This window comes from Streptomyces sp. WAC 06738 (genome assembly GCF_003945505.1).
Taxonomy (GTDB): Bacteria; Actinomycetota; Actinomycetes; order Streptomycetales; family Streptomycetaceae; genus Streptomyces.
Genome location: NZ_CP029618.1, coordinates 3,816,996 through 3,872,045, shown reverse-complemented (window position 1 = coordinate 3,872,045; position 55,050 = coordinate 3,816,996). Strand labels below are relative to the sequence as shown.

52 protein-coding genes and 1 pseudogene (1 of these 53 cut by a window edge) are annotated in these 55,050 nt (G+C 74.3%); 21 read left to right on the top strand and 32 right to left on the bottom strand.

Annotated features, from left to right (window positions below):
* Positions 1-8: 8 nt before the first annotated feature.
* Positions 9-482 (bottom strand): MarR family transcriptional regulator, encoded by a 474-nt coding sequence (locus DMB38_RS16740; RefSeq protein ID WP_125935877.1) that lies wholly within the window; start codon positions 480-482, stop codon positions 9-11.
* 69 nt (positions 483-551) lie between these two features.
* Between DMB38_RS16740 and DMB38_RS16735 the strand changes: the two genes are divergently transcribed.
* Positions 552-929 carry a cupin domain-containing protein gene (locus tag DMB38_RS16735; RefSeq protein ID WP_125935876.1) on the top strand — a complete coding sequence of 126 codons (378 nt, stop codon included), beginning with the start codon at positions 552-554 and terminating at the stop codon, positions 927-929.
* Here DMB38_RS16735 and DMB38_RS16730 read toward each other — a convergent pair.
* Complete coding sequence (locus DMB38_RS16730) at positions 886-2,229, bottom strand: MFS transporter (RefSeq protein WP_125935875.1); 1,344 nt, start codon at positions 2,227-2,229, stop codon at positions 886-888. The two genes, DMB38_RS16735 and DMB38_RS16730, sit on opposite strands and share 44 nt — an antisense overlap.
* A gap of 169 nt (positions 2,230-2,398) precedes the next feature.
* Between DMB38_RS16730 and DMB38_RS16725 the strand changes: the two genes are divergently transcribed.
* From DMB38_RS16725 to DMB38_RS16715, 3 genes are all read left to right on the top strand, one after another.
* On the top strand, positions 2,399-2,866 hold the full coding sequence (locus DMB38_RS16725; RefSeq protein WP_125935874.1) for a MarR family transcriptional regulator: 468 nt from the start codon (positions 2,399-2,401) through the stop codon (positions 2,864-2,866).
* Between the two features lie 90 nt (positions 2,867-2,956).
* Positions 2,957-3,409 carry a GNAT family N-acetyltransferase gene (locus tag DMB38_RS16720; RefSeq protein ID WP_125935873.1) on the top strand — a complete coding sequence of 151 codons (453 nt, stop codon included), beginning with the start codon at positions 2,957-2,959 and terminating at the stop codon, positions 3,407-3,409.
* A 187-nt stretch (positions 3,410-3,596) separates the two neighbouring features.
* The gene (locus DMB38_RS16715; RefSeq protein ID WP_164716021.1) at positions 3,597-4,751 is read left to right on the top strand and encodes a winged helix DNA-binding domain-containing protein; all 1,155 of its coding nucleotides are present in this window, start codon (positions 3,597-3,599) and stop codon (positions 4,749-4,751) included.
* A gap of 96 nt (positions 4,752-4,847) precedes the next feature.
* Here the strand turns inward: DMB38_RS16715 and DMB38_RS16710 are convergent, their stop codons facing one another.
* On the bottom strand, positions 4,848-6,218 hold the full coding sequence (locus DMB38_RS16710) for a serine hydrolase domain-containing protein (protein WP_125935872.1): 1,371 nt from the start codon (positions 6,216-6,218) through the stop codon (positions 4,848-4,850).
* Between the two features lie 10 nt (positions 6,219-6,228).
* Positions 6,229-7,350, bottom strand: coding sequence for a DMT family transporter (locus tag DMB38_RS16705; RefSeq protein ID WP_125935871.1), 1,122 nt, complete (start codon positions 7,348-7,350; stop codon positions 6,229-6,231).
* Between the two features lie 73 nt (positions 7,351-7,423).
* Between DMB38_RS16705 and DMB38_RS16700 the strand changes: the two genes are divergently transcribed.
* Entirely contained in the window at positions 7,424-8,368 is a 945-nt protein-coding gene (locus tag DMB38_RS16700; RefSeq protein ID WP_125935870.1) for a LysR family transcriptional regulator, read from the top strand.
* A gap of 64 nt (positions 8,369-8,432) precedes the next feature.
* Positions 8,433-8,990 (top strand): GNAT family protein, encoded by a 558-nt coding sequence (locus DMB38_RS16695; protein ID WP_125935869.1) that lies wholly within the window; start codon positions 8,433-8,435, stop codon positions 8,988-8,990.
* A 49-nt stretch (positions 8,991-9,039) separates the two neighbouring features.
* On the opposite strand, the gene DMB38_RS16690 is transcribed toward DMB38_RS16695, so the two are convergent.
* From DMB38_RS16690 to DMB38_RS16680, 3 genes are all read right to left on the bottom strand, one after another.
* Entirely contained in the window at positions 9,040-9,720 is a 681-nt protein-coding gene (locus tag DMB38_RS16690; protein WP_125935868.1) for an HAD family hydrolase, read from the bottom strand.
* Between the two features lie 72 nt (positions 9,721-9,792).
* Positions 9,793-10,485 carry a response regulator transcription factor gene (locus tag DMB38_RS16685; RefSeq protein WP_125935867.1) on the bottom strand — a complete coding sequence of 231 codons (693 nt, stop codon included), beginning with the start codon at positions 10,483-10,485 and terminating at the stop codon, positions 9,793-9,795.
* The gene (locus DMB38_RS16680; protein ID WP_125935866.1) at positions 10,482-11,732 is read right to left on the bottom strand and encodes a histidine kinase; all 1,251 of its coding nucleotides are present in this window, start codon (positions 11,730-11,732) and stop codon (positions 10,482-10,484) included. Before DMB38_RS16680 ends, DMB38_RS16685 begins: the two co-directional genes overlap by 4 nt.
* A gap of 143 nt (positions 11,733-11,875) precedes the next feature.
* Between DMB38_RS16680 and DMB38_RS16675 the strand changes: the two genes are divergently transcribed.
* From DMB38_RS16675 to DMB38_RS16665, 3 genes are read left to right on the top strand one after another with little or no spacing between them, the layout of a single operon-like run.
* Positions 11,876-12,817 carry an ATP-binding cassette domain-containing protein gene (locus DMB38_RS16675; RefSeq protein ID WP_125935865.1) on the top strand — a complete coding sequence of 314 codons (942 nt, stop codon included), beginning with the start codon at positions 11,876-11,878 and terminating at the stop codon, positions 12,815-12,817.
* A complete protein-coding gene (locus tag DMB38_RS16670; RefSeq protein WP_240662309.1) occupies positions 12,814-14,463 on the top strand; it encodes an ABC transporter permease subunit in 1,650 nt (549 codons plus the stop codon). Before DMB38_RS16675 ends, DMB38_RS16670 begins: the two co-directional genes overlap by 4 nt.
* 40 nt (positions 14,464-14,503) lie before the next feature.
* Positions 14,504-15,298 carry an ABC transporter permease subunit gene (locus DMB38_RS16665; protein WP_240662307.1) on the top strand — a complete coding sequence of 265 codons (795 nt, stop codon included), beginning with the start codon at positions 14,504-14,506 and terminating at the stop codon, positions 15,296-15,298.
* A 150-nt stretch (positions 15,299-15,448) separates the two neighbouring features.
* Here the strand turns inward: DMB38_RS16665 and DMB38_RS16660 are convergent, their stop codons facing one another.
* The 5 genes from DMB38_RS16660 to DMB38_RS16640 form a co-directional block, all read right to left on the bottom strand.
* Positions 15,449-16,348: an alpha/beta hydrolase gene (locus DMB38_RS16660; protein WP_125935863.1), complete on the bottom strand. Its 900-nt coding sequence runs from the start codon at positions 16,346-16,348 to the stop codon at positions 15,449-15,451.
* Positions 16,349-16,382: 34 nt separating this feature from the next.
* Entirely contained in the window at positions 16,383-17,933 is a 1,551-nt protein-coding gene (locus DMB38_RS16655; RefSeq protein WP_125935862.1) for a PLP-dependent aminotransferase family protein, read from the bottom strand.
* Between the two features lie 117 nt (positions 17,934-18,050).
* Positions 18,051-18,737, bottom strand: a complete 687-nt coding sequence (locus tag DMB38_RS16650) for a phenylalanine--tRNA ligase beta subunit-related protein (protein ID WP_125939083.1) — start codon at positions 18,735-18,737, stop codon at positions 18,051-18,053.
* A gap of 59 nt (positions 18,738-18,796) precedes the next feature.
* Positions 18,797-19,405 (bottom strand): LysE family translocator, encoded by a 609-nt coding sequence (locus tag DMB38_RS16645; RefSeq protein WP_125935861.1) that lies wholly within the window; start codon positions 19,403-19,405, stop codon positions 18,797-18,799.
* Between the two features lie 108 nt (positions 19,406-19,513).
* Complete coding sequence (locus DMB38_RS16640) at positions 19,514-20,416, bottom strand: LysR family transcriptional regulator (RefSeq protein ID WP_125935860.1); 903 nt, start codon at positions 20,414-20,416, stop codon at positions 19,514-19,516.
* Between the two features lie 175 nt (positions 20,417-20,591).
* Here DMB38_RS16640 and DMB38_RS16635 point away from each other — a divergent pair, with 175 nt between their 5' ends.
* Positions 20,592-21,347 carry a sulfite exporter TauE/SafE family protein gene (locus DMB38_RS16635; RefSeq protein ID WP_125935859.1) on the top strand — a complete coding sequence of 252 codons (756 nt, stop codon included), beginning with the start codon at positions 20,592-20,594 and terminating at the stop codon, positions 21,345-21,347.
* 51 nt (positions 21,348-21,398) lie between these two features.
* Here the strand turns inward: DMB38_RS16635 and DMB38_RS16630 are convergent, their stop codons facing one another.
* The 9 genes from DMB38_RS16630 to DMB38_RS16590 all read right to left on the bottom strand — a co-directional run bounded on the left by DMB38_RS16630 (position 21,399) and on the right by DMB38_RS16590 (position 31,878).
* Complete coding sequence (locus DMB38_RS16630; protein ID WP_125935858.1) at positions 21,399-22,208, bottom strand: HAD family hydrolase; 810 nt, start codon at positions 22,206-22,208, stop codon at positions 21,399-21,401.
* Positions 22,205-23,494, bottom strand: coding sequence for a serine--tRNA ligase (serS, locus tag DMB38_RS16625; protein ID WP_125935857.1), 1,290 nt, complete (start codon positions 23,492-23,494; stop codon positions 22,205-22,207). The genes DMB38_RS16630 and serS overlap by 4 nt, the downstream gene beginning before the upstream one ends.
* Positions 23,495-24,012: 518 nt before the next feature.
* Positions 24,013-24,948, bottom strand: a complete 936-nt coding sequence (gene pheA / locus DMB38_RS16620) for a prephenate dehydratase (RefSeq protein WP_125935856.1) — start codon at positions 24,946-24,948, stop codon at positions 24,013-24,015.
* Between the two features lie 231 nt (positions 24,949-25,179).
* A complete protein-coding gene (efeB, locus tag DMB38_RS16615) occupies positions 25,180-26,475 on the bottom strand; it encodes an iron uptake transporter deferrochelatase/peroxidase subunit (protein WP_125935855.1) in 1,296 nt (431 codons plus the stop codon).
* Complete coding sequence (locus DMB38_RS16610) at positions 26,472-28,745, bottom strand: copper resistance protein CopC (protein ID WP_125935854.1); 2,274 nt, start codon at positions 28,743-28,745, stop codon at positions 26,472-26,474. The genes efeB and DMB38_RS16610 overlap by 4 nt, the downstream gene beginning before the upstream one ends.
* A gap of 10 nt (positions 28,746-28,755) precedes the next feature.
* On the bottom strand, positions 28,756-29,268 hold the full coding sequence (locus DMB38_RS16605; protein WP_125935853.1) for a copper chaperone PCu(A)C: 513 nt from the start codon (positions 29,266-29,268) through the stop codon (positions 28,756-28,758).
* On the bottom strand, positions 29,265-29,933 hold the full coding sequence (locus DMB38_RS16600) for an SCO family protein (protein WP_125935852.1): 669 nt from the start codon (positions 29,931-29,933) through the stop codon (positions 29,265-29,267). The genes DMB38_RS16605 and DMB38_RS16600 overlap by 4 nt, the downstream gene beginning before the upstream one ends.
* A gap of 91 nt (positions 29,934-30,024) precedes the next feature.
* On the bottom strand, positions 30,025-30,801 hold the full coding sequence (locus tag DMB38_RS16595; RefSeq protein ID WP_125939082.1) for a YcnI family protein: 777 nt from the start codon (positions 30,799-30,801) through the stop codon (positions 30,025-30,027).
* Positions 30,802-30,972: 171 nt separating this feature from the next.
* On the bottom strand, positions 30,973-31,878 hold the full coding sequence (locus tag DMB38_RS16590; protein WP_125939081.1) for a hypothetical protein: 906 nt from the start codon (positions 31,876-31,878) through the stop codon (positions 30,973-30,975).
* A 133-nt stretch (positions 31,879-32,011) separates the two neighbouring features.
* Between DMB38_RS16590 and DMB38_RS16585 the strand changes: the two genes are divergently transcribed.
* The gene (locus DMB38_RS16585) at positions 32,012-32,467 is read left to right on the top strand and encodes an ATP-binding protein (protein ID WP_125935851.1); all 456 of its coding nucleotides are present in this window, start codon (positions 32,012-32,014) and stop codon (positions 32,465-32,467) included.
* Positions 32,468-32,584: 117 nt separating this feature from the next.
* On the opposite strand, the gene DMB38_RS16580 is transcribed toward DMB38_RS16585, so the two are convergent.
* Positions 32,585-33,181 carry a TetR family transcriptional regulator gene (locus DMB38_RS16580; protein WP_125935850.1) on the bottom strand — a complete coding sequence of 199 codons (597 nt, stop codon included), beginning with the start codon at positions 33,179-33,181 and terminating at the stop codon, positions 32,585-32,587.
* A gap of 94 nt (positions 33,182-33,275) precedes the next feature.
* On the opposite strand from DMB38_RS16580, the gene DMB38_RS16575 reads away from it, so the two are divergent.
* Positions 33,276-34,319 carry an NAD(P)-dependent alcohol dehydrogenase gene (locus DMB38_RS16575; protein ID WP_125935849.1) on the top strand — a complete coding sequence of 348 codons (1,044 nt, stop codon included), beginning with the start codon at positions 33,276-33,278 and terminating at the stop codon, positions 34,317-34,319.
* A 35-nt stretch (positions 34,320-34,354) separates the two neighbouring features.
* Here the strand turns inward: DMB38_RS16575 and DMB38_RS16570 are convergent, their stop codons facing one another.
* From DMB38_RS16570 to DMB38_RS16560, 3 genes and pseudogenes are all read right to left on the bottom strand, one after another.
* Positions 34,355-35,581, bottom strand: coding sequence for a damage-control phosphatase ARMT1 family protein (locus DMB38_RS16570; RefSeq protein WP_125935848.1), 1,227 nt, complete (start codon positions 35,579-35,581; stop codon positions 34,355-34,357).
* Positions 35,578-35,742, bottom strand: a pseudogene (locus DMB38_RS16565) (SAM-dependent methyltransferase); the annotation flags it as partial. The gene DMB38_RS16570 and the pseudogene DMB38_RS16565, both read right to left, overlap by 4 nt.
* Positions 35,743-35,749: 7 nt before the next feature.
* Positions 35,750-36,442, bottom strand: a complete 693-nt coding sequence (locus DMB38_RS16560; RefSeq protein ID WP_125935846.1) for a hypothetical protein — start codon at positions 36,440-36,442, stop codon at positions 35,750-35,752.
* Positions 36,443-36,670: 228 nt separating this feature from the next.
* On the opposite strand from DMB38_RS16560, the gene DMB38_RS16555 reads away from it, so the two are divergent.
* From DMB38_RS16555 to DMB38_RS16545, 3 genes are all read left to right on the top strand, one after another.
* Complete coding sequence (locus tag DMB38_RS16555; RefSeq protein ID WP_125935845.1) at positions 36,671-37,411, top strand: hypothetical protein; 741 nt, start codon at positions 36,671-36,673, stop codon at positions 37,409-37,411.
* A 79-nt stretch (positions 37,412-37,490) separates the two neighbouring features.
* Positions 37,491-38,696: a P1 family peptidase gene (locus tag DMB38_RS16550; RefSeq protein ID WP_125935844.1), complete on the top strand. Its 1,206-nt coding sequence runs from the start codon at positions 37,491-37,493 to the stop codon at positions 38,694-38,696.
* Positions 38,697-38,862: 166 nt separating this feature from the next.
* Positions 38,863-40,188: a glutamate decarboxylase gene (locus tag DMB38_RS16545; protein WP_240662712.1), complete on the top strand. Its 1,326-nt coding sequence runs from the start codon at positions 38,863-38,865 to the stop codon at positions 40,186-40,188.
* 108 nt (positions 40,189-40,296) lie between these two features.
* On the opposite strand, the gene DMB38_RS16540 is transcribed toward DMB38_RS16545, so the two are convergent.
* A complete protein-coding gene (locus tag DMB38_RS16540; protein ID WP_125935842.1) occupies positions 40,297-41,847 on the bottom strand; it encodes an amidohydrolase family protein in 1,551 nt (516 codons plus the stop codon).
* A 98-nt stretch (positions 41,848-41,945) separates the two neighbouring features.
* Here DMB38_RS16540 and DMB38_RS16535 point away from each other — a divergent pair, with 98 nt between their 5' ends.
* Complete coding sequence (locus DMB38_RS16535; RefSeq protein ID WP_240662305.1) at positions 41,946-42,410, top strand: MarR family transcriptional regulator; 465 nt, start codon at positions 41,946-41,948, stop codon at positions 42,408-42,410.
* Positions 42,411-42,426: 16 nt separating this feature from the next.
* Here the strand turns inward: DMB38_RS16535 and DMB38_RS16530 are convergent, their stop codons facing one another.
* From DMB38_RS16530 to DMB38_RS16520, 3 genes are all read right to left on the bottom strand, one after another.
* Positions 42,427-43,419: a DUF3533 domain-containing protein gene (locus DMB38_RS16530; protein ID WP_240662303.1), complete on the bottom strand. Its 993-nt coding sequence runs from the start codon at positions 43,417-43,419 to the stop codon at positions 42,427-42,429.
* A gap of 165 nt (positions 43,420-43,584) precedes the next feature.
* Positions 43,585-44,688, bottom strand: a complete 1,104-nt coding sequence (locus DMB38_RS16525) for an ionic transporter y4hA (RefSeq protein ID WP_125935841.1) — start codon at positions 44,686-44,688, stop codon at positions 43,585-43,587.
* Between the two features lie 154 nt (positions 44,689-44,842).
* Positions 44,843-45,784 carry an AraC family transcriptional regulator gene (locus DMB38_RS16520; protein ID WP_125935840.1) on the bottom strand — a complete coding sequence of 314 codons (942 nt, stop codon included), beginning with the start codon at positions 45,782-45,784 and terminating at the stop codon, positions 44,843-44,845.
* Positions 45,785-45,865: 81 nt separating this feature from the next.
* Here DMB38_RS16520 and DMB38_RS16515 point away from each other — a divergent pair, with 81 nt between their 5' ends.
* Complete coding sequence (locus DMB38_RS16515; protein WP_125935839.1) at positions 45,866-46,696, top strand: NAD(P)H-binding protein; 831 nt, start codon at positions 45,866-45,868, stop codon at positions 46,694-46,696.
* Positions 46,689-47,204: a DUF1772 domain-containing protein gene (locus DMB38_RS16510; protein WP_125935838.1), complete on the top strand. Its 516-nt coding sequence runs from the start codon at positions 46,689-46,691 to the stop codon at positions 47,202-47,204. Before DMB38_RS16515 ends, DMB38_RS16510 begins: the two co-directional genes overlap by 8 nt.
* 202 nt (positions 47,205-47,406) lie before the next feature.
* On the opposite strand, the gene DMB38_RS16505 is transcribed toward DMB38_RS16510, so the two are convergent.
* Positions 47,407-47,943 carry a PepSY domain-containing protein gene (locus tag DMB38_RS16505; protein ID WP_125935837.1) on the bottom strand — a complete coding sequence of 179 codons (537 nt, stop codon included), beginning with the start codon at positions 47,941-47,943 and terminating at the stop codon, positions 47,407-47,409.
* A gap of 130 nt (positions 47,944-48,073) precedes the next feature.
* On the opposite strand from DMB38_RS16505, the gene DMB38_RS16500 reads away from it, so the two are divergent.
* Together DMB38_RS16500 and DMB38_RS16495 are read left to right on the top strand one after the other, a co-directional pair.
* The gene (locus DMB38_RS16500) at positions 48,074-48,772 is read left to right on the top strand and encodes a response regulator transcription factor (RefSeq protein WP_125935836.1); all 699 of its coding nucleotides are present in this window, start codon (positions 48,074-48,076) and stop codon (positions 48,770-48,772) included.
* The gene (locus tag DMB38_RS16495) at positions 48,765-50,489 is read left to right on the top strand and encodes a HAMP domain-containing sensor histidine kinase (RefSeq protein WP_125935835.1); all 1,725 of its coding nucleotides are present in this window, start codon (positions 48,765-48,767) and stop codon (positions 50,487-50,489) included. The genes DMB38_RS16500 and DMB38_RS16495 overlap by 8 nt, the downstream gene beginning before the upstream one ends.
* A 238-nt stretch (positions 50,490-50,727) precedes the next feature.
* Here the strand turns inward: DMB38_RS16495 and DMB38_RS16490 are convergent, their stop codons facing one another.
* A complete protein-coding gene (locus DMB38_RS16490; protein ID WP_125935834.1) occupies positions 50,728-52,305 on the bottom strand; it encodes an aminopeptidase P family protein in 1,578 nt (525 codons plus the stop codon).
* Positions 52,306-52,443: 138 nt separating this feature from the next.
* The gene (locus tag DMB38_RS16485) at positions 52,444-54,261 is read right to left on the bottom strand and encodes a PP2C family protein-serine/threonine phosphatase (protein WP_125935833.1); all 1,818 of its coding nucleotides are present in this window, start codon (positions 54,259-54,261) and stop codon (positions 52,444-52,446) included.
* A gap of 535 nt (positions 54,262-54,796) precedes the next feature.
* Between DMB38_RS16485 and DMB38_RS16480 the strand changes: the two genes are divergently transcribed.
* Positions 54,797-55,050: the beginning of a bifunctional DNA primase/polymerase gene (locus tag DMB38_RS16480; RefSeq protein ID WP_125935832.1), read on the top strand. 466 nt of this gene lie beyond the right edge of the window; 254 of the gene's 720 nt are visible here — the first part of the coding sequence; the start codon lies at positions 54,797-54,799; its stop codon lies off the right edge, out of view.

Sequence of the window (55,050 nt, the reverse complement as noted above, 5' to 3'; positions counted from 1 at the left end):
GCGCAGTGTCACCACACGGGGCGCAGCGGGGGGAGGTCGTCGCCGGCCAGGCCGTGGACGAGGCGGAGGAGTTCGGTGCGGAGGAGGGGGGTGTCGGTGCCCGTGCGGCGGGCGAGTTCGGCTTCGAGGTCGTGCAGGACGTCCCCGGCGATGTGGAGGTGCCGGCGGGCGGCGTCGGTGAGGACGACGAGCTTGCGGCGGCCGCCGGCGGGGTGGGCGGTGCGGAGTACGTAGCCGCGGTGCTCCAGGTCGTCGACGAGCTGGCCGGCGGCCTGTTTGGTGACGCCGAGCCGGGCGGCGAGTTCGCTGCTGGTGGCGCCGTCGGTGCCGAGGATCTGGAAGATCATGCCGTGCACCGGTCGCAGGTCGGGATAACCGGCGGCGGCCACCCGCTCGTTGAACTCGGTGAGCACGAGCTGGAAGGCCATGCCGAGCAGGAACAGCAGCTCGGGCGTCGGCGGGCTGTCGTGGTCGCGGGTCACGGGGACATCTTGACACGGTTGAGTAAACCTCCTTTACTCAACCCATTCGAGTAAAGGAGCTTTACACGCATGAAGGTCATCACTCCCGCCCCCGACCGCACCGTCACCACCCCGAACGCCTCCATGGAGTCCCTTGCCACCCCCTCCCAGGGCAGCACCGCGCTCAGCACCTGGCGGGTGCGCATGGACGCGGGCCGGTCCGGGCCGGTGCACGCCATCGACCGCGAGCAGGTCTGGATGGTCATATCCGGCTCGCTCACCGTGACCTGCGACGGCCGTACCGAGACCGCCGCCGCCGGGCAGGCGGTCCTGCTCCCGTCCGGCGTACTGCGGCGGCTCGGCGCGGCCGAGGGGACCGGCGCCGTCGAGGCGCTGGTGGCGATGGAGGCCGGCGGCAGCGCCGTCACCGAGGACGGCGCGCGGCACGCCCTGCCCTGGGCGGAGTAGGGCGCGCCGCTGCGGCGGCGCTGTCCTCGGCCCGTACGGCCGGCAGGTCCTGCCGCGGGTCGCTCCCTTCGGGGCGTACGGAACTGCCCGCCACCCGTACCGTCCGTGAGGCGGTCGCCGTACCCGCGGTGCCTGCCGCGCGGCGCTCCAGCCTTGCGGAGAGGAACGCGAGGGCCAGGCCGGAGGCGGCGAGGGCGGCGCCGACCCAGTTGGGGGCGGTGTAGCCGAGGCCGGCGGAGATGACGAGGCCGCCGAGCCACGCGGCGAGGGCGTTGCCGAGGTTGAACGCGCCGACGTTGACGGCGGAGGCGAGAGTGGGCGCGGCGGCGGCCTGGTCCAGCACCCGCTTCTGCAGCGGCGGCACGGTCGCGAAGCCGAAGAACCCGACGAGGAAGATGCTCACGGCCGCCGCCGGCTTGCTGTGCGCGGTGAGCGTGAACAGCGCCAGCGTCGCGGTCAGGGCGCTCAGTGCGACGTACAGCATCGGCATCAGGGCGCGGTCCGCGAAGCGCCCGCCGATCAGGTTGCCGCCGACCATGCCGAGGCCGAGGAGGACGAGGAGCCAGGTGACGGAGCTGTCGGCGTAGCCGGTGACCTCGGTCATCATCGGCGCGATGTAGGTGATCGCGGCGAAGACCCCGCCGAAGCCGACGACGGTCATGCCCATGGCCAGCAGCACCTGGACGTTGAGGAACGCGGCCAGTTCGCGCCGGAGGCCGGTGGCACCGGGGGAGGAGGGCTCCCCGGAAGTCTGCGGCAGGTCAGGTACGAGCCTGGCCACACCCGCGAGCCCGACGACCCCGATCGCCGCGACCGCGAGGAACGTGGCCCGCCAGCCGACGGTCTGCCCGAGGAGCGTGCCGCCGGGGACGCCGACGACGTTGGCCACGGTCAGTCCCGTGAACATCATCGCGATGGCCCCGGCCCGCTTGTCCCGGGCGACCAGCCCGGCGGCGACGACCGCGCCGATGCCGAAGAACGCGCCGTGCGCGAGCGAGGCGACGATGCGTCCTGCGAGCAGGACGCCGAAGGCGGGCGCGAGCGCGGAGATGGCGTTGCCTGCGATGAAGAGGCCCATGAGGCTCATCAGCATCCGCTTGCGCGAGACGCGGGTGCCGAGCGCGGTGAGCAGCGGGGCGCCGCCGAAGACGCCGAGGGCGTAGCCGGTGGTGAGCCAGCCGGCGGTGGGGATGGAGACGGAGAACTCGTCGGCCACCTCGGGCAGCAGGCCCATGACGACGAACTCCGTGGTGCCGATCCCGAAGGCGCCGATGGCGAGCGCGAGCAGCGCGAGAGGCATGCGGGACTCCTGCGGTGGGTGCGGTGGGTGCGGGGGGCTGCCATTTACCAAGCGCCCACAATAATTGTGCACGCCGATTCTTGCAAACGCGGGCTATTGCGGTGGTGGAGTAACCTGGGAGCCAGGACGGCGTACGCACGCACTGCACTCACGGGACGCGGAGGCGCTCATGGCGGCCACAGCCGAGCAGCTCGACGAACTGGCCCGGGGCTGGGTGGCCCTGGCATCCCTGCACGCCCGCATCGAGACCTACGTGGAGCGCACGCTCCAGCGCACGCACCGGCTGAGCGCCCGCGAGTACTCCGTACTGGACGCCCTCAGCCGCCAGGACGACTTCCACCTGCGCATGAACCAGCTCGCCGACACCGTCGTCCTCAGCCAGAGCGCCACCACCCGCCTCGTCACCCGCCTCGAGGACCGCGGCCTGCTCAGCCGCCACCTCTGCCCGGACGACCGCCGCGGCATCTACACCGAGGTCACCCCCGCCGGCCGCCGCCTCCTCGCCGAAGCCAGGCCCGGATACGAGGCATCCCTGCGCGCCGCGCTCGACGAGGCCGCGAAGCGGCCGGAGTTGGCGCCGCTGGTGGCGGCGGTGGAGGCACTGGAGGCCCCCGCCCCTGCGGCGTACGCGACATAGGAGCGCGTACGGCGGCGGGGCGGCGCGCAGGGCGGCGGCGGGCACATACGGCATGGGGCGCGCCCCGGCGGCACGCGTAGGGTCGGCAGCATGACCGACCTGGCAATCCGGCGCGCGACGGCCGCCGACGTGCCCGCCATCGTGGCGATGCTCGCCGACGACCCCCTGGGCGCCACCCGCGAGACCCCCGATGACCCCGCCCCGTACGAGGACGCGTTCGTGCGCATCGACGCCGACCCCGGCCAGCACCTCGTCGTCGCCGAACGCGACGGCCGCGTCGTCGGTACGGTCCAACTCACCGTCATCCCCGGGCTGTCGCGGCGGGGCGCGACGCGGGCGCTCATCGAAGCGGTGCGCGTGCACCGCGAGGAGCGCGGGGGCGGGCTGGGGACGCAGCTCATCGAGTGGGCCGTCGAGGAGGCGCGACGGCGCGGGTGCGCGGTCGTGCAGCTCACGTCCGACGCTACGCGCACGGACGCGCACCGCTTCTACGAGCGGCTGGGGTTCGCGGCGTCGCACGTGGGGTTCAAGCGGATGCTGTAGAGGGTGACCCGGGGCGGAACCGGGGCCGCAGCGGGCTCGCAACCGGCCGCCGGAGGGTTCGGGTCCCGGGCCGGAGGGACTCGCCCCTTGCGTCGGATCGCCCCTGGTCAGAGGGGTATCGGCGGGGAGGATCCGAAGTTGTCCACAGGCCCGAGCGGGCCGGGGTGAGCTTCGGCATACTGCCACTATGCAGATCACGACAGAGCAGCGACGAGCCCGTATCGGCGTGCGGCATGCGCTGGCGCCGGCCGCCCGCGCGGCCTCGCCCGTCGCCGCCGCCGACGCGGTCGTGGCGCTGCACGCGACAGACGCGGCGACCGTCTTCCTCTCCGCCTGCGCGCGGATGAGGGAGCCCGGAGTCACGCCCGTCGAGCGCGCGCTCTACGAGGAAGTGGCGCTGGTGAAGCTGCTGTCCATGCGGCGCACCCTCTTCGCGGTCAGCCGCGAGCTGGCGCCCGTCGTGGACGCGGCGGCGGCCCGCGCCATAGCGGCCCGCGAGCGCGCCACCTTCCTCAAGCACCTCAGGGACTGGAACGGCCTGGACGAGGCGTGGCTGCAGCGCGCCGAGGCCGCCGCGCTGGCCGTGCTCAAAGACAAGGGCGAGGCGACCGGCAGCGAGATATCCGCCGCCGAGCCGCTGCTGCGCACGAAGATCACGGTCTTCCCCGGCAGCCGCCAGGAGACGCAGCAGGGCGTGACGACGCGCGTGCTGCGGATGCTCGCCTGCGACGGGCACATACGCCGCGGGCACCCGCGCGGGTCATGGACGTCGAGCCAGTTCCGATGGGCGCCCGGCGAGGACTTCGGCGGCATGGACGTCGCCGAGGCGCAGACGGAGCTGACCAGACGCTGGCTGTACGCGTACGGGCCGGCCACCGAAGCGGACCTCGTGTGGTGGACCGGCTGGACGAAGACCGCCGCGCGCAAGGCGCTGGCCGCGACCGGCGCCGTGGCGGTGGAGCTGGACGAGGGCACGGGGTTCGTGCTGCCGGACGACACCGAGCCGGTCGCGCAGCCGGAGCCGTGGGCGGCGCTGCTCCCGGGACTCGACCCGACACCGATGGGCTGGAAGGAACGCGACTGGCACCTTGACCCCGGCTACCGCAAGGCGCTCTTCGACGGCAGCGGCAACGTGGGGCCGACGGTGTGGTGGAACGGCGAAGTCGTCGGCGGCTGGGCGCAACGAGAGGACGGAGAGGTGGTGTGGCGGATGCTCAGGGACGTGGGCGGCGAGGCGGAGCGCGCGGTGGCCGCGGAGGCCGAACGGCTGGCGGCATGGGTGGGCGACGCCCGAATAACGCCGAGGTTCCGTACGCCGCTGGAGAAGGAACTGGCCGCATAGGGGCCGTCCATCGGGGCGGAGCCTCCCGTGTCTGCTGCCGGGCCTTCGGGGGCGACCTGCGTCCCGTGTCGCGTGTCCTGGTGCGGCGGGAGCGGGCTACGTCCAGCCGCGGGTGCCGCCGGGGACGGGGGCGTCCGGGTCGTACGGTTCGCGGGTGAAGACGAAGGTGCCCAGGTCGAGGTGCGACACCTCGCCGTCCGCCGCACGCTCCACCCGCAGCGTCTCACCGGCGCAGTAGCCGTCGACCGCCGTCCACGTGCCATCCGCCTCCGGGCGGAGCCGGGAGGCGTAGCCGTTGCCGGTCAGCGGCCCCAGGTCCAGCCACCGGTCCTCCTTCAGCCGCAGCACGTGCGGGTTCGCGCCCCAGTACCACGGGCCCGTGAGGGCGAGCAGCTCCGGATCCACCGCCTCCGCGGCCAGCGGACGCCAGGGCTCGGGGATGCGCGGCTCGTGCCGCAGCACGGTGCCGATCAGATCGGAGGCCAGACCGGAGACGGACACACCGGAAGTGACGTTCGTGAGGACGACCGCGCTCACGTCCTCGTGGACATCGGAAAGGAGGCAGGCGAGGAACCCGGGCATGGAGCCGGTGTGGCCGGCGAGCACCGTGCCGTCGCGCCGGATGAGCTGCATGCCCAGCCCGTACCCGCTGTCCCACGGCGCGGCCTCGGGGGCAACGGCGGGGGTGCGCATCTCCGCCAGCGTGCCGGCGCAGAGCACCCGGTCGTCGCCGCGTACGAGGAAGGCCGCGAACCGGGCCAGGTCGCCGACCGTGGACCACAACTGGCCCGCGGGGGCCATCCGGCCGGTGTCGTGCAACGGCTCGGGCTGCATGACGTCGGCCCACGGATGGACGGCGAACCCGCCGGCGTGCGGGGCCTCGGGCAGCAGTGTCGTACGCCGCAGGTCCAGCGGCTCCAGCAGCTCGCGTCGCAGCACGTCGCCCCACGGTGCGCCGCGCAGAGCCTCGACGACCGCCCCGAGGTACGCGAAGCCGGGGTTGGAGTAGTGGTACCGGCGGCCCGCCGGGTGGCGGGCGGGGTCGCCGTCGAAGAGTTCACCGAGCTCGGGGCGGAGCGTGCCCGGGGTCCGCTCCCACCAGGGACCGCGGGGCTCGGCGCCGATACCGGAGCTGTGAGAGAGGAGTTGAGCGATGGTCACCGCGGGGGCCTGAGTGCCGGGGACGTGCTTGCCCAGCGGATCGGCGAGGTCGAGAAGGCCCTCGTCGCGCAGCCGGAGCACCAGCACGGCGACGAACGTCTTGGTGATCGAGCCGATGCGGTACTGGGTGTCGGTGGTCGGCTCGTGCCCGTCGACCATCGAGCGGGCGCCGGACCAGACGGTCTCCCCGTCGCGTACGACGGCCGCGACGAGCGAAGGCGTGCGTCCCTCGCGCTGCCCGACCGCGAGCCGGTGGCGCAGGGCGCGGGCGGTGGCGGGAAGCAGGGCGTCCTCATACGGCGGCATGGGGCGCAGCCTAGCCGCGGCCCCTGGTGCGGAGCGCGGGAGTTTCGGCGCTGCGGCCGGCGGCGGCGCGGGTGGCGTACCAGACGGTGGCGATCACCAGCACGCAGCCGGCGTACTGCGTCGCCGTGGGCCGCTCGCCGAGGAACGCGACGGCGGTGGCGATGGCGAGCACCGGCTGCAGCAGGAGCAGCGCCGCCCCGGTGGCCGGGGCGAGCCGCGGCAGAGCGGGGGTGATGAGGAGCAGGGCGAGGACCTGGCCGAGCGCGGCCAGCGCGGCCAGCCAGCCGAGGGCGGCGGGCTCGGGCATCGGATCGATACCGGTCCACAGCGCGCCGAGGACGCCGGAGGCGATGGCGGCGGAGAACGTCGCGGTGCACACCGGCACGGCGATGTGCGGGCGGGGAGGGGAGGGAGCGGAAGGGTTCGTGCGGGGGCGGGTGCCGGCCAGGCGGGTGAGGAAGAGGTAGGCGGCGAAGGCGACCCCCGCGGCGGTGCCGTAGACGATGCCGGTGACGGGGTTGCTGCCCGGTTCCGGGTCGCCGATCGCGCCGCCCGCGAGCGCCACCCCGGCGAGCAGCACCGGCGCCGTGAGCCAGAAGCCGCGCGGCAGCGGCGTACGGGTGAGGAGGCGGGCCAGCAGCGGGAAGACGATCACCTGGATGTTGAGCAGCACGGTCGCGATGGACGCACCGACGTCCCTGATGCTCGCCGCCCAGAACACGAAGTCGACGCCGAGCAGCAGCCCCGCCGCCAGGTCCGTGAGCACCGGGCGCCGGGCCCGGGGGCCGAGGCGGCGGAGTTCGACGGCCGCCAGCGGGGCGAGCAGCAGCAACGCCAGCAGGCAGCGCAGGAAGGCGGCGGTGCCGGCGTTCACGTCGGAGAGCTTCACGAAGATCGCCGACAGCGAGATGCACGCCGAGCCGCCGATGACCATCGTCGCCGGGGTGGCCAGCCGGGTGAGGAGGCCCTGGGCGAGGCCCCGGTCGAGGTCCGGGGCATGGCCTTGGGCGAGGCTCCGGGCGGCGCCCCCGTCGCGGCTCCACTCGTCGTCCCGGGCGACGGACTTGCCGGCCGGCCGGCTTTCGAACGGTATGTCCCCCTGGCTGTCCTGGCTCTCCCCGTCGACTCGCATGCTCCTCACTCTGCCTGCCCGCTCCCACAAGAAAAAGCGATGATTCGTTAGCCGCAAGCGTTAGCATCGCTTTGTGTTCAGCCTGGAGCGCCTCCGTGCCCTCGACGCCGTCGCCGTCCACGGCACCATCGCGCGTGCCGCCGAATCGCTGCACGTCACCGCCTCCGGTGTCTCGCAGCAGCTCGCCAAGCTGGAGCGCGAGTCCGGGCACCGGCTCCTGGAGCCGTACGGGCGCAGCGTCCGCCTCACCCACGCGGGACAGGTGCTCGCCGCGCATGCCGCCCGGGTGTGTGCGCAGGTCGCCGAGGCCGAGGCGGATCTCGCCGATCTGCAGGACGAGATCCTCGGCCCGCTGCGCCTCGGCGGCGTCGGCAGTTCGCTGCGTGCGCTGCTGCCCGAGGTGCTCACCGCCCTCACCGCCTCCCATCCGCGGCTCACCCCCACCGTCGTCGACGGCGAGGTCGTCGAGCTGGTGCCCCGGCTGGTCGGCGGGGAGCTGGATCTGCTGCTCATCGAGAGCTGGAGCAGCCGGCCGATCCGGTTGCCGCAGGGGCTGGCGGTGCGGACGCTGGTGGTCGAGGACGTGCAGTTGGCGGTCCCGGACGCCCATCCGCTGGCCGGCCGCGAGCGCGTCGGCCTCGCCGAGCTGGGCGGCCTCGCCCATCCGACCGGGGCGGCGGTGTGGGCGAGTTGTCCGGTCGGCACCGAGCCGTACGAGGGGCTGACGCAGGCGCTGCGCGAGGTGGGCCTGGAGCCGGAGGTGCGGTACCAGGTGACGGAGTACGCCACGCTGCTCGCCCTCGTCCGGGGCGGGCTGTGCGTGTCGCTCGTACCGGAGATGGCGCAGCGGCCGTGCCCGCCCGGGGTGCGGTTCCTGCCGGTGCGGCCCGCGGTGCGGCGTACGGTGCAGGCCGCGTGGCGGTCCCGGGGCGAGAGTCCGGCGGTACGGGCGTGTGTCGCCGCCCTCGCGGAGGCGGGGCAGGCGGAGGCGGCGCGGACGGAGCCCGCGGGCGGATGACCTGCGGGACCTGTCGGTGGCCCGTGCGAGGATCACCGTACGGAGCACAGCCACTGGAGGACCGATGTTCGCGATATCCCTGGGTGACGACGGTGCCGAGCTGCGGCCGCTGGAGCCGTGGCAGGCCGGGGAGTTCCTCGCCCACATGGACCGCGGGCGCGAGTTCATCGGCCGCCACGTCGGCCTCCCCGACGCCACCGCCGACCTCGAGTCCACCCGCGCCTGGCTCCAGTCCTACGCCGACAAGGCCGCCTCCGACTCCGGCCGCCTCTACGGGATCTGGCTCGACGGCCTCCTCGTCGGCGGCGTCCTCTTCCGTGTCTTCGACGCGCGGCAGCGCACCTGCGAGGCGGGTTGCTGGCTGGAGCCCGCGGCGGCCGGCCGCGGGCTGGTCACGCGCGCCGCACGCGTGATCATCGACTGGGCGGTGCACGAGCGCGGCGTCGAGCGGGTGGAGTGGCTCGTCTCCGCGGAGAACACCCCGAGCATCAAGGTCGCCCAGCGCCTCGGCATGAGCCGCGACGCGGTGCTGCGCGCCAAGCACCCCTACCGGGGGGTGCGGCAGGACACGGAGGTGTGGTCGGTGCTGGCGTCCGAGTGGGGCAAAGGGCAGGAGGCGTAGGGGTTTCCTGCTCGTACGGGCCGTCCCTTCGCCGGTCCGCCCCGCGTCCTCAGTCCGCCGTGCCCGCCGTGCCCGCCGACTCCAGCAGGACCGGCAGCTTGCGCATGTCGTCGAAGAGCACGGTGTCCGGCCCCGCCAGCCAGTCGGCCGGGGACAGCCCGCCGGTGAAGCCGTACGCGCGCATGCCCGCGGCGCGCGCCGCCTGGACCCCGTAGCGGCTGTCCTCCACCACCGCGCACGCCCGCGGCGCGTAGCCCATCTCCCGGGCCGCGTGCAGGAAGAGGTCGGGTGCGGGTTTGCCGCGGCCGCCGACGTCGGTGGCGGAGTAGATGCGTCCGGCGAAGCGGTCCCACAGCCCGGTCCTGCCGAGGGTGTGGCGCATCCGCTCGTGCCCGCCGCTGGACGCGACGCAGGTGGGCAGGCCGGCGGCGGCGAGGGCGTCGAGCGCGTCGACGACGCCCGGTACGGCTTCGAGGCGGTCGAGGCCGGCGAAGAACTCCTCGTAGTAGCGGGTGCGCCAGGTCTCGTCGGTGCCCGGGCCGAGGCGTTCGACGACCATGGCGCCGACGGATTCCTGGGACTTGCCCATGAAGAGTTCGACGGCGTCGGCTTCGGTGAGCGGCCAGCCGAGTTCCGCCCCCACGGTGACCTGCGCGGCGGCGGCGATGCGCTCGGAGTCGACGAGGACTCCGTCGCAGTCGAATATCACGAGTTCGATGGCTCCGGGCATGGTCACGAGGCTAGCCGAGCCGTGCCCGTACGGGCGGTGCGGCCGGGGCCCCGGGGCAGTGGCCCGGGGGCGTCAGCGGCTGCCGGGGACGACGAGGCCCGTTTCGTACGCCATGACCACCGCCTGCGTGCGGTCCCGCAGCCCGAGCTTCGCCAGCAGCCGGCTGACGTGCGTCTTCACCGTTTCCTCGCCGACGTGCAGGCGGGCGGCGAGTTCCGGATTGGACAGGCCCTCGGCGAGGAGCCGCAGCACCTCCGTCTCGCGCGGCGTCAGCGCGGCCAGCGGCGCCGCCGCCGCGTCGCGTTCCGGCCGCGCGGCGCGCAGCCGCGCGAACTCGGCGATCAGCCGCCGCGTGACCCCCGGCGCGAGCAGCGCCTCGCCGGCCGCGACCACGCGCACCGCGTCGAAGAGCCGCTCCGCCGTGACGTCCTTGAGCAGGAAGCCGCTGGCGCCGGCGGCGAGGGCGTCGTAGACGTACTCGTCGAGGTCGAAGGTGGTGAGGATGAGCACCTTCGGGTGCGGCGGGTCCGCGGTGAGGCGGGCGGTGGCCTCGATGCCGTCGACGCCGGGCATGCGGACGTCCATGAGTACGACGTCGGGCCGCCGGGCGCGGCAGACGCGGACCGCGTCCGCGCCGTCGTGCGCGGTGCCGACGACGTCGAAGTCGGGCTGGGTGGCGAGGAGTCCGGCGAAGCCGGCGCGTACGACTTCGTGGTCGTCGGCGACGACGACGCGCACGGTGTCCGTGTCCGCGGTGCCGGTCATGCGGCGCTCTCCTCCCTGCTCGTACGGGTCTGTGCGGGGAGCGTCGCTTCGAGGAGGAAGCCGCCGCCCGCGGCGGGCCCGCTGCGGAGCCGGCCGCCGACGGCGGCGGCGCGTTCGCGCATGCCGGGCAGCCCGTGCCCGCCGCCCGCGGGGCCCGGATGAAGGCCGTGGCCGGGATCCGGACCAGGACCCGGACCCGGGCCGTTGTCGCGGATGCGCAGGCGCAGGGCGGTGTCGGTGTAGTGGAGTTCGACGTCGACGGCGGCGCCGGGGGCGTGCCGGCGGGCGTTGGTGAGGGCTTCCTGCACGATGCGGTACGCGGTGAGCTCGATGCCCGTGCCGAGGGGGCGTACGGCGCCGCTGACGATGAGCCGGACGGCGGCCCCCGCGGCGTCGCGGGCGCCGTCGAGGAGTTCGTTGAGCTGGGCGAGGCCGGGCGGGGGGCGGCGTTCCGCGGTGGCGGCGCCGGCGTCTTCGCGCAGGACGCCGAGGAGGCGGCGCATCTCGGTGAGGGCGGTGCGGGCGGTGTCGCCGATGTCGCGGAGCCGGCGGGCGCCTTCGTCGGGGAGGCCGGGGGTGGTGAGGCGGGCGGTTTCCGCCTGCACGGAGATCATCGAGATGTGGTGGGCGACGACGTCGTGGAGTTCGCGTGCGATGCGGGCGCGTTCGCCGCGGGCGGCGTGCTCGTAGAGGGTGTGCGCGATGGCGCGTTCGGTGGCGCTGTGCGCGGCGGCGGTGCTGCGGGCGCGGCGGGCGAGGCCGGTGGCGGTGGCGGCGGCGAGGAGGACGGCGGCGGCCACGGCGAGCAGCCGGCCGGCGGCGTCGAGCCGGCCGCCTGCCGCGGTACCGGGGTCGCCGACCGCGTAGCCGGCGAGCGGCAGCACGAGGAGGACGGCGAGGGCGCGGGCGCGGCGGGCGCCGTGGCGGGCGAGGCGGTGCAGGAGGAGCGCCTGGGCGGCGACGCCTGCGGCGACGGGGGCGCCGAGGAGGGCGGCGAGCGGGGCGTTCGCGGCGGTGGTGAGGACGGCGGCGGGGGCGGGGTGGGTGCGTAGCAGCGCGACGGGGGCGGTGGCGCCGAAGGCGAGGAGCAGGGCGGCGGTGAGGCGGTCGCCTGCGCCTGCGCGCAGGACGGTGTCGACGGCGGCGAGGAGGGTGAGGAGCGCGGCGGCGGCGACGGGCCCGTCGGGGGAGGAGGCGAGGCGGCGCACACCCCTGCCCCCCGCCCACTCCCCCCGTGCTCCCGTCACCCCGCCATTGTCCCTGCGTACGCCCCTTCCGGCGTCCCTCCCGCCCTGGACGATCGCGTCCCCCACACGAGCTACCCCGCCGCCCGCAAGACTCCTCCCCCGCGTGACGACCGGCCCGCCGCCCGGTTCGTAGCCTCCTCACCATGGCAGCGTCAGAAGCAACCATCGAGGTCCGGGAGCTGCGCAAGCGCTTCGGTCCCGTCGCCGCCGTGGACGGCCTGTCGTTCACGGTCGTGCCCGGTCAGGTCACCGGGTTCGTCGGCCCCAACGGGGCCGGGAAGTCCACCACCATGCGCATCGTCCTGGGCCTCGACGCCCCGGACGCGGGCAGCGCGCTGGTCGGGGGCCGCCCGTACGCGGCGCTGCGCCGCCCGCTGCAGCACGTCGGCGCCGCGCTCGACGCGGCGGCGGTGCACCCCAGCAGGCGCGGGCGCGACCACCTGCTGTGGCTGGCGCACTCGCACGGGCTGCCGCCGCGCCGCGTCGACGAGTTGCTGGAGCAGGTGGGTCTGGCGTCGGCGGGGCGGCGGCGGGCCGGCGGCTACTCGCTGGGGATGCGCCAGCGCCTCGGCATCGCCGCCGCGCTCCTCGGCGACCCGCCGGTGCTGCTCTTCGACGAGCCGGTCAACGGCCTGGATCCGGAGGGCATCCGCTGGATACGCGGCTTTCTGCGCCGGCTGGCGGCGGAGGGCCGGGCGGTGCTCGTCTCCAGCCATCTGATGAGCGAACTGGAGGACACTGCGGACCACCTCGTGGTCATCGGCCGCGGCCGGCTCGTCGCGGACATGCCGGTGGCCGAGGCGCTGGCGGCGGCGTCCGACAGCAGGGTCGCGCTGCGTACGGGGGCGCGGGAGCGGGCGATGACGGTGCTGGCGGCGGCGGGGGCGACGGTGGCGGCGACGGGCCGTCAGTCGCTGACGGTGTCGGGGCTGCCGGCGGAGCGGGTGGCGGAGCTGCTGGGCGCGGAGGCGGTGCCGTTCTCGGAACTGGCGGCGCACCGGGCGTCGCTGGAGGAGGCGTACATGGAGCTGACGCGCGGCGAGGCGGAGTTCGCCGCCGGCCCGGAGGGGGAGGGTCCGCTGTGAGTACGGGTATCGGTTCCGGTACGGAGACGGGCGCGGACACGGGTTCGGGTACGGGGACGGGCGCGGACTCGGGCGCGGGCGGCGGTTCGGGGGCGCGGGCGGGTGCCGGGGGTGTGGCTCCGTACCGCTCGAAGCTGCCGCCCGCGCGTGCCGGCTTCTGGCAGTTGCTGCGCGCCGAGTTCACGAAACTGCGCAGTGTCGACCGGTGGCTGCTCACGCTGCTCGCGGGCGTGGCCGTGACGGTGCTGGTGTCGCTGGTGGCGGCGGGCGGCAGCGAGACTGCCACGTCCGGCGACGGCGGCGGCTCCGCTACGGAAGCGGCGGCGCGGGTCGCGGACTCGTTCCGCTTCGTGCACCGGCCGCTGACCGGCGACGGCAGCGTGACGGCTCGGGTGACGGACCTGACGCTGGGCGAGGGCACGGACGCGCCGTGGGCGAAGGCCGGTGTGATCGTGAAGGCGGGCACGGAGCCGGGGAGTCCGTACGTGGCGCTGATGCGCACGGCCGGGCACGGGGTGCGGCTGCAGTACGGGTTCGAGCACGACGTCGCCGGCGGCGCCGTGGCCGGGGACGCTCCGGTGTGGCTGCGGCTGGTGCGCGAGGGCGACCGGCTGACCGGCTACGAGTCCGCCGACGGCGAACGCTGGCGCGAGGTCGGCAGCGTGCCCGCGGCCGGGCTGCCGGACACGGCGCGGGCGGGGCTGTTCGTGGCGGCGCCGGAGACGGTGCGGGTGGAGCGGTCGTTCGGGTCGCTGAGCATCGGGGCGGGGCCGAGTGCGGCGACGGGGGTGTTCGACAACGTACGCCTCGAAGGGGGCGGTTCCGGCGGCGCGGGGAGCATTGAGGGGCGTACGGACTGGCGGGACGAGGCCGTCGGGCCGGCGTCCGGACCGGCGGCGGCGAACGGCCCGGCCGGCGGCACCGAGCGCGCCGGCGGCACGTTCACCGTCACCGGCTCCGGCGACATCGGCCCGCTCCCGCCCGCCGGGGACCTGACCTGGATGAGCCTGGCGGGGGCGCAGGTCGGGCTGATCGCGTTCGCGGCGCTGGGCGTGCTGTTCATCACCGCCGAGTACAAGCGCGGCATGATCCGTACGACGTTCACCGCCGGGCCGCGCCGCGGGCGGGTGCTGGCGGCGAAGGGGACGGTGCTCGCGGCGGTCGCGTTCGCGGCGGGGCTGGTGGCGGCGGTGGCGTCGTTCCTGGTGGGGCAGCGGGCGTTGCGGGAGGGCGGGCACCGGCCGCCGCGGTTCCCGGAGGTGTCGCTGGCGGACGGTCCCGCGCTGCGGGCGGTGGTGGGCACGGGGCTGCTGCTGGCGCTGGTGGCGCTCTTCGCGCTCGGGCTCGGGGCGCTGCTGCGGCACACGGCGGCGGCGGTGACGATCGTCGTGGTGCTCTTCGTGCTGCCGCTGGTGCTGGGCGGGGGACTGCCGCTGGGGGCGGTGGAGTGGCTGTTCCGGGTGACGCCGGTGGCGGGATTCGGGGTGCAGAGCACGACGCCGCGGTACGAGCAGGTGGAGACGGTGTGCCTGCCGGAGGACGGGTGCATGCCGCAGGGGCCGTGGGCGGGGCTCGGGGTGCTGGCGGCATGGGCGGCGGTGGCGCTGGCACTGGCGGCGTGGCGGCTGCGGCGGCGCGATGCGTGAGGGTGGGCTCGGGCGGCGGGGGCGGCGGCATGGGCCCGGTGTGCGGGCGGTGTACGTGGGCGTACGGGACACGGGGTACGCGGCGCGCGCGGAATGGACCAAGCTGCGTACCGTCCCCAGCACCTGGTGGCTCCTCCTCGCCGTGGCCGCCGTCACCGCGGCGGTCGGCGCGGGCGCGGTCAGCGGGCTGTCCACGGCGCACTGCCCGCCGGCCGGCTGCCGTGAGGACGTCGTGAGGACCAGCCTGGCGGGCGTCTGGGCCGGGCAGGCGGCGGTGGTGGTGCTCGCGTCGCTGGCGTTCACGGCGGAGTACGGCACGGGCACGATCCGCACGACGTTCACCGCCGTACCCGGCCGGCTGCGGGTACTCGCCGCGAAGTCCGCGGTGGTCGGCGCCGCGGTGCTGGTCGCGGGCGGCGCGGGGGTGCTGGGCGCGCTGCTCGCGGGGCGGGCGCTGGTGCCGGCCGGCTTCACCGCGTACGACCCGGGGGCGGGGCCGGTGCTGCGGGCCGGCTTCGGGACGGCGCTGTACCTGGTGCTGGTCGCGTTGCTGGCGCTGGGCCTGGGCGCGGCGCTGCGCGACACGGCGGGTGCGGTGGCGGCGTGCCTGGGGGTGCTGTACGCGTCGCCCCTGGTGGCGGGGATGCTGTCGGATCCGGAGTGGGTCGAGCGGTTCCAGCGGTACGGGCCGGCGTCGGCGGGGCTCGCGGTCCAGTCGACGGTGGAGACGGCGGAGTTGCCGATCGGACCGTGGGCGGGTCTGGGGGTACTGGCGGCGTGGTCGGCGGCGGCGCTGGCACTGGGCGCGGCGGTGCTCCACCGCAGGGACGCGTGAGACGGGACCAAGCCCGGACGCCCGGGACCCGCGCGGCCTCGGCCCGGCCGCGTGCCCGGCTCATACGAGCCCGGCGGCCGGTCGTGCGCGCCTGTGGCCCTGGCCGTACGGAGCCCATGGGCCCGTACGAGCCCGGCCGTCATCCCCACGTCACGCCCGCACCCCCTCCAGGAACCCCGTCACCGCCTCCCCGAACTCCGCAGGCGCCTCCGTCCACGGCAGGTGTCCCGCCCCGGCCAGCACCACCCGCTCCACCCGCGGCAGCGCCGCCACCAGCGAATCCACCGCCGCCCGCGGCCGGATGTCCGCCTCCCCGTCCACGACCAGCACCGGCACGTCCAACTCCGCACACCTCGCACGGAGGCCGGCCGATCCCAGCTCCTTCCCCTCCTCGGCGACGAGCGCCGCGTTCGCCTCGGCGTTCACCCCGAAGAAGGGCGTCGCCATCCGCTCCGCCTCCGCCACCGCCCGCGGACCCGCGGGCGGTACGAAGTCCGCCGACCACTGCAGCACGCACGCCTGCCGCTCCTCCGCCGTGCCCCGGCCGCCGCCCCGCGCCCGCCTCCACAGCTCCCGCAGCCGCGGCGCCCGGGTGCCGAGCGCGGCGTCGAAGTTCCCGAGGAACGCGGGGCGCCAGGTCTCCTGCGGGTCGATGCCGGTGCCCGACACGTAGACGAGCCCGCCCACCCGCTCGGGGTGCGCCAGCGCGTACCGCAGGGCCAGGCTCGCGCCCCACGAGTGCCCGAGGAGCACCGGGCGCGCCAGCCCGAAGTGCGCCCGTACGGCGTCGAGATCGGCGATCGCGCGCGCCATCGTGAACGGCCCGTCCCGCCCCTCCGAACGCCCGCACCCGCGCTGGTCCCACCGGTACGGGGCCGCCGCCCCGGCCAGCAGCTCCGCGACGTCCCCGAGGGTGTCCCACAGCCCCGGCCCGCCGTGGCAGAACACCACCGGCACCGCGCCGTCCCCCTGCCGCACGGCCCACAGCCGCGCCCCGTCCCCGGCGGCCACGACCCCGCCGCCCGTCCGTCCCGTGCCCTCACCGCCCATCTCCGCACGCTATCCCCGCCGTTGACCGGCCCGGCTACCTCCCCCGCAGTGCCCGCCCCAGCAGCCGCACCCCCTCGGTCACGGCGTCGGGATGGCTCGCCGCGTAGCCGAGGACCAGGCCGGGCGGGCCGGTCCTGAGGCGGTGCCAGGAGAGGGGCTGCACCTTGACGCCGCAACTGAGCGCCGCCGCGGCCAGCTCCGTATCGGTCACCCCCGTCAACCCCGCATCGGCTCTCCCCGCCGGCCCCGCGCCGACCGCTTCCGCCGCCGTCTGCCCGCCCGCCCCGTCGAACGTCACCGTCAGATGGAGCCCGGCCGCCGCCCCGTGCACCACCGCGCCCGGCAGATGCTCCGCGATCGCCGCTATCATCGCGTCCCGCCGCCGCCGGTGGCGGCCCCGGAGCAGCCGCAGGTGCCGCTCCAGCTCCCCCGACTCCATCAGCCGCGCCAGCACGAGCTGCGGCAGCACCGCGTTGCCCAGGTCGGTGAAGCGCTTGGCGTTCACCAGCGCGTCCCGGTACCCCGGCGGCGGCACCACCCAGCCCACCCGCAGCGCAGGCGCCAGCAGCTTCGACACGCTGCCCATGTAGCAGACGCGCTCCGCGAGCATCGCCCGCAGCGCGGGCACCGGCGGCCGGTCGTAGCGGTGCTCGGCGTCGTAGTCGTCCTCGAGCACGAGCCCGCCGCCGTCCTCCGCCCAGCGCAGCAGCTCGCGGCGGCGCTCGCCGCTGAGCACCGCCCCGGTCGGGAACTGGTGCGCCGGGGTGAGGAGCACCGCACGCGCGCCGGTGGCGCGCAGCGCGTCGACACGTATGCCGTCGGCGTCGACCGGCACCGGGACGATGTCCAGCCCGCCGTTCTCCAGATGCTGGCGCGTGCCGAGCGAACCGGGGTCCTCCACCGCCACCGCGCCCACGCCGTCGGCGCGCAGCACCGGGTGGAGCAGGGTGAGCGCCTGGGCGGTGCCGGCGACGATGACGACGTCGTCGGGATCGGCGCGGATGCCCCGGTTCCGGGCGAGCCAGCCGGCGACGGCCCGGCGCAGCGCGGGGGTGCCGTGCGGGTTGCCGTAGCCAAGGTCGGCGGCGGAGAGCTCGCCGAGGACGGCCCGCTCGGCGCGCAGCCACGCGGCGCGCGGGAACGCGGCGAGGTCCGGCAGCCCGGGGGTGAGGTCGATCGACGCCGGGGCGGCGCGGAGGACTTCGAACGCCTCGGGTCCGGGCGCGGTGGGAAACATCACGGCCGGCTGCTCCTGCCCGGCCGCCCGGGGGCCGGGACCGGCGTCCACCGGGGCCGCGACCACCACCGTGCCCCCGCGCCGCCGCCCCTCGACGTGCCCGTCCTCCGTCAGCCGCCGGTACGCCTCCGTGACCACCCCGCGCGACACCCGCAGCTCCGCCGCCAGCACCCGCGTCGGCGGCAGCCGGCCGCCCACCGCCAGCCGGCCGTCCGCGATCGCCTCCCGCAGCCGCCACGCCAGCCAGTCCGCCATCCCGCCCGTCGGTGCGTCCCCGACGTCGAGCTGCAGGAAATCCGACCCGGACGCTTTGGACCTCTCGGAGGTCCCTTTCTCCACCCCGTTCATGGAGCCATCGTGGCACGGGCCACTGACAACGGCCCCGCCGAAGCCCGTTGCCCCAGCTCAGACGGCGTTCTCCAGCCGGCGCCGCACGCCGCACTCACCCCGTGCCCACCCCGCGGCTCACTCCCCGAACACGAACTCCGGCTCCGCCGCCGTCAGCAGCGCCGCCTTCGGCGCCACGCCCCACAGCCGCTCCAGCTCCCCCTCAACCGCATCGGTCAGCTTCGCCACATCCGCCGCGGCCGTCTCGTGCATGCCCTCGGCCACCACCAGCACCCGGCGCGTCGCCTCGCCGACCGCCGAATACCCGCTCTGGCGGTTCGTCCAGCGCCGCGCGTGCGCCCGCCCCGCCGAGTCGGCGAACGTCACCTCCCCCGCCGCCGGATGCTCGCTCCCGCCCCCGAACGTCGTGTACGTCTCGTCGCCCCGCGCCCGGCGCACCTCCAGCCACGGCTCCGCGATCCGGTCGACGTCCAGCACGGCGACCGGAATCGCATACGCCACGGAGGCCGCGTTGCAGAGGTCCACCACCGGGTGGATCCGCGGCAGCGACCCCTCCCGCCGCAGCCGCCGCAGCAGCGACTCCGATGCGCACCGGTACTGCGTCGGCCGCAGTCCCAGCCGGGTGTACGTCCGCCGCCAGGCCCGTACCTCCGGGAACTCCCCCTCCGTGCCCGCCGCCAGCCGCTCCCGCGCGACGGCCGTGTACGCCGCGATCCGCGCCTCCAGCTCCGCACCCGCCGCAGGACCGGCGGCACCCCCGCCGGGCCCGGCCGCGTCGCCGCCGCCGAACTCCCCGTACAGCACCCCCGCCACCAGCTCCGGAAACTCCGCCCGCAGCTCCCGCGCATGCCCGAACCGCATCGTCACGCCACCGCCAGCTTCGCGCCCAGCCCCAGGAACGACACCGCGAACACCCGCCGGATCCCCGCCATCACCCGCGGCCGCCCCAGCACGTGTCCCCGTACGGCCGCCGCGCACAGCCCGTACGCCACGAACACCGCGAACGTCATCCCCATGAACACCGCGCTCAGCCGCAGCATCGCCGCCACCGACCCCTCCTGCCCCGTGGGCACGAACTGCGGCAGGAACGCGACGAAGAACATCGTCAGCTTCGGGTTGAGCACGTTGAGCAGTACGCCCGAGACGATCACCCGCCCCACCGGCTGCGGCCCGGCCGCGGCGTCCTCGACGACGAGGGCCTCCTTGTCGCGGAGCGTCGACCACGCCATGTACAGCAGGTACGCGACCCCCAGGTACTTCACCACCTCGAACGCCACCGCGCTGGCATGCAGCAGCGCCGCCAGCCCGGTGACGGTCGCGACGACGTGCGGGACGGTGCCGAGCGTGCAGGCGAACGCGGCGACCACGCTCGCCCGCCGCCCGTGGGACAGCCCGGCGGCGAGCGTGTAGACCACGCCGGTGCCCGGCGTGACGACCACGACGAGCGTGGTCAGCAGAAAGGCGATGCTCAAGGAGGGCCTCCGGCGGTGGCGATGCGGCTACGGCGGAACGCCACCCAGCCTCGCCCACCGATGGCCTCTCCGGCAGAGCCAAAGAGGTCCGAGATCATGAGTCCATAATTACGGCGCCCCTTCGGTCTCCACCCCCGCCGCCACCATGTCCGCGAACGCCCGGGCCAGCGGCGACAGCGCCGCCCACCGCCGCACCGCCCACCCCGCCCACAGCGGCGGCAGCTCCGGTACGGGTACCAGCCGCACCCCCGGATGCCGCCCGTCACGCCACCCCGGCAGCTCCGGTACGACGGCGTAGCCGAGCCCCAGCTCCGCCAGGAGGATCGCCGTGTCCCAGTCCGCGACCGACGTGTCGAACGCCGGCAGCCGCACCCCCGACTCCGCGAACCACGCCTCCAGGTGCGCCCGCGAGCTGGAGTTGCCCGGCAGCCCGATGAGCCGCACCGCCGCCAGGTCCGCCGCCCCCACCGCCGACCGCTCCGCCAGCGGATCGCCCTCCCGTACGGCCAGCACCCACCGCAGCTCCGCCGCGCGCCGCAGCTCCACGCCCCGTACCGGCGCGGCGATGGTGATCCACGCCAGGTCGGCGCCGCCCGCGGCCAGCGCGGCGACGCAGCCGCGGCTGGAGTTCTCCGTCTGGAACTCCAGGCTGACCTGCGGATACCGCTCGCGGAACGCGACGACCGCCGCCGACATGAAGTGCCGTACGGTCGTCGCCCCCGTCGTCACCCGCACCGAGCCGCCGTCCCCGCGTGCCAGGTCGCGCAGCCGCCGCAGCGCGTGGTCCACGCCGCCGATGCCCTCGGCGGCGGCGCCGCGCAGCAGCTCCCCGGCGTGCGTGGGCACCACGCCGCGCGGATGCCGCTCCACGAGGCTGAGGCCGACCTCCCGCTCCAGCCGCTTGACGTGCTGGCTGACGGCCGACTGCGTACAGCCCAGCTCCCGCGCCACCGCGCTCAGGCTCCCCGCCCGGCACACGGCGACGAACACCCGCAGGTCGTCCAGAGTCATGCGCGTCAAGCTAGCCCTTGGGGACGTGCAAGAACACCCGAGGATTGACTTGGAGGGACCGCCGCGCCCACGATGACCACGATCTTCGCTGTACGCACCATCCGGAACGGGCACCGCCCCGCACCCCGCCGGGAGCATCCCGCCGGAGCCGACCCAACGGAACGAGGACGCCGCCGTGGAACCGCTCGAAGCCGTCGCGCTCGCCGGCGCCGGACTCGCCGCCGGCGGCATGAACGCGGTCGTCGGCTCCGGCACCCTGATCACCTTCCCGACGCTCCTCGCCCTCGGCTACCCGCCGGTCCTCGCGAACGTCTCCAACACCGTCGGCCTCGTCCCCGGCGTCGTCGGCGCCGTCTACGGCTACCGGCGCGAGCTGCGCGGCCAGCGCCGCCGCATACTGCGCTTCGGCACCGCCTCCCTCGCCGGCGGCCTGGCCGGCGCGCTGCTGCTGCTGCAACTGCCCGCCGAGGCGTTCCAGGCCGTGGTCCCCGTGCTGATCCTCACGGCCTGTGCCCTGGTCCTCCTCCAGCCCGTCCTCAGCCGCCGGCTCGCGGAACGCCCCGAGGACGACGACAAGGACGGCGGCACCCCGATGTGGTTCGGCGTCCTCGGTACGGGCGTCTACGGCGGCTACTTCGGGGCCGCCCAGGGCGTCATCCTCATGGGCCTCTTCGGCACCTTCGTCCGCGACGACCTCCAGCGCCTCAACGCCGTCAAGAACGTCCTCGCCGCCCTCGTCAACGCGGTCGCGTCGATCGTCTTCATCATCGTCACCGACGTGGACTGGACGGCGGCCGGCATCATCGCCATCGGCTCCACGCTCGGCGGCTTCCTCGGCGCCCACCTGGGCCGCAAGCTCACCCCGGCCCTGATGCGCACGATCATCGTCACCGTCGGGACCACCGCCGCCCTCACGATGATCATCCGCTGACGCCGGGGCCGCCGCCCGGAGGCCACCGGGGCGAAGCCCAGCCGGTACGCCCTAGCCGAAGAGCCGGTCCAGCACCGTCGCGATGCCGTCCTCGTCGTTCGACCCCGTCACCTCGTCCGCCACCGCGAGCAGCTCCGGGTGGGCTCCGGCCATCGCCACCCCGTGGCCGGCCCAGCGGAACATCGGTATGTCGTTGGGCATGTCCCCGAAGGCGATCGTCTCCGCCCCCTTCACCCCGAGGCGGCGGGCCGCGAGCGACAGGCCCGTGGCCTTGTTCAGCCCGTGGGGCAGCATCTCGACGGTGTCGGCGCCGGCCAGCACCACCTCGACAAGGCCGCCGACCGTGTCGCGGGCCGCGGCCGTCAGCGCGTCGTCGTCCAGCTCCGGGTGCTGGATGTAGAGCTTGCCGATCGGCTGGGCCCACAGCTCGGCGCGGTCCGCGACCCGGCGGACCGGCAGGTCCTCCCGGGCCACCGCGCGGAAGCCGGGGCCGAAGAGCACCTCGCCCGCGAGCCCGTCCGCGCTGGCGGCCACCGCGACCTCGCCGACCTCGGCCTCCAGCTTCGCCACCGCGTCGGCGGCGAGGCGCCGGTCGAGGGTCACGGAGGTCAGCAGCCGGTGCGCGCCCGCGTCGTACACCTGGGCGCCCTGGCCGCAGACGGCCAGGCCCTCGTAGCCCAGCCCGTCCAGTATGTGCCGGGTCCAGGCCACGGCGCGGCCGGTGACGACGATGTGCGCGGCGCCCCGGGCGCAGGCCGCCTCGATCGCCGCGCGCGTGCGCGGCGAGACCGTCTCGTCGCTGCGCAGCAGCGTGCCGTCGAGGTCGGTGGCGACGAGCCGGTACGGAAGCGCGTCGCTCATTTCGCGACCGGCTCCAGCAGCTCGCGCCCGCCCAGGTACGGCCGCAGCACCTCCGGCACCACCACCGAGCCGTCCGGCTGCTGGTGCGTCTCCAGGAGCGCCACGATCGTCCGCGGCACCGCGCACAGCGTCCCGTTCAGCGTCGCCAGCGGGCGGGCCGCCTTCTTCTGGCCCTGCCCGTCGCGCATCCGCACCGACAGCCGCCGCGCCTGGAACTCCCCGCAGTTCGACGTCGACGTCAGCTCCCGGTACTTGCCCTGCGTCGGGATCCACGCCTCGCAGTCGTACTTCCGCGCCGCCGACGCGCCCAGGTCACCCGAGGCCACGTCGATCACCCGGTATGCCAGGCCGAGCGCCGACAGCCACTGCTTCTCCCAGTCGAGCAGCCGCGCGTGCTCCGCCTCCGCGTCCTCCGGGGCCACGTACGAGAACATCTCGACCTTGTCGAACTGGTGCACCCGGATGATGCCGCGGGTGTCCTTGCCGTGCGAGCCGGCCTCGCGGCGGAAGCAGGGCGAGAACCCCGCGTAGCGCAGGGGCAGCCGGTCGGCCTCGATGATCTCGTCCATGTGGTACGCCGCGAGCGTGACCTCCGAGGTGCCGACGAGGTAGAAGTCGTCGCGCTCCAGGTAGTACACGTCCTCGGCGGCCTGGCCGAGGAAGCCCGTGCCCTCCATGGCGCGCGGCTTGACCAGCGCGGGCGTGAGCATCGGGGTGAAGCCGGCGGCGGTGGCCTGGGCGATCGCCGCGTTGACCAGCGCCAGCTCCAGCAGGGCGCCGACGCCCGTCAGGTAGTAGAACCGCGAGCCGGAGACCTTCGCGGCCCGCTCGGTGTCGATGGCGCCGAGGATGCGGCCCAGCTCCAGATGGTCGCGCGGCTCGAAGCCCTCGGCGGCGAAGTCGCGCGGGGTGCCGACGGTCTCCAGCAGCGCGAAGTCGTCCTCGCCGCCCACGGGCACGTCGGGATGCACCACGTTCGACAGGCGCAGCAGCAGGGCCTGCGTCTCGGCCGCGGCCTCGTCCTGCGCGGCGTCGGCGGCCTTGACGGCGGCGGACAGCTCGCCGGTGCGCCGCAGCAGCTCCTGCTTCTCCTCGCCCTGCGCGCGCGGGATCAGCTTGCCGAGCTGCTTCTGCTCGGCCCGCAGCTCGTCGAAGCGCGTACTGGACGACCTGCGCCGCTCGTCGGCGGAGAGCAGCGCGTCGACGAGGGCGACGTCCTCTCCACGGGCGCGCTGCGACGCGCGCACTCGGTCGGGGTCCTCACGGAGCAGGCGAAGGTCAATCACGCGAGCCAGGTTACCGGGGTACGCGGACCGGCTCGACGCCGATTTCCACCCCTGTGGATTTCTCGGCGCTTTGCGGTGAATAGCCAGTTTCGCAGCCGACGCCTCCCGGCGCATGGAGAAAAGGTGCGGGAAGGTGCAATTAGGACATAAAGGCAACGTGCGCCCGCGGTGTGCACGGCAGTTGAGGAATCCTTTTCCACAGGTGGCCGGGGATCCCCCAAGTTATCCACAGGCGGGGGAGGTGCCCTGTGGAAGTAGGGGAAGATCGTTCCGCCGGGCCGGTGCTGGCGCAGGAATTCCCCGATACGTCCCCGGCTACACACCCTTTGGAGCGGAATTGCCTACCGCCTTAGAGTGGATCAAGGGAATTGCCGTGACGAGTAACCATCTGAGCAGTTGGACGCCGGAAATCAGTCACTAGACAGATTTGTCGACATTGCCCGTCCGGGCTCCGGAGTTATGCACAGCCGACACCGGCAGCCTGTGGATAACTTTGCGAACTGTGCACAGACCCCAGGTCAGGCCCGGCCGTCCAGACACCGCGTCAGCCAGTCGGACGCCTCCACGAAGGCCGTGTCCGACGTCCCCGCCCGCAGCGGCTGCACGTCCGCCGGCGACAGCCCCGCGCGCGGGTACGAACCGAGGAACCGCACCTGCGGGCAGATCCGCTTCAGCCCCATCATCGCCTCGCCCACCCGGCGGTCGGTGATGTGCCCCTCGCAGTCCACCGAGAAGCAGTACCGCCCGATGCCCTCGCCCGTCGGGCGCGACTCGATGCGCAGCAGGTTGACGCCGCGCACCGCGTACTCCTGGAGCAGCTCCATCAGCGCGCCCGGGTGGTCGTCGCCGAGCCAGATCACGACCGACGTCTTGTCCGCGCCCGTCGGCGCCGCCGGCCGCGCCGGGCGGCCGACGAGGACGAACCGGGTCTCCGCGTTCTCCGCGTCGTGGATGTCGGAGACCAGCGGCTCCAGCCCGTACACCGACGCCGCGAACTCGCCCGCGAACGCCCCGTCCACCCGCCCCTCCTGCACCTGCCGCGCGCCGTCCGCGTTCGACGCCGACGACTCCCAGACCGCGTCCGGCAGATGCCCCGCCAGCCAGCGCCGCACCTGCGGCTGCGCCACCGGGTGCCCGGTGACCGTCTTGATGTCCGCCAGCTTCGTCCCGGGCCGCACCAGCAGTGCGAACGCGATCGGCAGCAGCACCTCGCGGTAGATCATCAGCGGCTCGCCGAGCGCCAGCTCGTCGAGCGTGGCGGTCACGCCGCCCTCCACGGAGTTCTCGATCGGCACCAGCGCCCCCGCGGCACCCCCGCCGCGCACCGAGTCCAGCACCGCCGGCACCGAGACCATCGGCACCAGCTCGCGCGTCGCCGCCTCCGGGAGGGTGCGCAGCGCGGCCTCGGTGAAGGTGCCCTCGGGGCCGAGATAGGTGAAGCGGCTGGCGGACATGGGGGCGGCTCCTCGTGGGCGGTCGGCGAGACGGCCAGCGTACCCACGGGCGCGGGGCGCCGGGCGCCGGTCCGGGGAACGGACGATCATGGAGCGGGCCCGGCGCGGAAGCCGGCGGCCCATGCCGTACGGACCGGGCGCTGCCCGTACGGACCGGGCGCTGCCCGTACGGACCGGGCGCTGCCCGTAAGGAGCGGGCGCCCCCTGCCGTACGCCCCTTACCGGCCCCGCTCAGCCCTCCAGCAGCCGCTGCCCCACGTACTCGCCCTCCGCCGCCCCGCCCGGCACCGCGAACAGCCCGCTCGCCTCGTGCCGCAGGAAGCGCGACAGCCCGTCGCCCCGGTCGAGCTTGCGCTGCACCGGCACGAACCCCTTCAGCGGATCCGCCTGCCAGGCGACGAAGAGCAGCCCGGCGTCGGGCACCGGTCCGTCCTTGGTGTCCAGATAGCCGTCGTGGTACGAGAACGAGCGGCGCAGCATCGTCGCCCCGCCGTTCGACTCCGGCGCCGCCACCCGTACGTGCGCGTCCCCCGCGATGGCGAGGGAGCCGTCCGCGAGTTGTCTGTTCATGTCGACAGGCGTCGTCTCCTCCCCGCCCGACAGCGGGGCACCGTCCGACTTGCGGCGCCCGATGACGCGCTCCTGCCGCTCCAGCGACAGGTGGTCCCAGGTGTCGAGCAGCATCCGGATCCGGCGGAACACGGCGTACGAGCCGCCCGCCAGCCACTCCTGCCCGCCGCCCGCGGACGCGGGCACGAAGACGTGCTCGTCGAAGTCCGGGTCCTCGGGCTTCGGGTTGTTGGTGCCGTCGACCTGCCCCATCAGGTTGCGTGCCGTACGCGGTCTGTCGGTGGCCCCGGGGGTGCGGTTGAAGCCGCTCATCTGCCAGCGCAGCACCGCCGCGTCGCCCGCCCGGCGCTGGAGCGTGCGCAGCGCGTCGAACGCCACCAGGGCGTCGTCCGCGCCGATCTGCAGCCACAGGTCGCCGTCGCTGCGCCGCCCGTCCAGCGCGTCGGCGGAGAACGGCGGCAGCGGGGCGAGCCCGTCAGGACGCCGGCCGGTCAGTCCCGTGCGGTCGAAGAACGTGCGCCCGAAGCCGAACGTCACGGTCAGCGCCGCGGGCCCGGCGTCCAGCGCGCTGCCGGTGGCGCCCGCCGCCCCCTTGCCCTCGCTCAGCTCGCGGGCCGTCGCCGACCACCGCTTGAGCAGCGCCGCGGCCTCCTTGCGCCCCGCGTCCGGGGCCAGGTCGAAGGCGGCGAAGTGGCCCGCGGCCTGCAGCGGGGTGGTGATGCCCGCCTGGTGCGTGCCGTGGAACGGCACCCCGGTCGAGCCGATCGACGTCAGCGGCGCGGGGGGCGCGTCCCGCAGCGCCTCGGCGGCGGCCGCGCCGGAGGCGCCGCCGGCGAGGAGCCCCGCCGCCCCGGCGGCCCCCGCCGCGCCGACGAGGCGGCGGCGGGAGACCGGGTGCCCGGGGGCTTCGGCCGTCTCTGACTCCGGTGCGGTACGGGCGGAACGTGTCGAACTCACGGGATCGTCAACTTCTTCTCTTCTGTCACCTGGTCGATGGGCGAGGTGCGCACGGTCATACGGAGCGTCCACTCCCCGGGCATCGGGAGCTGCACGCCGGTGGCGGCCCAGTGCCCGTTCTCGACGGGGGTGGGCGTGACGTCCAGCGGGCCGACGTTCTTCTCCTCCAGGGTGAAGGAGAGCCGTACCTCGGGGACGTTGAGGAGCTGGTTGTTGGCGTCCGTGAGGTAGATGTGCAGTTGGTTGTCGCCGGTACGGCCCGGGTCCACGGTGATCTCCGCGGTCCCGGTGCCGCCCTGCCCGCCCGTGTCGTACGGGATCTTCACCTTGACCGGCCCCACCGGCTGCCGCTGCGCCGACTCGGCCGCGGCCTGCTCGGTCTCCGCCCTGCCGGGCTGGGTGCCCGTCAGGAGCGTCACGACGGAGAGCAGCACGACGGCGAGGACGGTCTCGACGAGGACCGACTGGCGCAGGCCCCGGCGCACGGGGTCGGAGTCGCGCTCCTTGCGCGCGCGGGTCGCGTCGACGGCGGCCCGCTGGCGGGCGAGCTGCGCGGCACGGTCGGGGTCGTCGTCCGCGCGGGACCCGGCGTCGCCGCCGTCCCCGGCATCCGCGCCCGGCCCGTCGCCGGAGGCGTCGTCCTCCGGTACGGAGCCGGAGCCGGAACCCGCGCCGGAGCCCTCGGCCGGCGCCGAGACGCCGTCAGAAGCCCCGCCGGAGGCTATCGCCGCCGTGCCGGAACTCCCCGTACCGCCCGCCTCCGCGGTGGCGCCGGCGGGCACGAGCCGCGCCTCCGCCGACTCGCCCTCCTCCTCCGCGCGCGCCGCGAGCCCCGAACCCGCCAGCCGGTGCGTCCAGCGCCGCGACGTCCAGCCCGCGGTGATGAGCACCGCGACCAGCCCCAGCTTCACCAGCAGCAACTGCCCGTACGAGGTGTCCGTCAGCGCGCCCCAGCTCCCCAGCCCGCGCCACGCCTGGTACAGCCCCGTCGCGGCGAGCACCGACACCGACGTCAGCGCCAGCCGCGAGAACCGGCGTATGACGTACGACGGGACCCGCGGCCCGAGGCGCAGGCTGAGCGTCAGCGAGGCGAGGCCGCCGAGCCAGACGGCGACGGCCAGCAGGTGCAGCATCGTCATCGGCACGGCCAGCCACGGCTGGATGCCGGTGGAGGCGTGCTCGGCCATGCCCCACGTCGCGGCGAGGCCGACGGCGACCACGCCGCCGCCGAGCCCGAGGCCGATGGCCAGGTCGCGGCTGCGCGCGGCGTCGTCCCCGTCGGCGGCGGACGCGGCGGCCTCGGCCGGCCCGGTGGCGGACTCGTCGGCGACCGGCCCCGTAGCCGTACCCGAACCCTCACCGGCATCCGCGTCTGCGCCCGCCTCCGCGCCCGCGTCCGCTTTCGCCTCCGCGCGTGCGCCCTTCGCGCCGGGCGCGGTCTCGCGCCCGTACACCCCGAACAGCACCGCCAGCACCACCGCCGCCGCGCCCAGCAGCAGCAGCCGCGACAGCAGCGCCGTGCCCGGCCGCGTCTCCAGCACGTCGCGCAGCGAGTCGAGCCCGAAGTCCGCGCCCGTGTACGGCCCGCGCAGCAGCAGCAGTGCCACGGTGGCGGCGAACAGCAGCGCCCAGCCGCCGGTCGCCACCCGGCGCACGACCCGGTTGCGCCCGCCGCACACGCCCGCGAACACGGCGCCGCCGACGAGCAGCACGAAGCCCGCGTACGCCATGTAGCGCCCGGTGTCGTACAGCGCCTTGGCGCTGCCGTTGTCGTCGCCCGCCTCGGAGACCGCCACCGTCGTCTTCGACGGCTTGCCCACGGAGAACGTGAAGGCGCCGGAGATCGGGTGGCTGTCGGCGGACACGGTCTTCCAGACCACGGTGAACGTGCCGTCCGGCAGTCCGGGGCGCAGCGCGGTCGTCGCCGTCTTGGTGTTGCCGTCGACGTGGGCGGCGCCGCCCTTGGTGACGTCGTTGCCGTCGGGGTCGAGGACGCGGATGGCGTCGTCGGCCAACTGGACGCCCTCGGAGAAGTCGAGGGTGACGGCCTGCGGCGCCTCCTGGACGACCGAGCCCTCGGCGGGGTCGGTACCGGTGAGCGCGGCGTGCGCCGCGGCGGGGGTGGCGCCGGGCACGAGGACGCACAGCACGGCGGCGACCGCGGCGCACAGCGCCCCGAGCGCACGCCTGCGATGCGCGCCCCTGCGGTGCATCGACCGCCGGCGGATCGATGCACGAAGGGCTCCGTGGAGCTGTCCGGTTGGGGTCATGACACGCCTCTCACTCCGCGGGGCGGTACGTCGTCGGCTGCACCGGCACCTCGACCTCGATCGGCTCCGACTCGGCGAAGTGCAGCACGAAGGAGACCTTCTCGCCAACCTCCGGTCGGCGATCCAGCTTCTCCAGCATCAGGTGGGCGCCGCCGCGGGCGAGGGCCAGCTCGCCGCCCGCGGGCACGTCGAAGCCGTCGACGGCGCGCATCCGCTCGCCTTCCGTGGTGTGCAGGGTGACGTCGTCGGCGAGGTCGGTGCTGACGGCGGTGAGCCGGTCGTCGGCCGCGCCGTCGTTGCGTACGGTCAGATAGCCGGCGGCGAGGTCCTTCATCACCGGCTGCGGTACGAAGCCGGCCTCGGCGCGCAGCCGGGGTCCGGAGCCGGGTCCTGCGGCACCGCCGCCGTCGCCGGACCCCGCCTTCGTCCGCGTACCGGAGCCGTCACCGGAACACGCGGCCAGGCCGAGGGCGAGGGACAGGGCGGCAGCAGTAACTACTGATGCCCGGCGCCCGCGCCTCACGGGTTCTGCCCCTTCACCAGCTTCGGCATGTCCTTCGCGTACTGATCGGCCGTCACCCCGGCCAGATACAGCACGTGCGCCTTGTCGTCCTTCGGCGAGTACGCCAGCACCTCCGCGCCGTGGCTGACGGTGATGCTGCCGTCCTTCTCCTTCACCGGCTTCTCCAGATGCACGCCGACGCTCCGCGCGGCGTCCTTCACCGCGGCGAAGTCGCCGGTGAGGCCGATGAAGTCCTTGTCCTGGGCGTCGAGCCACGTGCCCATCCGCTTCGGGGTGTCCCGCTCGGGGTCGGTGCTGACCATGACGACCTGGAGCTCGTCCTGCTCGGCGCGGGGCAGCTTCTGCTTGGCGATGGCGATGTCGCTCATCGTCGTGGGGCAGACGTCGGGGCAGTTGGTGTAGCCGAAGAAGAGGAGGGTGGGCTTGCCCGCCGTCTCGGCGACGAGGTCGTACTCCTCGCCCTGGGTGTCGGTGAGGACGAGGTCCGGTTTCTCCTTCGGGGTGTCGAGGACGACACCCGGTTTGCTGCTGCCGCCGGAGATCTCCACGGCGGGTTTGGCGCCGTCGTCGTCTCCGGAACCGGAGCCGCAGGCGGTGAGGGTGAGGGCCGCGGCGGCGGCGAGGGCCGCGGCGGCGTAGGCGGTGGTCGTACGGGTTGTGCGCATGCTGTGTGTTTCCTCGGGGGCTCGCGGGTGGCCCGCCCGGTGCTGCCGGCCGGGCCACCCCTTGCGTATACGTGCCGGGTGCGGGTCGCGCCTACTGCGCCGCGGACGAGCCGCCCGCACCGCCGCCGCTGCCCGCGCCGCGCCGCGACAGCACGCCGAACGCGACGCCGCCGGCGCCGAGCACGATGCCGACGATGCCCAGCGTGCGGGCCATGGTGTCGGAGGAGCCGTCGTCGTCGGCGGCGCTGTCGTCGGTGCCCTCGCCCTCGGCGGCGGCGGGCTCCGCGTCGTCGCCGTTCCCGGCGTCGTCGGCGTCGTCGTCATCCGCGCCGCCGTGGCCGCCGTCCTCCGCGGGCGTCAGGGCCAGCACGGGCGCCGGGCTCTCCGGCTCCTCCGCGCCCTCCTCGGGGACCTCGATCCAGCGGACGACCTCGTCGTTGTCGTACGTCTGGACCGCCTTGAACACCAACTGGTCGGCGTCCTCGGGCAGCGCGCCCATGGAGACCGGGAACCGCTGGAACGTCCCCGGCTCGACCTTCCCGCCGGACCACGTGACCTTGCTGACCGCCTCGGTGATCTTCTCGCCGTGCGACTCGATCGGGGTGTCGAGCTTGGCCTCCTCGACCTTCACGTCCCAGCCGGGCACGGGCTCGGGCATGACGGACGTCAGCGGGTGGTCGGTCGGCAGGGTGACCTCCAGCTTGATCGTGGAGGCGTTGTCGCGCTCGTTGGGCACCTTGAAGTTGACGGTGGCGTACCCGCCCTGCTCCGCCTCGCCGGGGTCGACGCTGACGTGCGCGGCGGCCGGCCCGGCGAGGAAGAGGACGGTGCCGGCGGCGACGGCGGTGCTGACGGACATTCGCCGCATACGGGATGACTTCATGACTGACACACTCCGGTGGGTGTGGATGGATTGGGGGTTGGCGCGCGTGCGGCAGCGGCGCGACCACCCGCTCACCCGAGGCCCTGCGCCCGCGTTCGCCCGTGTCGCAGGGGGCGTGCGGCGCGTGGGCCGTAAGCCGGAAGGGGTGCCGTCGCGTCAGGCCGCGAGGGCGAAGGCCGGGGGCCCGCGGCGTACGACGGTGTGCTGCAGTTCGCGTACGGTACGGGCGCTCCGCTCGTCGTACGCGGTCGCCGCCCCCGGGCGCGCGGCCGGCCGGCCCGCGCCGTCGAACCCGGCGTCGAGGGCCCGCCGGTAGCGCACGGCGGCCCGCAGCGGGGCGAGGCCGGCGCCGGTGGCGAGGTGCAGCAGGGTCGTGAGGGCCGCGTCGCCGCGGCGCAGCAGCCACCCGGCGGTGAGGGCGGCGAGGAGGTGGCCGAGGACCATCGGCAGGGAGTACGTGGACAGGTCGAACGCGGCGCCGAGTCCTTCGCCGATCCCGCCGCCGTGCGCGGGGTGCGCGGCGCCCGTACCGCTGCCCATGCCGGCGTCCGGGTCGAGCCCGGCGTTGGTGACGATCTCCCGGGCGCGGCCCTCGGTGAGGTTCATCGCGGCGTCGTTGCAGAGCAGCCGCCGGGCGAGATCGACGGCGGCACTGCCGCCCTCGCCCCCGGAGCCGCCCGCGTGCGCACCGCCGTGGCCCCCGGCGGCGGCGCCGACGGCGCAGTGCTGCCCGAGTCCGAAGATCCCGTGCAGCCCGATCTGCCCCGCCGCCAGCAGCGCCGCGATCCCGGGCAGCGACCGCTCCCGCCCGGCCAGCGGCACGGCCACCGCGAACACCAGCGCCGCGGCGACGCCGAGCGTCCACAGCGGCACCGTCTCGTTCGAGGCCAGCACGTGCCCGCCCGCGGACAGCACGACGCAGACCGCGGTGAAGACCGCGGCCCGCAGAAGGCGCAGCTCCGCGGTGGCGGGAGCGGGAGGGGCAGCCATGGCGGGCGCCATCATCTCACCGCACGCCCGTACGGACCCCGCCGGGGCGCCGATCGGCCGGATCCGGGCCAGGACATCTCCCACCCCGAAAGGCGGAAGAAACCCCTCCGCCGAATGAGGGTTCTCACGCAACTCGCGTGCTTACGGTGCCGACACAAGGGTTATACGTACCGTATGTCGGGGTGGCGGCCAGGAGGCTGAACGCATGAGCATGTGGTGGTCCCTGCGACTGCGCCGGGAGGCGGCCAGCGTTCCGCTCGCCCGCCGCCTGCTGGTCGGCGCGATGGAGACGGCCGGGGTGGACCCGGACGTCGCCTTCGACCTCTCCCTCGCCCTCACCGAAGCCTGCGCCAACGCCGTCGAACACGGCGGCGCGGCCCCCGGCGAGGACTACCGCGTCACGGCCTGCTTCGACGGCGACCGCTGCCACATCGAGGTCATCGACTCCGGCCCCGGCTTCGCCACCCCCGACCCGGCCCCCGGCTCCCCCGCCCCTTCCCCGCCCCTGACCGACACGGGCGCGGAGGGCGGCCGCGGCCTGTTCCTCATCGCGGAGCTGAGCGACCACGTCGACATCCGCGACCGCCCGGGCCGCGGGGCGGTGGTGAGCTTCGACAAGATCCTCAAATGGCGCGAGGACGCCCCACTCCAGGCGGCCTGACCGACAGGCTACCGCTCTGACCTGCTCCTTCGGTCCGATCAGGGCGCGCCTCGCAGGTGAGGCCGGGGGCTTGCACTCGCGGGTGTGTGCGGGCCGCGCGCAGGCGTCGTGGTGTGCTCAGGCTCCCGGGGCCGGGGCCACGGCGCGGTGTACGCAGTCTCGGAGGAGGGCGCGCCGTTGGTCGTGCACGGCCGCGGGCTCCTCGGCGGAGGCGGCGTAGACGTTGCTCACCGGGGACCAGGCCATGGACATGGCGATGACCATGGCCATGAGGTCGAAGGGGTCTGCCTGCCTGATGCGCCCGGCGGCCTGGGCCTCTGCGATGGCGCGGAGTTTGTGGTCGTCATAGCGGTCGTGGTCCGGCACGAGGTTCCCGGTCGGGCGCCGCTCCAGGCGCGCCCAGGTCGCGAGCCGGATCAGATCCGGGCGGCTGAGGTATTCGTCGTAGAGGCGCACCGCCCAGTCGGCGAGGTCCGTGGCGTCGATGGGGACGACATTGGTGATCCGCTCCAGTGAGGCGAAGAAGATCGCGTCGAAGAGCGCGTCCTTGTTGCCGAAGTAGGCGTAGAGCTGTGCCTTGTTGGTACGTGCGGCGGCGATGATCCGGTCGATGCGTGCGCCGGCGATGCCGTGCCGGGCGAATTCTTCGGTGGCGGCGTCGACGATGCGCTGGTACGTCGCGGCTCCGCGGCTAGTGGACGGCTGCTCGGGCATGCTCCGCATCCTACAGACCGACTTGTCTGTTTGCTTCTCGGCTCCCGTGCGCTTACCGTCAAACAGACCGAACAGTCTGTCTGAGGAGATGGTGATGCGCCCTACGACCGGATGGCGCGCGGACAGCGCGACGCGGACCCTGCGCCGCACGGCGCTGGAGCGACGGGACCTGCGCCCGGACGACATCGCGGTACGTGTGGAGTACTGCGGCGTCTGCCACACGGACCTCCACGCGCTGCATGCGCACGAGAGCGACGCGGACGGTGTGCTCGTACCCGGGCATGAGTTCACCGGCGTGGTCACCGAGGCCGGCAGTGCGGTTTCCGGCTTCTCCCCGGGCGCTCCCGTGGCAGTCGGCAACATCGTCGACTCGTGCGGCATCTGCCGCATGTGCCGGGCCGGCCAGGAGAACTTCTGCCGTGAGCTTCCGACGCTGACCTACGGCGGAGCCGACCGGCAGGACGGGACGACCACGCTGGGCGGGTACTCCCGCGAGTACGTGGTGAGCCATCGGTTCGCCTACCACCTCCCCGCGGGCCTCGACGCGGCCGCCGCAGCCCCCCTGCTCTGCGCCGGAGTCACCGTCTGGGAACCGTTGCAGGCGCTCGGAGTGGGCCCGGGCAGCACCGTCGCCGTTGCCGGACTGGGCGGACTGGGGCACCTCGCGGTCAAGATGGCGACCGCGCTCGGCGCCACGACGTCCGTCATCAGCCGCACTCCGGACAAGGCCGGCGAAGCGCGCGCCCTGGGGGCACGGGGATTCGTCGTCTCCACCGACTCCACGCAGACGGACACGGTCCGCGACCGGTTCGACGTGGTCATCGACACCATCTCCGCCCCCCACGACCTGGCCCCGTACCTGCGGATGACCGCCATGGACGGCACCCTCAGCCACCTCGGCCACCTCGGACCGGTCACCGTGGACACCCTCGACCTGCTCATCGGCCGCAAGAAGCTCAGCTCCGCCGGCAGCGGCGGCCGCCCGTCCACCGCCGCCATGCTGCGCTTCTGCGCCGAACACGACCTCACCGCAGACATCGAACTACTGCCGTCGTCCCAGGTGAACACCGCTCTCGAACGCCTGGAACGCAACGACGTCCGCTACCGCTTCGTACTCGACATGTCCGACCTGGACTGACATATGTCCTCGGTGAGTCCGGTCGGCGCCAGGATCTACTCGCGGACCTGGATCAGCGCGTGGGTACCGTCGGTGCGCCAGGCCGCGCCGGACCGTTCGAGAGTCTCCAGGGTCCCCTCTTCCAGCCCCACGACGACATCGGACTTCAGGGTGCGGAGCGCCGCGACCGCCCGTGGGAAGTGGGCGCTGCGTTCCGCGAACGGCACCGTGGCAGGCCACTTCCGGTCGCCCACGAGACGGCGGTAGTTGAGGTCGCCCTTGAAGATCGTGAGCGAGACGGCCTCGAACTCCCTCCGGAGGTCCCCGGGCATCTCCTCGTACGGCAGGGGAGCGCAGAAGAACGGGTGGGTGCGTACCTCCATGCGCCCGGTTGCCATGGCCTTCCACAAGCGCCCGCCGATCGTGCCGGCTTCACCGGGCGCCTGGGCGAGGCGGCGGAGGCAGTCGACGACGTCCGAGGGCGTCGCGTCGGAGACGTAGTACGGGGTCGGCTTGACGTGGAGCACGACCTGCCCGGCGTGCCCGTGGTCGAGGAGGTGGTCGGCGAGGACCAGGTCCGGGATCAGTTCTCGCCCCGCGTTGTCCGCCACGACGGCGACGGGTGCCAGGGCTCCGGCGGGCAGCAGCCGCCAGAGCACGGCGCTGTCGTCGGCGACCAGGCCGCCGTCGGTGTCGCCCGCCGCCGGTTCCGCGGCCGTCACGCGGAATCCGAGGTCTGCGCGATTGCCCCAGAGCGCGGCGTGGAGCAGTGCCGTGGCCCGCTCGCCGGCGGGGGCGCCGGCGAGTGCGTCGAGGGCCCGCAGTTCGTCGTCCACGGCCGTATCGCGCAGTTCGGCCTGCTTGAAGGGGGCGAAGGGGTCGATGCCCTGCCACGGGCCCGCGCCGAAGTACTCGACGGCGCCGAGCAGCCTGCGGTAGAAGTAGCTCTCGGCCCACAGGAACGGGACGTCGAACCACGATCGCCCGAAGTGCCCCTCTCCCCACGCGGACCAAGCCGCGTGATCGTGCTCCGAGCGGGGGAGCGGTTCGACGACACCGTGGGTGATCTCGTCCAGCAGGGCGTCGAGCGCGTCGTGCTGGCGGCGGCCGTAGGGGAAGGCGTCTCGTACCTGTTCGATCAGGGCCGGATGGCGTTCGGCCAGGACGCCCCGGGCGAACGAGCCTGGCTCGTTGCTCAGGAGGACCGGCGCGCCGTTTCCGGCAGCCGTGCCGGTGCCGCGGCCGGCCTCATCGCCCGCGGAGCCGGAAGTGGTCTCTGTCATGGTGTCCAAGCCTTCGCTTTCCGCTCATATGCGCTTGATTCTTCGGCGTTGACCTCCGGCCGCCACCGCGAGCACGAGACGATCCCCGGCTCCGGCAACTCCAGTCTGCCGAAGAACCGCGTGACCTCCTCCCGGCTCCGGGCGGTGATCGACACCGGAGGCGCGGGACTACTCGAAGGTCACCTTGCCGTGGTCGTCCGTGCGGACGGGGAGGTCGTTCCAGGTGAAGTCGAAGTCGCCGCTGCGGCATGACCAGAGGATGTCCTGGCAGAAGTAGCCGGTGTCCTCGCCCGGTGGTGCGGTGAAGACGTCCGGGAGGCGGTCGCAGCGCGGGTCGCGGGGGGCCAGGGGGCCGTCGGCGTCGCTGCGGGCCACGTGGCGGGCGTAGGCGGCGTAGACGGCTCTGGCGGTGTGGACGCCGGTGAGGGGTGTGGTGGCGTAGCGGGGGCGGGTGCCGCGCTGGGTGCCGGTGCGCTCCACCTTCCAGGTCACCTCCACGTCCGCGTAGAAGACGGTGCAGCGGGTGGTGGCTCCGGCGCGCGCCGGGAGGGTGCCGGTGCAGCGGCCCGGGCGGACGGGGCGGAGGTCGTCGGCCATGAGGAGCGTCTCGCGCTGCAGGCGGACGAGGAGCCGGTCGGTGCCGGTCGCGCCGGGGCCCGCCGCCGGTACGGCCCGCGCGGCGGCGGCGGTGGTCAGGGCGGGGATGCCGCCGCCGGGGCGGATCGCGACGGGGCGCCGGTGGCCGCTGACGTCGGAGGGCTCGGGACGGTCGTCGCAGCGGTGCGATGCCTCCGTACAGCCTGATAACAGGGTCACCACGGCTGTCGCGGCCGCCACGGTGGGGGCCAGGGCGCGGCTCATTACTCCGTTCTACCGCCGGACACCCCTCTGAACGAGCAGTGCGCCCCGTTCACTCCGGCGTACGCCCCGGCGGCTCCCGGCGCGCGCCCCCGCGGATCGGCGTGGTTCCAGGCGTGTCCGCGGATGGGCCGGCAGGGGGCGTACCCGCGGCGGCTGCTCCGGCGGTGCGTGCGATTTGCCCTGAATGTACGATTCTGGCGTTGCTGTTCCCTCCTGGAAGGAACTCCGATGCCCCGTACTCGGAAAGCGACCCTCGGCGCCCTCGGCGCCACGCTTTGCGCGACCGCTCTGGTCGGTACCGCAGGAACCGCCCACGCACAGGACGACAACGGCGTCGCCAAGAAGAGCGCCACGGACATAGCCAACCGGGCCGTGTCCGCGTTCAACGACGCCCGGTCCCTGCACGTCACCACGGAGAGGACGGGGTCCGGGCTCAGCCGCACCGACGCGACCAGCCTCGACGTCAGCGCCGACCGCGACAACAACTGCGTCGGCACCGTCGGCTTCGCCGCCGACGGCGGCAGCCTGGAGGTCATCCGGCACGCCGACAAGGTGTGGCTCAAGGCCAACGCCGCCTGGCTGCGGAACAACCTCCCGGCCGGCCAGTCGCAGGACGTGCAGAAGCTGGAGGGCAAGTTCCTCCAGGGCACCGCCCAGGACCAGGGCCTGTCCGACCTCGCCAGGATCTGCAGCATCAACGAGTACCGCGACACCCTCAGGGACGCCACCTCCGCGGCCACCCTGAAGAAGGGCAGCGAGACGACCGTCGACGGCAAGCCCGTCATCGACGTCACGGGCAAGCACGACGGGATGGACCTGACCCTGTCCGTCTCCACCCAGGGCAAGCCGTTCCCGGTGCGGGCGACCTCGAAGGGCGACGGCGACTCGCAGACGACGAACTTCACCTTCGACCAGCCCGTCCCGGACAAGACCCCGCCGGCCGGCGAGACCGTCCCCTGGGGCGGCTGACGCCCCGGCCGAGCCGGTCCCGCCGCCCGTCCGCGTGCGCGTCACCGCGATGTCAGTCCCCGATGTGAGACTGGTCCGCATGAGCGAAGAGCGCGGGCGGGCACGGGATTTCGGCATCCCGCTGACCGGCGAGCCGGGGGAGTGGAACGCGATCACGGACGTGCCGGGCGTCGAGGTCGGGTACGTGACGCTGGTCGAGGGCGACGACGTGAGGACCGGGGTCACGGCGCTGCTGCCGCGCGGGCGCGACGGCGTCGGGACGCCGTGCGCGGCGGGGTGGCACTCGCTGAACGGCAACGGCGAGATGACCGGCACGGCGTGGCTGGAGGAGAGTGGCGCGCTGGCGGTGCCGGTGCTCCTCACCAACACGTACGCGGTCGGGCCGGTGCACCGCGGCGTGGTCGAGTGGGTGCGCAGGCACCGCAGGGACATCGCGCCGGAGTGGCTGCTGCCGGTGGTCACCGAGACATGGGACGGCTACCTGCACGACATCCACGGGGCGCACGTCACCCCGGCGCACGCGGGCGCGGCGATCGACGCGGCGGCGGGCGGGCCGGTCGCGGAGGGCGGCGTCGGGGGCGGCACGGGGATGCGGTGCTACGGGTGGAAGGGCGGCTCGGGGACCGCCTCACGCGTGGTGCGGTACGGGGCGGAGCGGTACACGGTCGGCGTCTTCGTGCAGGCCAACTTCGGGGCGCGGCGGGAGCTGGTCGTGGCGGGGACGCCGCTGGGACGGGCGGCTGTGGAGGCGGCGGAGACGGCGGAGGCTGAGGCCGCGGAGGCGGCGCCTGAAGGGGGAGGCGGCCGCGGCGGTACGGGCGCGGGCGGCGGGCCGGGCGCCGAGCGGCCCCTGCCGCCCGGGGCCGGGTCCGTCATCGTCGTCGTCGCCACCGACGCGCCGCTGCTGCCCGGGCAGTGCAAGGCCCTCGCCCGCCGGGTGCCGCTGGGCCTGGCCCGTACGGGCACCACCGGCAGCCACTTCTCCGGCGATCTCTTCCTCGCCTTCTCCACCGCGAACCCGTCCGCCCTCACCAGCACGTTCCCACCGCGCCCCGCCGCGGACGGGGACGCCGGCGGCGCCGGTGACGACGCTCCGTACGAGACGCTGCGCTTCATACCCTGGGGCCGCGTCGACCCCTTCCACACGGCCGTCGTCGAAGCCGTCGAGGAGGCCGTGCTCAACGTGCTGACCGCCGCCGGGCCCATGACCGGGCGCGACGGGCACCACGTGCCCGCGTTCCCGCTCGCGGCCCTCGCCGGGCTGCGCGGGGCGCGTACGGACTGACACGCGGATGCCGCGCCGGGCCCCCGGGGGGCCGCGGGCGGCGTGTCGGTCCGTGCCCCGCCGCCCGCGGTGCCCACGATGGGTGCGCCGAGGCGAGAGGAGCCGCACCGTGGCCCTGCACCAGACCGAGCGCGGCGACGCCGGACCGTACGACGACGTCTACGCGATGCCCATCAGCGAGCACGCGCTGCCCAAGTACTTCATGCCCGAGGAGGTCTCCGACCCGCGCGCCGTCAACGCGCTCATCCGCGACGAGCTGGCCCTCGACGGCAACGCCGCGCAGAACCTGGCGACGTTCTGCACCACCTGGGCCGAGGACGAGGTGCACAGCCTCATGGACGAGTGCATCGGCAAGAACATGGTCGACAAGGACGAGTACCCGCAGACCGCGGACATCGAGAACCGCTGCGTGCACATCCTCGCCGACCTGTGGCACTCCCCGCACGGCGAGACGACCATGGGCTGCTCGACCACCGGCTCCAGCGAGGCCGCGATGCTCGGCGGCCTGGCGCTCAAGTGGCGCTGGCGCATGCGCCGGAAGGCCGAGGGCAAGCCCGCCGACCGGCCGAACCTGGTGTGCGGTCCCGTGCAGGTGTGCTGGGAGAAGTTCGCCCGCTACTTCGACGTCGAGCTGCGCCAGGTGCCGCTGGAGCCGGACGCCACCGGGCTGCGCCCGCATCAACTCCGCGAGTACGTCGACGAGAACACCATCGGCGTCGTCGCCATCCTCGGCGTCACTTACACCTGCGACTACGAGCCCGTCAAGGAGATCGCCGCCGAACTCGACGCGATCCAGGCCGACACGGGCCTGGACGTGCCCGTGCACGTGGACGCCGCCAGCGGCGGCTTCGTCGCCCCGTTCCTCCGCCCCGAGCTGGAGTGGGACTTCCGGGTGGAGCGGGTGGCGTCCATCAACTCCTCCGGCCACAAGTACGGCATGGCGCCCCTCGGCGTCGGCTGGGCGATCTGGCGCTCCGCCGACCTGCTGCCCGAGGACCTGATCTTCCGCGTCAGCTACCTCGGTGGCGACATGCCGACGTTCGCGCTGAACTTCTCCCGGCCCGGCGGCGAGGTCGTCGCGCAGTACTACAACCTGCTGCGGCTGGGCCGCGCGGGCTACCGCCGCATCTACCGGGCGGCGGCCGGCAGCGCCGAGTGGCTGGGCGAGCAGATCGCCGGCATGGGCCCGTTCACGCTGCTGTACGACGGGCGCGGCGCGCTGCCGGCGGTGTCGTGGACGCTGACGGACCCGGCGGGCGCGGGCTTCACGCTGTACGACGTGACGGAGCAACTGCGGCTGCGTGGCTGGCAGGTGCCGGCGTACCCGCTGCCGCCGCGGCGGCAGGAGACGGTCATCCAGCGGGTGCTGATCAGGCACGGGATCAGCCACGACAAGATCGAGCTGCTGGCGGCGGACGTACGGGAGGCGCTCGACCGGCTGAAGGACGGGGCCGGGACACCGGCGCCGCAGCAGCCGGGCTTCCACCACTGAGCGGCGCGGCGGGCCGCCTGCCCGGCGTCCGCCCGCCGGGCGGACGCCGGGCAGGCGGCCGGTGGGTGCCGTGCGTGACGGACCCCCCGGTGGGCGCCCGGCGTGCGGTCAGGCGAAGAGGTCCCGGCGGACGCCCGCCGCGTCGAAGAGGTGGTCGCGGGAGGCTTCGAGGTCGCGGCGCAGGCCGTCGGGGCGGGTGCCGAGCAGCCGGCCGCGCCACTTGCGGATGCGGCCGGCGACGATCACGGTCTCGACGTTGGTGCGGTCCATGAGGGAGACGACGGCGCCGGGCACGTTGGTGAGCGGGGCGACGTTGAGGGCGGTGGCGTCCAGCAGGACGATGTCGGCTTCCTTGCCGGGCGTCAGGGTGCCGGTCCTGCGGTCCAGCCCCAGGTGCCGGGCGCCGTTGAGGGTCGCGTACCGCAGGACGTCCCGGACGGTCAGCAGCGGCGGGGTGCCCGGGGCCGGGACGGGATAGGCGTCGGGCGGGGTGAAGTCGCCCTGTTCGAGGACCATCTGGTTGACGACCATCCGCTGCATGGTCATCGCGGAGCGCATCAGTGTGAAGGGGTCGGCGGCCATGGTCGTCTCGACGTCGGAGCTGAGCGAGGGCTCCATACCGAGCTTCTGCATCGTGAGGATGGGCGGCTTGCCGTGCCGCATGGCCATCTCGATCGGGAACGCGACCGAGACGCCCACGCCGGCGTCGCGGGCACGCCGCCAGGCGAACTCGGACATGCCGGTCATGTGGATGAACATGACGTCGGGGCCGAGGCCGAGATCGCCGTCCGCGCCGCCGGTGCCGCGGGCGAGGTCGTCGATGACCGGCCGGTGGCCGGCGCTGGAGACGGCGTGCGCGGCGATGGGCAGGCCGAGTTCGCGGGCGATGCGCCAGGCGCGGGTGTAGACGGGCTCGGGCTGGTGGATCTCCCCGCCCATGACCATGGTGAGCAGTTGGTCGCCGGAGGAGAACCACTCGTCCCTGATGCGGTACGCGTCCTCCGGGTAGCGGGCCCCGGCGCGGCCGTCGCCCTCGAAGAAGCCGAACGCGGCGCGGCGCCCGGTGTCGGCGAGCGCCTGGACGGCTGCGTCGCTGTGTTCGGGGGAGTGGTGGATCTGGGAGACGTCGAGCACGGTGGTGACGCCGGCGTCCAGTTGGGACAGGCCGGCGGCCAGCGAGTTGACGTAGACGTCCTGCGGCCGGTACGCGGGCGCGAAGCGCTCCAGGACGTACTCCATGTACGAGGGGTCGGCGCTGGGCGAGCCCGATCCGTCGTCGATCAGCAGCCCGTTGGGGAGGAACGCGCGCAGGGCGGTCTCGAACTGGTGGTGGTGGGTGTCGACGAAGCCGGGCATGACGATGCGCCCGCGGGCGTCGATCACCTCGGCGCCGCCGGCCTCGATGCGGGGCCCGACGGCGATGATCTTCTTCCCCTCGACCAGGACGTCGGCGGCCTCGAAGTCGCCGACGTTCCGGTCCATGGACATGACCGCCCCGCCGCGGATGACGTACCGGCGGCCCCGGGGCGGCGCCTGATCGCGGGCGTGCGTGGCGGCGGCGGTCCGGGCGGGGAGGCCGGCCGCGGTCAGGGCGGCGCCCGCGGTGGCGGCGGCGGTCGAGGCCCTGAGGAACGTACGGCGCGCGTGACGACTGGTCACGGGGAATCCCTTCGACGGCGATCGACCCATCGAGTTGATGTGTCACCTCGAAGCCTAGCCCGCCGAGTTGATTCGTCAACTCGGCGTAGGATGGCGCCATGGCACCGCAGCCGCTGACCGCCCGCGAACTCCGCGCCTGGAGGACGTCCTTCCGGATGCTGGAGCTGCTCAGGACCAGGCTCGAACAGCAACTCCAGGCCGGCAGCGGCCTGTCCAGCGCCGACTACACCGTGCTCGCGCTGCTCTCCGAGGCGCCGGCGCGGCGGCTGCGCGCGTACGAACTCGGCCGGGCGGCCGGCTGGGAGAAGAGCCGGCTGCACCACCAGCTCACCCGGATGGGGACGCGCGGGCTGGTCGCCCGGGAGCGGTGCGGCTCCCGCGGGATGTACGCGGTGATCACGGAGAAGGGCCTCACCGCCCTGCGGGAGGCGGCGCCGGGGCACGCGCGGGAGGTCCGGCGGCTGTTCGTGGACCGGCTCACGGCGGAGGAGCTCGATCGGTTCGCGGAACTCGCGGGCACGATCCTCGCCCACCTGGAGGAGGACGAGCCGCCGGCGCCGTGAGCGTGCCGGGCCGCTCTCAGACCAGGCGGCGGGCGTCCGCCTTGTCGATACGGGCGAACAGCAGCGTCAGCACCGCCCCGCCCACCGCCCACGCCGCGATCACCAGCAGCGACCCCGTCATCGCCCGCCCGTCGAAGTACGCGATCGACCGCGCCGTCCACGTCCCGGCCCCCGGGACCAGCGCCGGACCGATCTCCCGCCAGAACGGCGGCAGCAGCGGATACGGATACGGCCCGCCCGCGCTCGGATTGCCCGCGATGACGATCACCAGCACCGTCATCCCGAGCCCGAGGATCCCCAGCATCCCCTGGAACGCGAACGTCGTCGCCCCCGCCGCACACACCACCAGCGCCCCCAGCGCCGCAAGACCCAGCACGCTGCCCGGCAGCGCCCCCAGCACCGGCCCGATCACCACCGCACCCAGCACCCCCAGCGCGATCGCGTACACCACCAGCACCCCCAGCCGGATCACCGCCCGCCGCGCGTCCGCCGGCCGCGCCCCGTAACTGACCGCGAGGATCGCCGCGCACAGATACCCGCCGACGCACCACCCCACCACCAGGTAGAACGCCGACAACCCCCGCGCGTCCCCCGGGTCCGCCGGCGCCACGTCCACCGTCCGCACGTCCCGGCCCTGCGCCCGCTCCGCCGCCGTCACGACCTTCCGCACCGCGTCCGACAGCGACGGCCCGCCGCCGCTCGCGACCAGCAGCACGTCCGTCGACCCCCGCGGGTCGACGACCAGCGCGCCGTCCAGACCGCGGTCCCGGATCCGGTCCACCGCCGCGTCCCGCGACGCCGCCGCCCGCGCCGACAGCGGCGAACCCGGCAGCCCGTTCAGCCCGTCGACCACCCTCCCCCGCTCCCGCGCCGGGGCGACCACCCCGAGCGGCACGTCCTTCGGCTTCGGCGCGTGGAAGGCCCCCGCGTACGAGGTGATGAAGAGCACGCCCAGCGCCAGCACCCCCAGCACCAGCAGCGCGGACCGCGGCGTCACCGCGTCCTTCACCTGTTGCCGGAGACTCCCCCCGCCCCCGAACCCCCGCCGGGTACCCCGCCGTCAGCCGCCCCGCTGCCCCCCAGGCCGTCCCCGTTGTCCAGACGCATGCCCCCAGCCTCCGCGACACCCCCCGCCCCCGCACCGCGGATACGCCCGAACGGGCCGCGCCCCCCTTCACGGCATCACCGCCAGCACCAGATACGCCGCGAACAACGCCAGATGCACCCCGCCCTGCTGCAGCGTCGCCCGCCCGTGCGTCACCGTCAGCGTCCCCACCAGCACCGTCATCGTCAGCAGCACCAACTGGCTGCTCCCCAGCCCCAGCTTCAGCGGCCCCGCCAGCCATATCGACGCGATCGCCACCGTCGGGATCGTCAGCCCGATACTCGCGATCGCCGACCCGTACGCCAGGTTCAGGCTCGTCTGCACCCGGTCCCTGCCCGCCTCCCGCACCGCCGCGATCGACTCCGGCAGCAGCACCAGCAGCGCGATCGCCGCACCCACCGCCGAGCGCGGCAGCCCCGCCGCGTCCAGCCCGTCCTCGATCGCAGGCGACACCCCCTTCGCCAGCCCCACCACACACACCAGCGCCAGCAGCAGCAGCCCGAGACCCAGCCACGCCGTACCCTTCGACGGCCGGTGCGCCGGGTCGTCCAGGTCGTCGATCACCTCGCCGCCCGGCGTCACCGGCAGGAACTTCTCCCGGTGCCGCACCGTCTGCGTCGCCACGAACATCCCGTACAGCGCGATCGACGCCAGCGCCGCGAACGCCAACTGCGCCGTCGCGAACACCGGCCCCGGCTCGCTCGTCGTGAACTTCGGCAGCACCAGACTCAGCCCCGCCAGCGTCGTCACCGTCGCCAACTGCGTCCCCGTGCCCTCCGCGCTGAAGAACGCCTCCCCGCGGCGCAGCGCCACCAGCAGCAGACTGAGGCCGACGATCCCGTTGCACGTGATCATCACCGCGGCGAACACCGTGTCCCGGGCCAGCGCGCTCGCCTTCTCGCCCCCGTCGACCATCATCGTGACGATCAGCGCCACCTCGATGACCGTCACCGCCACCGCCAGCACCAGCGCCCCGTACGGCTGCCCGATCCGCTCCGCGACCACCTCCGCGTGATGCACGGCCGCCAGCACCGCGGTGATGAGGAAGAAGCAGACGACACCCGTCATGACGCCCGAGAGTGAACGCTGCCATGTGAAGACGAGCACCACCGCGGCCGCCGGCGGCACGACGACCGACCAGTGGATGCGCCGGGAAGCCGTGCGGACGGTCATGTTCCGACAGTGGCACGCGGCGCGCGCCCCTGCTCATCGTGCGCGGCCGGACGGCGGTCCCGTACGGCCCCGGGCGTCCCGGCCCGTACGGCGTGGGCGTTCCCGCGCGTACGCCCCGGGCGCCCCCCGCCCGTACGCCCCTGGCCTTCCCGCCCTACGCCCCCGCCGCCGCCAGCCGGTGCTCCTGCGGGCTCACCCCGTGCACCCTCTTGAACGCCGTACTCAGCGCAAACGGACTCCCATACCCCACCCGCCGCGCCACCGCACCCACCGTCGCATCCGGCTCCCGCAGCAGATCCGCCGCCAACGCCAGCCGCCACCCCGTCAGATACGTCATCGGCGGCTCCCCCACCAGCTCCGCGAACCGCCGCGCCAGCGCCGCCCGCGACACCCCCGCCCGCACCGCCAGCTCCGCCACCGTCCACGGATGCGCCGGATCGTTGTGCAGCAGCTTCAGCGCCCGCCCCACCACCGGATCCCCCTGCGCCCGGTACCACCCGGGCGCCCGCGCCTCCGGCCGCGCGAACCACGCCCGCAGCGCCGCCACCACCAGCAGATCCAGCAGCCGGTCCAGCACCACCCGCTGCGCGGGCCCGTTCCGCCCGATCTCCTCCTCCAGCACCGGCAGCACCGGGCAGTCGCACATCTCCTTCGTCACCACCACCAGCCGCGGCAGCGCGTCCAGCAGCCGCGCACCGATCTCGCCGCTGTTCTCGTACGACCCGATCAGCATCCGCGCCGACCCGCCGCCGCCGTGCGTCCACGTCCGCACGTCCGCATCCAGCTCGTCCGCCAGACTCCGCCCGTCCGGCGTCTCACAGCGCCCGCCCGCGTGGATCACGGCCTGCGGCTCCGTCGCCGGATGATCCGAGAAGACATACGGATCCGGGCCGCGCATGATCGCGATCTCGCCCTCCCCCACCCGCACCGGCTCCGCATCGTCATACGTCACCCACGCCGTACCGCTCGCGAGCGCCACGATCGACAACGGCGCCCGGTCCACCACCCGCACCGACCACGGCGGTTCCAGCAGCGCCCGGATCATCAACGCGCCATGCGCCCGCGGACTGTCCAGAAGACCGGCAATCGAATCCATACCCCCCAGCGTAGACGCTCACGTATGCGATCGAGCCTTTCAGCCATGGAGCGTCCAGCCCCACGCGGCTTCACTGGCCATATGACGAACAACGACCAGAACATCCACCTCATCATCGGCGGCACCGGCAAGACCGGTCGCCACGTCACCGAGACCCTCACCGCCCGCGGCCACGCCGTACGCGCCGTCTCCCGCCGCAGCGACACCCCCTTCGACTGGCACGCCCCCGACACCTGGACCCCCGCCCTCCGCGGCGTCCGCACCGCCTACCTCACCTACGCCCCCGACCTCGCCGACCCCGCCGCCGCCCCCGCCATCCGCGCCTTCACCGAGACGGCCGTACGCGCCGGCGTACAGCGCCTCGTCCTCCTCTCCGGCCGCGGCGAACCCGAATGCCACCCCAGCGAGGACGCCGTCAAGGAATCCGGCGCCCAGTGGACCATCGTCCGCTGCGCCTGGTTCATGCAGAACTTCGACGAGGACTTCCTCCTCGAACCCGTCCTCTCCGGCGAACTCGTCCTCCCCGCCGCCGACGTCCCCGAGCCCTTCCTCGACACCCGCGACATCGCCGACGTCGTGGTCGCGGCCCTCACCGAAGACGGGCACAGTGGGACCACGTACGAACTGAGCGGCCCCCGCCTCCTCACCTTCGGCGACGCCGCCGCAGAGATCGGCCGCGCCACCGGCCGCGACGTGCGCTACGTGCCCGTCACCCCCGAACAGTTCCGGAAATCCGCCGCCGGACACCTCCCGCCCGACGTCGTCGAGATCTTCGCCGAACTCTTCACCCGCATACTCGACGGCCGCAACGCCCACCTCACCGACGGCGTCCGCAAAGCCCTGGGACGCGCCCCCCGCGACTTCACCGACTTCGTGCGCGAAGCGGCCGCCAGAGGAGCCTGGAATGTCTGACTTCCGCACCGCCGCGCTCTTCGCGGCCGTCCTCACCACGGGACTGAGCGCCGGCCTCTTCTACGTCTGGTCGTACTCCGTGATGCCCGGCCTCGCCCGCGCCTCCGACCGCACCTTCGTCGAAAGCTTCCAGCAGATGAACCGGGCCATGATGAACGGCTGGTTCGCCCTCACCTTCGGCGGCGCCTTCGTCCTCCTCCTGCTGGCCGGCGGACTGCTCCTCGGCGCCGACGGCGACCAGCGGTCCAAGCCGCTCCCGTGGCTCGTCGCCGCGCTCGTCCTCTACGTCGCCATGCTGGCCATCACCTTCGCGATCAACGTGCCGATGAACAACGAACTCGACGCCGCCGGCGCCGTCGACCAGATCAAGGACCTGGCCGGGCTGCGCGAGCGGGTGGAGGACAGGTGGGTGCGCTGGAACAACGTCCGCTCCGTCGTCATGGTGCTCTCCTTCGGCAGCGTGAGCTGGGCGCTGCTGCAGTACGGACGCGCCACCGGCAAGGGATAGCCGGGTGGCGCGACGGGGCCGGCACCGGGGGCACGGGGCTCCGGGGCCGGCCTTCGTCGTGCGCGGGCCCACCCGCGCACAGGGGAAAGCCCCCGGCGGGCCCGCCTCCGTGTGAACCGGGGAGTATCACGGGGCGGCACCCGCCGGGGGCCGGGGGGATGGATCAGGGGGTGGAGAGGGGCGTAGGAGAGGGGCCGGTGGCTCAGTCGTCGGAGTCGTCACCCCGGTCGTCGCTGTCGTCGTCCTTGCCGTCGTCGCTGTCGTCGTCGCTGTCGTCCGACTGGCCGTCGTCGTCACCGCGGTCGGCGACGACGTCACCGCTGGCGGCGTCGACGTTCACCTCGTACCACTTGCCGTCCTCGCCGAGGACGTCGATCTCCCACTTGCTGGCCTCGTTCTTGCCGTCGTCGTCCGCAGCGTCGAACTCGGCGGAACCCACCGTCCCAGCGTGCTCCTGCAGCGCCGCGGCGATCGCGTCGTCCACGCTCACCTTCGCCGCGGCGAGCGCCTCCGCCTCGGCCCGGTCGTCGTCCTGGCCGTCGTCGTCGCGGTCGTCCCGGTCGTCCCGGTCGTCCTGGCCGTCGTCGTCGCGGTCGTCGTCGGCCACCTGTACGTCCGCCGGCACCGAGGCGGCGTCCGCGCCGCTGTCGCCGCCGTTCGAGGCCGCGACCGCGGTCACCGTGCCTCCGGTGATCAGAGCGGCCGACGCGACGGCGGCGATGACGATGTTGCGCTTCATGAGGGTTCCTCCTGCTGTCGACGGCCCGTGCCGCTCTGTGCTGACAGGGACCAAGCTGCCTGAGCGACCCTGAAGGCACCCTGAAGGCACCTGAACGGTTCTTCAGGTTCGGTTTGCGACCCTTAGGGGCATGCGACTGCTGATCGTCGAGGACGAGCGACGTCTCGCCACCTCCCTCGCCCGCGGGCTCGCCGCCGAGGGCTTCGCCGTGGACGTCGTCCACGACGGCGTCGAGGGCCTGCACCGGGCCACCGAGACCGACTACGACCTCATCGTCCTCGACATCATGCTCCCCGGCCTGAACGGCTACCGCGTCTGCGCCGCCCTCCGCGCCGCCGGCGACGAGACCCCCATCCTCATGCTCACCGCCAAGGACGGCGAGTACGACGAGGCCGAGGGCCTCGACACCGGCGCCGACGACTACCTCACCAAGCCCTTCAGCTACGTCGTCCTCCTCGCCCGCGTACGCGCCCTCCTGCGCCGCCGCGGCCGCACCGCCGCCCCCGTCCTGCGCGTCGGCGCCCTCGCCGTCGACCCCGCCGCGCGCCGGGTCCACGTCGGCGACACCGAGGTGACGCTGACGACCAAGGAGTTCGCGGTCCTCGAAGTGCTCGCGCAGCGCGCCGGCGAGGTCGTCGCCAAGTCCGAGATCCTCGACCACGCCTGGGACTTCGCCTACGACGGCGACCCCAACATCGTCGAGGTCTACGTCAGCGCCCTGCGCCGCAAACTCGGCGCCCGCACCATCCAGACCGTACGCGGCGCCGGCTACCGGCTCGCCGACCCCGGCCCCGACCCCGACACCGCCGGCGGCAGCGCCCGTGCGTAGCCCCTTCTCCTCCGTACGCGCCAAGGCCGCGGTCGGCGCCACGGCCGTCGTCGCCCTCGCGCTCGTCGCGGCGGGCGTCGCCGTCCTGCTCGTCCTCCGCTCCAACCTGCACGACCAGACCGAACTGCGCGCCGAGGTCAACGCGCGCCGCATCGCGACGGAACTGAGCAACGGCATCCCGCTCGCCGACCTCGACCTCCCCGAGGACAACCCCACCGTCGTACGCGACGACAGGGACCGGATGGTGCTCGAAAGCGAGGACCTCGGCCACATCACCGGCGCCGGCGACGGCCCCACCACACCGCCGCGGGACGCCCGCACGGAAAGCCCGCCGCCGAGCCCCGCGCCGACGCCGACACAGACGCCCACGCCGAGCCCCACGGGCGACCCGGACGACTCCGACGACTCGGGGGACTCGGGCGACGACAACGGCGGGGACCGCGACGACGCGGACGACGACGCGGACGACGACGCCGAGGACGCCGAGGACGCGGCGGACGACGCCGCGGACGAGGCGAACTCCGACGACTCCGACGACTCCGGGAACGACTCGGCCGACGACTCCGACGACTCCGGGAACGACTCGGCCGACGACTCCGGCGACTCCGGCGACGACGACCCCGCGCCGCGGCGCGGCGAGGTCGAGGACGAAGCGGAACGCCACACCGGCACGGCCGTACTCGACGGCGAACGCGCCGACTACCGCTTCGCCGGCCTCAAGGTCACCACCCCCGACGGCCAGACCTACACCGTCTGGGCCGGTGTCCCCCTCGACACCGAGCAGAACGCCGTCGGCACCGTCGGCCGCGCCATGCTCGCCGGGCTGGTCCCGCTCCTTGCCGTGGTGGCCGGCGTGACCTGGCTCGTCACGCGGCGCGCGCTGCGCCCCGTCGAGGGCATCCGCGGCGAGATGGCCGCGATCACCGCCTCCACGGACCTCTCCCGCCGGGTGCCGGAGCCCGCCAGCCGCGACGAGGTCGCCCGGCTCGCCCGCACCACCAACGAGACTCTGACCGCCCTGGAGAAGTCCGTCGAACGCCAGCGCCGCTTCGTCGCCGACGCCTCCCACGAACTGCGCAGCCCCATCGCCTCGCTCCGCACCCAACTGGAGGTCGCCGCTGCGCACCCCGAACTCCTCGACCTGGACGGCGCGGTGGCGGACACCGTACGGCTCCAGCACCTCGCCGCCGACCTGCTCCTGCTGGCCCGGCTGGACGCCGGGGAGGAGCCTTTGGGCAAGCCGGTCGCGCTGGGCGCGCTGGTACGGGAGACTGTGGAACGCCGCCACGCGGAGGGCCAGGAGAGCGCTGGTCCGGGGCGCGAGGTGGCGGTCGTGACCGGGGAAGTGGCGGACGCCACGGTGGCCGGATCGCGCGGCCAACTGGAGCGCGTCCTCGGCAACCTGCTGAACAACGCGGTACGGCACGCCGCCGGCCGGGTCGACGTCAGCGTGCGCCGCGAGGGCGCGTGGGCGGTGCTGGACATCGCGGACGACGGCGCGGGTGTGCCCGCGGCGGACCGGGAGCGGATCTTCGAGCGGTTCGTCCGCCTCGACGACGCCCGCAGCCGCGACGAGGGCGGCGCGGGCCTGGGCCTGGCGATCGTCCGGGACGTGGTCGTACGCCACGGAGGGACGATCGGCGTCGGCGAGGCGGCGGGCGGCGGGGCGCTGTTCACCGTACGGCTGCCGCTGAGCGGACCGCCGGCCGGCGACTGACGAGGGCGCGGGTGACGGCTAACGAGTAACGACTAACGGCTGACAGATTTCGAAATCTGTCAGCCGTCAGTTGGCGGGTGTCAGGCATCAAGCGACAGGCGCCAGGCGTCACAGAGCCGACCAGCCGGGCGGGGCGCCGCATTCGTGCAAACCTTCCGCGCCCCGTCTGCGTCTTCTCCAGTGCACCGGCCGGTGTCCGCCCGTACGCACCGGCCGGTGCTCCGCACCGTCCCGCGCATCAGCCCCGCAGCCGCGCCATCCACGCCTCGACCTCATCCGCCTGCCGCGGCAGCCCGGCCGACAGGTTCCGGCAGCCATCCTCCGTCACCAGGATGTCGTCCTCGATCCGCACGCCGATGCCCCGGTACTCCTCCGGCACCGTCAGGTCATCCGCCTGGAAGTACAGCCCCGGCTCCACCGTCAGGCACATCCCCGGCCGCAGCGTGCCGCCCACGTACTCCTCGGTGCGGGCCGCGGCGCAGTCGTGGACGTCGATGCCGAGCATGTGCCCCGTGCCGTGCAGCGTCCAGCGCCGCTGGAGTCCCAGCTCCAGCACCTTGTCCACGTCCTCGACCTGGAGCAGCCCCCACTCGATGAGCTTCGCCGCCAGCACCCGCTGCGACGCGTCGTGGAAGTCGCGGTACGCCGCCCCCGGCCGGACGGCGGCGATGCCCGCCTCCTGCGCCTCGTACACGGCGTCGTAGATCCGCCGCTGCAGCGGCGTGTACGTGCCGTCGATGGGGAGGGTGCGGGTGACGTCGGCGGTGTAGAGGTTGCGGGTCTCGACGCCGGCGTCGAGCAGGAGCAGTTCGCCGGAGCGGACGGGGCCGTCGTTGCGCACCCAGTGGAGCGTGGTGGCGTGGGGGCCGGAGGCGCAGATGGAGCTGTAGCCGACGTCGTTGCCCTCGACGCGCGCGCGGAGGAAGAACGTGCCCTCGATGTAGCGTTCGCTGGTGGCCTCGGCCCGGTCGAGGATCTTCACGACGTCCTCGAAGCCGCGCGCGGTCGACTCGCACGCGTACTCCAGCTCCGCGATCTCGAACTCGTCCTTGACGAGCCGCATCTCGGAGAGGAAGACGCGGAACTCCTCGTCCCGCTCGCCGGTGACCTTGTCGTCGAGGGCCTTGTCGACGGCGGCGTCGTAGCCGCGCAGCAGCCGTACGGGGCCGGTGGCCTCCGCCAGGTGCTCGGTGAGCTTGCGGACGTCCTTGACGGGGAGGCCGAGCAGCTTCTCGTTCTCGGTGAGGCTGTTGCGCCGGCCGACCCACAGCTCGCCCTGGCCGGAGAGCCAGAACTCGCCGTTGGTGCGGTCGGAGCGCGGCAGCAGGTACGCGGTCGCCTCGTGTCCCGGGGTGCCGTCGCCGGTGGTGACGGGCTCCAGGACGAGCACGCCGTCCTCGGTCTGGTCGCCGGTGAGGTAGGCGTAGTCGGAGGAGGGCCGGAAGGGGTATTCGGTGTCGTTGGCCCGGACCTTGAGGTTGCCGGCGGGGATGACGAGGCGTTCGCCGGGGAAGCGCGCGGAGAGCGCGGCGCGGCGCTCGGCGGCGTACGGGGCCTGGGGGAGGGGCTGGAGGTCGTGGCGTTCGGTGTCGGCCCAGCCGGACTTCATGTTCTCGGCGAGCTCGTCGGAGAGGGCCCCGTACAGGCCGTTCTTGCGCTGCTTGACGGGCTTCTCCTCGGCGCCCTCCGCGCCCTCCGCGCCTTCCGCGCCCTCCGCGCCCTCGGCGCCTTCCGCGGTCGCTCCGGGCGCGGTCTCCGCGGGTCCCGCGGTCTCCGTGGTCTCGGGCGTCCGGGTCTGCGGCTGCTCCTGGGTCACGGCTTCCTCCTCTGCGATGCGTGGCCGTTCCCAGCGTACGGCCGGGGGCGCGCCGCGCAGACCCCGCGAGCAGTGACGTTTCGAACGACGCGGGCCGGGGCTCCGTACGGCGCGCGGCCCGGTTGGCCCGGGTGGCGGTCAGCCGGTGAGCTGTACGGCGAGGAGGACGACGTCCTCGGGGTGGTCGGCGCCGTCGTGAGGGCCGGCGGGCAGCAGGCGGGCGAGGACGTGGTCGGTGAGCGCTTCGGGGTCGTCGCGGACGGGTGCGGGGGCGGTGGCGGCGGCGTGGTGGAGGCGGGTCATGGCCTGGTCGGTGGGCCGGCCGGTGCGGTGGAGGAGGCCGTCGGTGTAGAGGAGGACGGTTTCTCCTGGCGCGGGGTCGATGGTGACGCTGGGCGCTTCCCAGCAGGTGAGCATGTTCAGCGGCGCGGAGAGGGTGGTCTCGGCGTACTCGGTGCGCCAGGGGCCCGTGACGAGCGGCGGGCAGTGTCCGGCGCCGGCGACGACGATGCTGCGGCGGCCGGGCGGCGCGTAGGCGAAGAGGGCGGTGGCGCGGCGGCCGGGTTCGGTGAGCCGCATGAGGAGTTCGAGGTCGGAGAGGACGGCGACGGGGTCTTCGCCTTCCATGACGGCGTACGCGCGCAGTCCGGCCCGCAACTGGCCCATGGCGGCGACGGCGGCGGGTCCGCCGCCGCCCGCGGAGCCGACGGCGAGGCCGAGGGCGCCGTCGGGGAGGGGGAGGACGTCGTAGAAGTCGCCGCCGCCGAGGGGTCCCGTGCGGTGCCGGACGGCGACGCGGGCGCCGGGGACGCGGGGGAGGCGGGCGGGGAGCAGGGCGGCGCGGACGCCGTCGGCGGCGGTGCGGGCGCGGGTGAGGTCGAGGAGCCGGGCGAGGTGGTCGCCGGCGTGGCGGGTGTAGAGGCCGGCGATGCGGCGCTGCCGGTCGGTGGGACGGGCGGGCCCGTCGTAGAGCCACTCGACGGCGCCGAGGAGGGCGTGGGGCGCGGCGGCCGCGGGGGCGGGGTGGGTGCCGGTGCGGTAGGCGGGCGGGCCGGCCGGTACGGGTCCGGGTGTCTCCGGGTGTACGGGTCCGGGGGCGCCCCCGGGCTGTCCCGGCAGCGGCTGTCCGGTGTGGGGGTGGGGGTGGGGGTGCGCCCGGCCCGGTGCCGGGGGCCCGGCGGCCTGCGGCCGGGGGGCCGCGGGTCCGTGGTCGTGGTGGCCGGCGTGGTCGGCCGGCGCGGGTCCGGCCGCCGCGGGCCGCTGCGGCCCGTAGCCGGCGTGCCCCGCTCCCGGGAGTGCCCCTCCCGGGAGCGGGGCCCCCGGGAGTCCGGCCCCCGGATAGCCGCCCCCCGGATGGCCGGTCACCGGGTGTGTCCGCTGTCCGGTTCCCGTCTGGCCCGGTTGTGCCGTACCCGCCTGGTCCTGCTGTCCCGGCCCCGGCCCCGGGTGTCCCGGGCCCGCCGCCGCGCTCGGCGCCCCCGCCGCCGCGAGCGGTACCGCGTAGCCCGCCCCGTAGCCGAGGCGCATGGCGACGTCGCGGTGGCGGGGGTGGAGGTCGGGTTCCGCGGCGAGGTCGGGGCGGCAGACGTCGGCGGGGCGGGTGGCGGCGGGGGCGTCGAGGATGCGCCCGTACGACGTGGAGGCGCGTGGCACGGTCTCCATGGCGCCGAGTTCCGCAGCGCCGATGCCGTATCCGACGCGGGTGTCGGGGCCGCGGCCGTCGGCGGGCTGCAGGACGGCGAACCCCCGGCGCGCGCCGAGGAGTTCCGCGCCGGCGCGGAGGATCTCGTGCAGCGCCTCTTCCAACTCCGTCGTGCGGGCGAGTCGTCCGGTGAGTTCGTGGAGTGCGCTGAGGTCGCCGGCCCAGGCGGAGAGGCGGTCGTACGAGGCCGCGGGGGGCTCGGCGGGGTGGGCGATGGCGGGTCGCAGCAGCCTCTGTAGCTCAATTCCGGCCACATTCGGGAACGGTGGGGTGCTCACCGTCGGCGGCTTTCGCGCAGGGGTTCCGCACCCGCGGCCCGCGTTCCGGCGCGGCCCGTCCGTACGGGCCCGACCGGCACAGGCATCGCGCTCAACAGCATCGCAGACCCCCATCTCATGCTGTACCACTCGCAATAGATCCACATTTACACGGACTGGTGATGCGATGTCCAGTGTTGTCGGCCCGGGCATGGTGGTGTCCGCGGGGCATCTGTGTTTGGCTGAAAACCGATGGGTGCTCTGTTCAACTGCGGTCGACTGGATTTCGACACGGAGGTCCCCACACAAGCCGGCAACGGCAGGAACCCGCCCGGGCGGCAGCGCGTCCTAGAGGACAGAGCCCGGGCCCGGCCAACGCGTGGCGCGCCATCGCACGACCGACCGCACGCACCGACGCACCGAATCAGCGCACCGATGCAGCACAGACACCGCACCGAGACCGCAGTGACTGTATGACCCTCGCAAGGTGAATCGGCCAGCAGACCCTGGTGCCACGGAAGGATGAGCGCTTATGCGCGAATATCCCGGAAAGCGGCGCAGGCGTAACGGGCAGCGGGCGCTGCCGGACGCGGCGCTGACGTTCGCTTCGCAGTGGCAGTGGCCCGTCGTACCCGGAGCGGGCCTGGAACCGCAGCGGCGCAGCCGCAGGGACCGGACGCAGAGCAGGACACAGGAGACGACCGCGCAGCCGCGTGACCGCGGCTGCGCGTGCCCTTACGCGGAGTGCGCCGCACCCGGCGCGCATCCCTACGACCCCGGCGTGCT

What these genes read in the sequence shown, in the direction of transcription:
- DMB38_RS16735 (WP_125935876.1), top strand. Translation starts at nt 552, where the DNA reads ATGAAGGTCATCACTCCCGCCCCCGACCGCACCGTCACCACCCCGAAC.
- DMB38_RS16730 (WP_125935875.1), bottom strand. Translation starts at nt 2,229, where the DNA reads ATGCCTCTCGCGCTGCTCGCGCTCGCCATCGGCGCCTTCGGGATCGGC.
- DMB38_RS16725 (WP_125935874.1), top strand. Translation starts at nt 2,399, where the DNA reads ATGGCGGCCACAGCCGAGCAGCTCGACGAACTGGCCCGGGGCTGGGTG.
- DMB38_RS16720 (WP_125935873.1), top strand. Translation starts at nt 2,957, where the DNA reads ATGACCGACCTGGCAATCCGGCGCGCGACGGCCGCCGACGTGCCCGCC.
- DMB38_RS16715 (WP_164716021.1), top strand. Translation starts at nt 3,597, where the DNA reads ATGCAGATCACGACAGAGCAGCGACGAGCCCGTATCGGCGTGCGGCAT.
- DMB38_RS16710 (WP_125935872.1), bottom strand. Translation starts at nt 6,218, where the DNA reads ATGCCGCCGTATGAGGACGCCCTGCTTCCCGCCACCGCCCGCGCCCTG.
- DMB38_RS16705 (WP_125935871.1), bottom strand. Translation starts at nt 7,350, where the DNA reads ATGCGAGTCGACGGGGAGAGCCAGGACAGCCAGGGGGACATACCGTTC.
- DMB38_RS16695 (WP_125935869.1), top strand. Translation starts at nt 8,433, where the DNA reads ATGTTCGCGATATCCCTGGGTGACGACGGTGCCGAGCTGCGGCCGCTG.
- DMB38_RS16690 (WP_125935868.1), bottom strand. Translation starts at nt 9,720, where the DNA reads ATGCCCGGAGCCATCGAACTCGTGATATTCGACTGCGACGGAGTCCTC.
- DMB38_RS16685 (WP_125935867.1), bottom strand. Translation starts at nt 10,485, where the DNA reads ATGACCGGCACCGCGGACACGGACACCGTGCGCGTCGTCGTCGCCGAC.
- DMB38_RS16675 (WP_125935865.1), top strand. Translation starts at nt 11,876, where the DNA reads ATGGCAGCGTCAGAAGCAACCATCGAGGTCCGGGAGCTGCGCAAGCGC.
- DMB38_RS16660 (WP_125935863.1), bottom strand. Translation starts at nt 16,348, where the DNA reads ATGGGCGGTGAGGGCACGGGACGGACGGGCGGCGGGGTCGTGGCCGCC.
- DMB38_RS16655 (WP_125935862.1), bottom strand. Translation starts at nt 17,933, where the DNA reads ATGAACGGGGTGGAGAAAGGGACCTCCGAGAGGTCCAAAGCGTCCGGG.
- DMB38_RS16640 (WP_125935860.1), bottom strand. Translation starts at nt 20,416, where the DNA reads ATGACTCTGGACGACCTGCGGGTGTTCGTCGCCGTGTGCCGGGCGGGG.
- DMB38_RS16630 (WP_125935858.1), bottom strand. Translation starts at nt 22,208, where the DNA reads ATGAGCGACGCGCTTCCGTACCGGCTCGTCGCCACCGACCTCGACGGC.
- pheA (WP_125935856.1), bottom strand. Translation starts at nt 24,948, where the DNA reads ATGTCCGCCAGCCGCTTCACCTATCTCGGCCCCGAGGGCACCTTCACC.
- DMB38_RS16610 (WP_125935854.1), bottom strand. Translation starts at nt 28,745, where the DNA reads ATGACCCCAACCGGACAGCTCCACGGAGCCCTTCGTGCATCGATCCGC.
- DMB38_RS16600 (WP_125935852.1), bottom strand. Translation starts at nt 29,933, where the DNA reads ATGCGCACAACCCGTACGACCACCGCCTACGCCGCCGCGGCCCTCGCC.
- DMB38_RS16595 (WP_125939082.1), bottom strand. Translation starts at nt 30,801, where the DNA reads ATGCGGCGAATGTCCGTCAGCACCGCCGTCGCCGCCGGCACCGTCCTC.
- DMB38_RS16585 (WP_125935851.1), top strand. Translation starts at nt 32,012, where the DNA reads ATGAGCATGTGGTGGTCCCTGCGACTGCGCCGGGAGGCGGCCAGCGTT.
- DMB38_RS16580 (WP_125935850.1), bottom strand. Translation starts at nt 33,181, where the DNA reads ATGCCCGAGCAGCCGTCCACTAGCCGCGGAGCCGCGACGTACCAGCGC.
- DMB38_RS16575 (WP_125935849.1), top strand. Translation starts at nt 33,276, where the DNA reads ATGCGCCCTACGACCGGATGGCGCGCGGACAGCGCGACGCGGACCCTG.
- DMB38_RS16570 (WP_125935848.1), bottom strand. Translation starts at nt 35,581, where the DNA reads ATGACAGAGACCACTTCCGGCTCCGCGGGCGATGAGGCCGGCCGCGGC.
- DMB38_RS16560 (WP_125935846.1), bottom strand. Translation starts at nt 36,442, where the DNA reads ATGAGCCGCGCCCTGGCCCCCACCGTGGCGGCCGCGACAGCCGTGGTG.
- DMB38_RS16555 (WP_125935845.1), top strand. Translation starts at nt 36,671, where the DNA reads ATGCCCCGTACTCGGAAAGCGACCCTCGGCGCCCTCGGCGCCACGCTT.
- DMB38_RS16550 (WP_125935844.1), top strand. Translation starts at nt 37,491, where the DNA reads ATGAGCGAAGAGCGCGGGCGGGCACGGGATTTCGGCATCCCGCTGACC.
- DMB38_RS16545 (WP_240662712.1), top strand. Translation starts at nt 38,863, where the DNA reads ATGCCCATCAGCGAGCACGCGCTGCCCAAGTACTTCATGCCCGAGGAG.
- DMB38_RS16535 (WP_240662305.1), top strand. Translation starts at nt 41,946, where the DNA reads ATGGCACCGCAGCCGCTGACCGCCCGCGAACTCCGCGCCTGGAGGACG.
- DMB38_RS16525 (WP_125935841.1), bottom strand. Translation starts at nt 44,688, where the DNA reads ATGACCGTCCGCACGGCTTCCCGGCGCATCCACTGGTCGGTCGTCGTG.
- DMB38_RS16520 (WP_125935840.1), bottom strand. Translation starts at nt 45,784, where the DNA reads ATGGATTCGATTGCCGGTCTTCTGGACAGTCCGCGGGCGCATGGCGCG.
- DMB38_RS16515 (WP_125935839.1), top strand. Translation starts at nt 45,866, where the DNA reads ATGACGAACAACGACCAGAACATCCACCTCATCATCGGCGGCACCGGC.
- DMB38_RS16510 (WP_125935838.1), top strand. Translation starts at nt 46,689, where the DNA reads ATGTCTGACTTCCGCACCGCCGCGCTCTTCGCGGCCGTCCTCACCACG.
- DMB38_RS16505 (WP_125935837.1), bottom strand. Translation starts at nt 47,943, where the DNA reads ATGAAGCGCAACATCGTCATCGCCGCCGTCGCGTCGGCCGCTCTGATC.
- DMB38_RS16500 (WP_125935836.1), top strand. Translation starts at nt 48,074, where the DNA reads ATGCGACTGCTGATCGTCGAGGACGAGCGACGTCTCGCCACCTCCCTC.